Below are 57374 nucleotides of genomic sequence, written 5' to 3' on the forward strand. Positions count from 1 at the left end.
TAGCCGTCGTGACGTTCCTTGTCGGAATAGAGCGTCATCACCTCGGTCACGAAATCGTTGAGCAGGCGGCCGAGTGGATGCAGCATTTCCTCTTCCGACATGCCCTTGAGCCCAATGAAGAAATCGTCGCCGCCGATATGGCCGATGAATTCGTTGTCATGGAAGAAATAGCGGCGCATCAGCGCGGCGAAAAGCGAGATGGCGTGGTCGCCGGCATGGAAGCCGTAACGATCGTTGAACGGCTTGAAATTGTCGAAGTCGCAATAGCAGAGATAGCGGACCTGATCCGCATCGGCGCAGGCATGACGCAGGAAGTCGACGATGGCGAGATTGCCCGGCAGTCCCGTCAGCGGGTTCTGGTCGAGCGCTGTCTTGAGCTGCTTTTCATTGAGAATGCGGATGAGCGAGGCGGCGGAGACCACGCCGGCATAACGCATGTTCTCGGTCAGCAGGACGCAGTGGCAACCATCCATATTGGCGAAGGCAGCGACGAGATCCTCCGTATCGGAATCGAGGCTGATGATCGGGGCATTCTTCACGAAGAAGGACACGGGCCTGAGATAATCCCGGTTCTTCAGCAGGTCCCGGCCGAAGGGATGGTAGATGAATTCCTTGAGTTGGGTCTCCTGGATGATGCCGCGCGGCTCGTCATTGACGTTGAGAACCGGGAAATAGCTGTGCTCCGGGTTCATCCGGAACATCTCGAAGACCTTCTCGATCGAGTCATTTTCGTAGACGAAGGGCAGGCTCTCGATCTGCTTGCGGATCAGGAGCTCGTCAAGCGAACCGCCGCTGCCGCGCGCCTTCGAGTGATGCCGGAGATGCAGGAAGGAGGATCGCTGATCCTCGACATTCACCGAGGGCCGGGCGATGTACCAGCCCTGCACCATGTCGACGCCGAACTCGCGGCAGGCCAGGAATTCGGCCTCCGTTTCGACACCTTCGGCGATGACACGGATGCCGAGCGTATGGGCGATATTGACGATGTTGCGGACGAGGTGCTGCTTGCGCGGCGCATCGCCCAGGCCGTCGATGAAATGGCGGTCGATCTTGAGATAGTCGACGGGATAGTCGCAGAGCAGCTTGAACTCGCCGCGGCCGACGCCGAAATCGTCGATCGCGATCTTGAAGCCGGACCGCCGCATCTTGGCGAAGAGTTCGGCGAATTCGGGGATATCCGTGTTGTCGTAACGCTCGGAGAGCTCGAAGCAGATCGAGGACGGTGGGATGCCATGAACCCGGAGATGCTGGAGGAGGATGTCGAGCAGTGCCGAACCCTGGGGGATGAGGCGGAAGTCGAGATTGATGAACAATGTCGACGAGCGATAGCCTGATATCGAGGTGAATTTGGCAAGCGCCCGTCCGGACATCATCTGCTCGAGCGCAGCGAGCTGTCCGGTCTCCGCCAGGCGGTCGATAAGGTCGAGCGGCGAATTGAAGCCGAGCTGTTGATGGCCGCGCAGCAGCGTCTCGTAGCCGAAGGTGGCGCCGGTGGTCACCTCGACGATCGGCTGGAAGGCGCTGTCGAGCACCGTCTTGCCGAGGGCGAGCAGTTTCTCGCCCGCATATCGGACAGGAAAAGCGATGCGTTCGGCAGCGGCAGACATGAAAGCTCCAATGAAAATGCCTAGAGGTATTGGCCTCCAAACTTATTGGAAATGTTCAATAAATCGTTTTCTGAAGATGAAGCTTTCGTGACAGATTGGTGGATGCTTGCCGTGCACAACCACTGGCAATGCGCGGACCGACCGCAGCGGCGGGAGGGCTAGACGGGGCGCCTCACCGTGGAGTTGTGCTATTGTTTCGTCGTCATTGCGAAAGCAGCCAGCCGACCAGCTTCGAAGCGGCTGTCTCCTTGCTTTTGGTGGCGAGAAGCCAGTAGCCGCGATCGGTCGTCTCGATCGTCGGGCCGACGGCAACGAGCACGCGGTTGGCGATCATCTCATCGACCAGACCGGTCCAGCCAAGCGCAATACCCTGTTCACTGATGGCAGCCTGAATCACAAGCGAATAGGTGTTGAAGCTGATATCGCCTTGCTCCCTTTCGGCCTCGCGACGCAGTCCGAGTCGCGCGAAGAAGGCGTTCCAGTCGAACCAGGAGGAGGAATCGCTATCGAGATGGATGAGCCTTGACCTCGCGAGATCCTCGCCTTTAAAGACCCCGCCGTATCGATCGAGGAAGTCGGGCGCACAGACCGGTGTCACACTTTCCGACAGCAACAGCATGCCACCGTCGCCGGCCTTGGCCTGCGTCCCGAAGAACACCACGACGTCTTCTTCGTTCGTCAACTGGCCGAGCGGGTTCTGGGTGGCGACGATCTGGATGTTGATCTCCGGATGGCGCGCGCGGAAATCCTGCATGCGCGGCATGAGCCAGAGCGACGAAAAAGCGTAGTCGGTATGCAATCGGATCGTCGGCTTCTTATGCCGCGCGCGGATGTCCTTGGCCAGCCGATCGATCTCCGCGACCTGCCGTGACGCTAACTCGTAGAGTCGCTGTCCTTCCTCAGTGAGGTTGACCCCCCGATGATGGCGGTCGAGCAGCTGGACGCCGAGCTCCTCTTCGATGCGGCGGATCTGGTAGCTCACGCCGGGTTGCGTCAGCCGCAGGCGTTGCGCTGCCGTCGTCAGATTTCCGGATCGGCCGACCTCGGCGATGATGCGAAGCCATCCCAGGTCCAGGGGACGGTCAGCCATAAGAAATCCTTTCATCCGCCATCAAATTTCGGCCGCTTCACACGAGCCTCATTTGGATATCAATAGGTTGCGTGAAGCACCGGAGAATGGCAATGGACACCATCTTCCGGAAGCGCCGCACCCTAGTGTCCCGACCCTAGAGGACCGCATTTCCGCTTCGACCGCTACCGCGCTGGCGCCGCATCATGCCGCCTTTGATTTCAAGGAGACCGCATATGGCTCGCCCGAACATCCTCATCATCATGGTCGACCAGCTGAACGGGACTTTCTTTCCCGACGGTCCCGCCGATTTCCTGCACGCGCCGAATCTCAAGGCGCTCGCCGCGCGGGGCGCCCGCTTCCGCAACAACTATACCTCCTCACCGCTTTGTGCCCCCGCTCGCGCGTCCTTCATGGCCGGCCAGCTGCCGAGCCGCACGCGGGTCTATGACAACGCCGCCGAATATGTCTCCTCGATCCCGACTTTCGCGCATCACCTGCGTCGTGCGGGCTACTACACCGCGCTCTCGGGCAAGATGCATTTCGTCGGGCCGGACCAGTTGCATGGCTTCGAAGAGCGGCTGACCACCGATATCTATCCGGCCGATTTCGGCTGGACGCCCGACTATCGCAAGCCCGGCGAGCGCATCGACTGGTGGTACCACAATATGGGTTCGGTGACCGGCGCGGGCGTCGCCGAGATCACCAACCAGATGGAATATGACGACGAGGTCGCGTTCCTGGCCAACCAGAAGCTCTATCAGCTGAGCCGCGAGAATGATGATGCCGACCGGCGCCCGTGGTGCGTGACCGTATCCTTCTCCCATCCGCACGACCCTTACGTCGCGCGCCGCAAGTTCTGGGATCTCTATGAGGGCCGCAACGAGCTTCTGCCGGAAGTCGGCGCCATCCCGTTCGACAAGCAGGACCCGCATTCGCAGCGCCTTATGCTGTCCTGCGACTATACCCAGTTCGACATTACCGAGGAGCATGTCGCCCGCGCCCGCCGCGGCTATTTCGCCAACATTTCCTATGTCGACGAGAAGGTCGGCGAGCTAATCGACACGCTGACCCGGACCCGAATGCTCGACGACACCGTCATCCTGTTCTGCTCCGATCACGGCGACATGCTGGGCGAGCGCGGCATGTGGTTCAAGATGAGCTTTTTCGAAGGCTCGGCCCGCGTGCCGCTGATGATCGCAGGGCCGAACATTCGTGCCGGCCTGCACCGCGCGCCGGTTTCCAATCTCGATATTGCACCGACGCTGGCCGATATCGCCGGCATATCGATGACCGAGATCATGCCCTGGACCGATGGCGAGAGCCTCGTACCAGTCCTGAATGGCGAGGAGCGCATTTCGCCTGTGCTGATGGAATACGCCGCTGAGGGCTCCTATGCGCCGCTGATCGGCATCCGCGAGGGCAAATGGAAATATGTCCATTGCACGCTCGACCCGGACCAGCTCTTCGATGTTGAATCCGATCCGCACGAGCTCAACAATCTCGCCGCCGATCCTGCCCATGCCGCCGCCCTCGGTCATTTCCAGTCGATGGCGCTCGGCCGCTGGGACATGGCGCGGTTCGATGCCGAGGTGCGCGAGAGCCAGGCGCGTCGCTGGATTGTCTACGAAGCGCTGCGCAACGGCGCCTATTATCCCTGGGACCACCAGCCGCTGCAGAAGGCATCGGAGCGTTATATGCGCAACCACATGAACCTCGACAATCTCGAGGAATCAAAGCGTTATCCACGCGGCGAGTGAAGCTCGTCCGCCGCCGCACGTCATTTTGCCGCAGCGCCTCCACCTTGCCAGAATTTGCCGCAATCGGGGATCATCGTTCTGATCGTGGCAAATATGGCAAAAGAATACATTAAATATTTTGCCGAATAAACCAAGAACATATGAAAATTGTTTAAGTTGAGTTTGAAAAAACTCGGCGTAAAAATCGCTCTCGGAAACGGAAACTGCCGGCACTTTTCTAGACCATCGGTGCGACGCGACAGTTTCAGACGTTTTCATCGAGAAAATGCACGATCCATCACATCACGTCAGTGCATATGATCAAGAGGACTACGCCAATGCGTGCTCTGTTTGCTTCCGCAGTCATCCTTTCATCCATCGCCATGGTTCCCGCAGCCTTCGCCGCGAGCATATCGGTGACCGGCACCGTCAAGAATTATCATGCTGGCCAGTCACTGACGCTCGCCAACGGCGACGAGTTCGTGCTGCCGTCGAACTTCAAGGATCCGGGCATCAAGACCGGCGAGAAGGTGAAAGTGGCCTATCAGAAGACAGGCAAGAAGCTTCAGGCCGAGATGGTGACGATCGTCCGGTAACGATGACCGGATTGCCGCGCATGGCGGTGGCCATGCGCGGTATCATCGGCTCAGCGTGGCTTCCAGGGTCGGATTCCTGTCGCAAATGGGACGGAATCTGGCCCGCCAAAAAGGATGCGTGAGACGCCTCTCCCCTATATGCTCCCTACAGTATGAATTCCGGCAACGACCGGGCAGGGGAGCATGATGCGCGCACAGCCGAAAGCCAGCCATTTCATCGATGGCGACTATGTCGAGGACACCGCAGGCACGGTGTTCGAGAGCATCTATCCGGCAACCGGCGAAGTGATCGCGCGCCTCCATGCCGCAACCCCTGCCATCGTCGAGCGGGCGGTGGCGTCGGCCAAGAAGGCGCAGGTCGAATGGGCCAAGATGAGCCCGACCGCGCGCGGCCGCATCCTCAAGCGCGCCGCCGAGATCATGCGCGAGCGCAACGAGGAACTCTCAAATCTCGAGACGCTCGATACCGGCAAGCCGATCCAGGAAACCATTGTCGCCGACCCGACCTCGGGGGCGGATGCTTTCGAATTCTTCGGCGGCGTCGCCGGTGCCGCGCTCAATGGCGAGCACATCCCGCTCGGTGCCGACTGGGCGTATACCAAGCGCATCCCGCTTGGCGTCTGCGTCGGTATCGGCGCCTGGAACTATCCTCAGCAGATCGCCTGTTGGAAGGGCGCGCCGGCACTGATCTGCGGCAATGCCATGGTGTTCAAGCCGTCGGAAAACACACCGCTCGGCGCGTTGAAGATCGCAGAGATTCTCGTCGAGGCGGGACTGCCCAAGGGCCTCTACAACGTGATCCAGGGCGACCGCTCGACTGGTCCGCTGCTGGTCAACCACCCCGACGTCAACAAGGTCTCGCTGACCGGTTCCGTTCCGACCGGCCGCAAGGTGGCGGAAGCCGCTGCCGGAAGCCTCAAGCATGTCACCATGGAACTCGGTGGCAAGTCGCCTCTGATCGTCTTCGACGATGCCGACATCGACTCGGCCGTCGGTGGCGCCATGCTCGGCAATTTCTACTCGACCGGCCAGGTCTGCTCCAACGGCACCCGCGTCTTCGTGCAGAAGGGTGTGAAGGGCGAGTTCCTAAGACGGCTCAAGGCCCGCACCGAGGCGATCACGATCGGCGATCCCGAGGATTACGCGACCCAGATGGGGCCGGTGATCAACCGCGCCCAGCAGGAGAAGATTCTCGGTTATATCGAAAAGGGCAAGGCCGAGGGCGCGACGCTGGTGACCGGCGGGTCGATCCCCAATTCTGTGTCGGCAGAGGGCTGCTACATCCAGCCGACCGTCTTCGCCGACGTGACCGACGCCATGACAATTGCGCGCGAAGAGATTTTCGGGCCGGTCATGTGCGTGCTCGATTTCGACAATGAGGCGGAAGTGCTGGAGCGCGCCAACGGCACCGAATTCGGTCTTTCAGGCGGTGTCTTCACCAATGACATGACCCGCGCGCATCGCGTGGTCGATCAGCTCGAGGCGGGTACGGTGTGGATCAACACCTACAATCTGTGCCCGGTGGAAATTCCATTCGGTGGCGTGAAGCAGTCGGGTTTCGGGCGCGAGAATTCGCTTGCGGCGATCAATCATTATTCTGAATTGAAGACGGTCTATGTGGCGATGGGGAAGGTCGAAGCGCCGTATTGAGGGCGAGGTTTAACCCCTCACCAACTTCGGCCAAAGGTTCACTACGTTCACCTGGCCTTCGTATCCTCTCCCACAAGGGGAGAGGTAGGGTGCCGCGAGTTTACCTCTCCCCTTGTGGGAGAGGATAGCAAGCCCGCATGAGACCGAAGGTCGAATGCCTGGGCGCGCTTGGTGAGGGGTAAAGCCCAAGCCGAGACGATAATCAGGGGAATTTCATGCAGGCAGATTACGTCATCGTCGGTTCGGGTTCGGCAGGGTCGGCGCTCGCCTACCGCCTGTCCGAGGACGGCAAGAACACCGTGCTGGTGCTGGAATATGGCGGCTCGGATATGGGCCCGTTCATCCAGATGCCGGCGGCGCTCGCCTGGCCGATGAGCATGAAAATGTACAATTGGGGCTATCTCTCCGAGCCCGAGCCGAATCTCAACAATCGCCGCATCACCGCGCCGCGCGGAAAGGTCATCGGCGGGTCGTCGTCGATCAACGGCATGGTCTATGTGCGCGGCTCGGCCGACGATTTCGACAAATGGGACGAGAGCGGCGCGACCGGATGGTCCTATGCCGACGTGCTGCCCTACTTCAAACGTCAGGAAAATTCCAAGGGCGGGCAAGAGGGCTGGCGCGGGACCGACGGTCCGCTGCATGTCCAGCGCGGTCCGGCCAAGAACCCGCTGGTCCGCGCCTTCGTCGAAGCCGGCAAGCAGGCGGGCTTCGAGACGACCGAGGACTATAACGGCGAGAAGCAGGAAGGCTTCGGGCTGATGGAGCAGACGATCCACAAGGGTCGTCGCTGGTCGGCCGCGTCGGCCTATCTCCGGCCGGCCATGAAGCGCGACAATGTCGAACTCGTCCGCTGCTTCGCCCGCCGCATCGTCATCGAGAACGGTCGCGCCGTGGGCGTCGAGATCGAACGCGGCGGCAATATAGAGATCGTCAAGGCGAACCGCGAGGTCATCGTCTCAGCCTCGTCCTTCAATTCGCCGAAGCTCCTGATGCTCTCGGGCATCGGACCGGCGGCGCATCTCAAGGAAATGGGCATCGAAGTGAAGGTCGACCGCCCAGGCGTCGGCGCCAACCTGATGGACCATATGGAATTCTATTTCCAGCAGATCTCGACCAAGCCGGTCTCGCTCTATTCCTGGCTGCCCTGGTTCTGGCAGGGCGTGGCCGGCGCACAGTGGATGTTCGGCAAGTCGGGCCTCGGTACCTCCAACCAGTTCGAAAGCTGCGCCTTCGTGCGCTCCGCGCCGGGCGTCCGGCAGCCCGACATCCAGTTCCACTTCCTGCCCGTCGCCATCTCCTATGACGGCCGCGCGGCCGCCAAGAGCCACGGTTTCCAGGTCCATGTCGGCTACAATCACTCGAAGTCGCGCGGTGCCGTGACCCTCCGTTCGCCCGATCCGATGGCCGATCCGGTGATCAAGTTCAACTATATGAGCCACGAGGAAGACTGGCAGAAATTTCGCCATTGCGTGCGGTTGACCCGCGAGATCTTCTCTCAGAAGGCCTTCGACGATTTCCGCGGTCCCGAAATCCAGCCCGGCGAGAAAGTGCAGAGCGATGCCGAGATCGACGCTTTCCTGCGTGAGCATCTCGAAAGCGCCTATCATCCGTGCGGCACCTGCAAGATGGGGTCGAAGGACGATCCCATGGCCGTCGTCGACCCAGACACCAGGGTCATCGGCGTCGATGGCCTGCGCGTCGCCGATAGCTCGATCTTCCCGAAGCTCACTTATGGAAATCTCAACGGCCCCTCGATCATGACGGGCGAGAAGGCAGCCGATCATATTCTTGGCAAGCCGCGTCTGCCGCGATCGAACCAGGAGCCATGGATCAATCCGCGCTGGGAAGTGAGCGATCGGTAGGCCTACATAAATCCGATCCAGCGGCCCGCAACCAAGGCTGATAGCCAGATGGCGAAGGACAGGCCGGCCAGCAGACGCGCGGATGTGGGAGGTTCTTCGCCCCGTCCCATCCACCGCCCACCCGCGTGCCGATGTTGCGCCACGACGTTGAGGAGGCCGATGACGACCAGTCCAACCTTGGCGAGAAAGGCAGGGTTTCCCGCATATTCCGTCGGCTTTATACTGAACAACATCAGCCCGGTCAGCATAGCGAGCACGAACCCTGTCGCAGCCACGCGAACGAGGAACGGTGCCAGCACCGCGATCGGACCTTGGCGCAGCACCCCGATCAGCCGGAGATCGAGCGGCAGGATGGCGCCCAGTAGCAGGCCGATGCCGAGGATGTGGGCGGCATTGACCAGGAGATAGAGCGTGGAAAAGCGGCGCAGGAGCTCGGCATGCGGCAGGCTGCCGAGCCATTCGACCCACTCCACGCGTCAGTTCCTTTTGATCCGGTCCGGATAGATCTCATAGACTTTTTCGCCGACGGTGACCTTCACCGCTTTCAGCCGCTTCTCATCTCGGTCAAGCGAGCGGTTGCCCAGCACGGTGATCGTATCGCCGGGCTTCGTCGACTCCGCATTGAAGCCGGAGCGTTCCGTCTGGCGCGGATTGCCGAGTTCGATGTGCCAGTTGACGCCGTCGCTGCCGGCGAGGTCTATCGTCGGATGCGGTGGGGCGATCACCACCTTCTTGACGATGCCCGTCAGCTCGATCTGGTCGGAGTCGGCCCAGGACCAGCCGTGATGCGCGAGCGCGGCCGTCGCCATCAAGACGGCAGCGAGACTCGCGGAGAAGAGAGTTCTGGCATGGTGATTCATGATGGTGCTCCTTCTGCTGCCGACAGAATGGGCCCTGGTGCGCGCGATTGCCACCGGCTCACCGAAAGTTGACCCGCGCGCTATGCTGCCTGGCGCCAGCGGCTGCGGCCACTGCGCTTGGCGTCGTAGAGTGCGGCGTCGGCCTTGCGCATCAGGTCTTCCGCGGAGGCGGCATCGGCGGGATAGCGTGCGAGGCCGATGGAGGCGCCGACCTGGATCTGCCTGCCCTCGACGACAAAGGGATGGGCCATGGCATGGACCAGATTTTCCGCGGCTTTTGCCGGATCGTGCCGGCCCGGCGAAGACCTGAACAGGACCACGAATTCATCGCCGCCGATGCGGGCGAGCAGATGGCGTTCCTCCAGCGCCAGGCGGAGACGCCGGGTCACTTCACAGAGGAGAGCGTCGCCGATTGCGTGGCCATGCTCGTCATTGACCTTCTTGAAATGGTCGAGGTCGATCCAGAGCAAGGCAAATTCCTGGCTCGTCGCCGCCTCGCCGTGGAGCTCGGTGTTCAGCAGCCGCCGATTGGGCAGACCCGTCAGGGCATCGTGGTTGGCAAGATGCAGTATCTGCCCCTGACTGCGCTTCTGATCGCTGATATCGCGCAGCTCGATAAGATATCGCGGTGCGCCGTCATGCTGGACAGGCGTGGCGCAGACCGCGACATCGATCGATACTCCGTTCTCGGTTTTCAGTCGGGTTTCCTGGTCGCAGAGCCGTGCCTTGGGATGACCGGGAACGGGGAGATTGAGGAAATCGGAGACGAGCCGGCCTTCAATCGAACCCTTGAGACCTGCCAGCTGGCAGAACATCTTGTTGGCCGTGACGATCGTTTCGCCATGGCAGAGCAGAATCCCGGTCTGCGAGGACTCCAGAATGGATCTGGTTCGCGCAGCATCCGCTGTTGCACGGCGCGCGCGCCGGTCGAACATCACGGTCACCAGGCTGAACACGACGATCGAACCGGCGACCAGGGCGATGGTGAGGGCGAGAAGGATTTTGGAGAGATTGCCATTCACGGCCGGTTGCGCCGGATCCGTTCTGAAGACGGCGGCTTCCATGGCCGTGAAATGCAGGCTGCAGACGGCCACGCCGAACAGGGTGGCTGCGGCAAGGCACTGGATGAGCGACGGGTCACGGCGATCCATGAAGATGGAGGCCACGGCGAAAATGATGCCCAGAGACAGCGAAAGCGTGACCAGGCCGGGATCCCATTCGAAGCTACCGGAAAAAACCAGCGCCCGCATGCCCGTGAAATGCATGGTGCCGATGGCCACACCGAGGACGAGGGCGCCGGCGAGCGCTGCGATCGCGCTTCGCGACAAGAGCAGAAGCGTGGCGAGGCAGGCGAAGACAATCGCCTGAAGACCCGACATCAGGGTCAGCCCAACATCATAGCTGACCGGCGGGCCGGGCCGGAAGCCGAGCATGGCGATGAAATGCGTTGCCCAGATGCCACCGCCGGCAACAAGTGCCGCCATCAGCGACCAGCCGATCTGGGTGTTCTGCGCCTGCAGCCTGGTGTGGCCAAGCACACGAAAGAAAGTGAAGCCGGAAAAAAGGGCAACAATGACGGCAAGGCCAACGAGCAATGGGTTGTGATCAACGGTCACGCAATCGAGCAATCGAACAAACATGCCGGTCTCCTGGTGAAGCTCGGCATTATTGCGACGCGGCACAGACTGTCGACCCGGCCGGTCCCGCTTGGCTTAACAGGCTGTAAAGGCACTTGGTCATACTTTATCAAAGAGCGGGCCAAGCTATTGAGAGACATCAATTTATCGACTGTCCACAGGCTTGGACTTTTTTTGGTTGTTCGGGGCCTGTCCCAGAATGCATTTGGGGACCGGCATCGCCGGCCCCCAGTTTGTATCGGCTACTTTGCTGAGTCGTTCGGCCCCTATCCGCGCGCCCATTCCGGCAGCCAGGTGCCGTGGGCCTTGAGGAGGTCATCGGTGAGGCGCCAGATCTGGTCGAGGTCGAGTTCTGCCGCCGTATGCGGATCCATCATGGCGGCATGGTAGATGTGCTCGCGATCCTCCTTGACGAGGGCGGCCACCGTCAGCTCCTGGACGTTGATGTTGGTGCGCATGAGCGCGGTCAGCTGTACCGGAAGCTCGCCGATGAAAGTCGGTTGGATGCCTGACGAGTCGACCAGGCAGGGCACTTCAGCCGCGCAATTCTCCGGCAGCGAGGTGATGCAGCCATTGTTGCGCTGGTTGCCGTAGATGACCGAGGGCACGCCGGTCCAGACCGAGTTGATGATCTCGGAGGCATATTCCTTGCTGTTGGTCAGTTCGATCTTCTCGGCTGAGCGAAAGGCCTCGGCCTGCTCCTTCCAGCGGTCGATCTGCTCGATGCAGCGCTTGGGATATTCGTCGAGCGGAATGCCGAATTTCTCGATCAGGTCCTCGCGGCCCTCCTTGATGAACCACGGCGTATATTCGGCGAAGTGCTCCGAGCTTTCAGTGACGAAATAGCCGAGCCGGGTCAGCATCTCGTAGCGCACTTTGTTGGGGCAGCGCTCGTTCCAGTGGCTGGGCTTGGGGAAGCGGCCTTCGCGATAGCCGGCGACAAGGTCCGGATAGAGGTTCTTGTAGGAGCCGTCCGGCTGGCGGTGCTCGAAATTGAGGTAGAAGGCCATGTGGTTGATGCCGGCGGCGCGGTAGCGGATTTCCTCGACCGGTATGTCAAGGTCGCGCGCCAGCTCCCAGGCGGTGCCCTGCACCGAATGGCAGAGGCCGACCTGGCGGATGGCGGGGAACTTCTCCGAGATCGCCCAGGTATTGATCGCCATCGGGTTGACATATTGCAGCAGGATCGCGCGCGGGCAGACCTCCATCATGTCGGCGCAGATCTTCCACAAATGCGGCACGGTACGCAGGCCGCGCATGATGCCGCCGATGCCGAGCGTGTCGGCAATGGTCTGGCGCAGGCCGTATTTCTTCGGCAACTCGAAATCGGTGACTGTGCAGGGCTCGTAGCCGCCGATCTGGAAGGCGACGATGACGAAATCGGCGCCATCGAGCGCGCGGCGCTGGTCGGTATGGGTCTCGATCTTTGTGGCTGCACCGAGCGTCGAAACAATCTTGCCGACAACGATCTCGCTTTCGGCCAGCCGCTCCGGATTGATGTCCATCAGCGCGATCGTGGAGCCCGCCAATGCGGGGCGTTGCAGGATGTCGCCGATGATGTTCTTCATGAACACGGTCGAACCGGCGCCGATAAAGGCGATCTTCGGATTTTTGGGCATAGTCATCTCCAGGCTATTAGGGGGAAATCAGACGGCGACCTCGAAGGCCGCTCTTACCAGTTTGCTGGTATATTCGGTTTGCGGGTTGGTCAGGACATCCTCGACCAGCCCCTGTTCGGCGATATTGCCATGCTGCATGACGATCACCCGGTGGCAGAGTGCCCGCACCACCTTGAGGTCGTGCGAGATGAAGAGATAGCTCAGACCGCGCTCGTCCTGCAGCTTGCGCAACAGATCGATGATCTGCGCCTGCACCGAGAGGTCCAGCGCCGAGGTTGGCTCGTCGAGCAGGATGAATTCCGGCTCGACGGCGATGGCGCGGGCGATGGCGATGCGTTGGCGCTGGCCTCCGGAGAACTCATGCGGAAAGCGCGACAGGATGTTGATCGGCAGCCCGGCGCTCGAAAGCGCATCGCGCACCCGGTCGAGCCGATCCGCGCGGTTCGCTCCGAGCTTGTTGACGACCAGCCCCTCCTCGACGATTTGGCCGATGGTCATCCGCGGATTGAGCGACGAGAAGGGATCCTGGAAGACGACCTGCATGCGGCGGCGGAATGATCGCATCTCGTCCCGGGACTTGTCGCCGATATCTGCGCCGTCGAATGTCACCTTGCCGGCATCCATGTGGATGAGGCGCAGCAGAGCCTGGCCGAAGGTCGTCTTGCCGGAACCGGATTCGCCCACCAGGCCCAGCGTCTCATGACGTTTGAGCGACAGGCTCAGGCTGTTGACCGCGACCAGTTCCTTGTAAATCGGCCGGAAAAAGCCGCCGGTCTTGAGCGTATAGGCGACGCGGATCTCCTGGCCCTCGAGCAGGATGGGCGACGTATCGGGAATGGGCTGGGCCCGGCCGCGCGGTTCGGACGCCAACAGATGCTTGGTATAGTCGTGGCGGGGATTCTGGAACAGCGCTTCCGTCGCATTGTGTTCCTTCACCTCGCCGCGGCGCATCACATAGACATAGTCCGAGAACTGCCGCACGACCGTCAGATCGTGGGTAATCAGCATGACGGCCATGCCATGTGACTTCTGGAGATCGCGGATCAGGTTGAGAATCTGGGCCTGCACCGTGACATCGAGCGCGGTCGTCGGCTCGTCGGCGATCAGCAGATCGGGATTGTTGGCGAGTGCGATCGCGATCATGACGCGCTGGCGCTGGCCGCCCGAGAGTTGATGCGGATATTGCTCGAGGCGCGCCTCGGGATCAGGAATCTTCACCTCCTTGAGAAGCGCGGTAGCCCGTTTCCTCGCCTCGGCGCGCGAGACCCGGTTGTGAACGCGGATCGCCTCCATGATCTGGGTACCGATCTTGTAGACCGGATTGAGCGAACTCATCGGCTCCTGGAAGATCATCGATATGCGGTCGCCGCGCAGCGCCCGGCGTTCCCGGGCCGAGCATTTGAGCTGGTCCTTGCCCTGGTAGAAAATCTGGGAATTCGGCGTGGTGATCGCGCGCTTGGACAACAGGCCCATGATCGCCCGGGCCGTCACCGATTTGCCGGAGCCGGATTCACCGACCACCGCGACGGTCTCGCCGCGATGGATGTCGAAGGAAACGCCTCTGACGGCATCGATTTCGCCGCGCTCGACCTTGAAGCGCACCGCCAGGTTCTTCGCCGACAGAAGCGGCGCATCTGCTGGGTCTCTGATATCGAGGCGTGCTGCGGGTACGAAATATTCGTCGGACATTGGCACCTCAATAGGGATCGATGGCATCGCGCAGGCCGTCACCCAGCGCGTTGAAGGCAAAGACGGTGATCAGCACGAAGCCGACCGGCGCGAGAATCCAGGGATAGGAGCCGATGACCGAGTAGGTCGAGGTATCCTGCAGCATCAGGCCCCATGAGATCAGCGGCGGCTTGACCGCAAAACCGAGGAAACCGAGGAAGGATTCGAGCAGCACCACATTCGGGATCGCCAGAGTCACCGCCACGATGACATGGCTCATGACATTCGGGAAAATGTGCTGGAAGATGATCCGCCTGTCGCCGGCGCCGATGGCCATCGCGGCCTTGACATAGTCGATGCGGGCAAGCGCCAGCGTCTTGCCGCGGACCTCGCGCGACAGCTGCGCCCAGCCGAGGCCGGACAGCACCACGATCACGAAGGCGAGGAAGACATTGGTCGGTGCCGTGACCGGGATGAGCGACGTCAGCGCGAGATAGAGCGGCAGCTGTGGAAAGGCGAGGATCAGTTCGACGAAGCGCTGCATCCATGTATCGAAAGTACCGCCGAGATAGCCGGACACCATGCCGACCGTGGTGCCGATCACGGTGACGAAGAACACCACCGTCAGCGCGATCATCAGGGATACCCGCGATCCGTAGATGACGCGGGAGAGCACGTCACGGCCGAACTTGTCGGTGCCGAGGAAGTGCACGGGCCGCCCGTCGAGCGCACCGAAGAAGTGCCTGTCCATCGTGAACAGTCCGAGCACCGGATACTCGAAACCCTTGACGAAGAAGCCAAGCTCCACCGGGTTCTCAAGGTCCGGCCCCATGAGGGGCTGGAACGTGATCGGGTCGAGGTCGACGCCTTCGACGAGAGGATAGATGCGGGGGCGGATGGTGAAATTTCCGTCCTTGTCGGTGAAATGAAGGCCATCGGGCGCCGAAAAGCCGATATCCGTTCCCTTGGGATCGACCGGGGCGAAAAAGGGCGCAAAGACCGACATCAAAAGCAGAAGCACGACGAGCACAAGGCCGATCATACCGGTCACCGAGCGCCGCAGCCGGCGCCAGACGAGTGCGAGATAGCTTTCGCTGTGCTTGTCGTCGGCAATCTCGGCCACAAGCTTCAACGTGTTCTCGGGGGGCGTCAGGATCGTCATGGTCAGGCCCCCAATCTGATGCGTGGATCGAGCATCACGAGCAGGAGGTCCGCGATGATGTTGCCGATGATCAGCGTGGCCGACAGGACGAGCATGAAGGTCGCGGTCACATAGACATCGCCGACATACATCGAGCCGACAATGGCCGGACCGACGGTCGGCAGCGCGAAGATGATCGCCGTCTCGATCTCGCCGGTCAGCATATAGGGCAGGACGACGCCCTGATACATGACCAGCGGATGGAGCGCGTTGGGAACGGCGTGCTTGAGGATAACGGCGCCTTCGGAAAGGCCCTTGGCACGCGCCGTCTCGACATATTGTGCGTTCAGCGTATCGAGCAGGTTGCCGCGCATCACCCGCATATTGTAGGCGAGGCCGCCGAAAGTGGCGATCGCCACAACCGGCCAGACATGCTGCACAAGATTGACGAACTTGTCCCATGACCAGGGCGCTCCGCCATACTTGGCGGAGAAGAAGCTGTTGATCTCGCTGACATTGAAATGGAAGACGAGGATATAGACGATGATCAGCGCCATCAGGAAGCGCGGCACCGTCATGCCGAGGAAGGAGACCGCCGAGATCAGCTGGTCGGCCCAGCTATATTGTCGGGTGGCGGCGATGATGCCGAGGCTGATGCCGAGGATCGACGCGAGGATATGGCAGACCAGCGCAAGCAGGATCGTGCGCGGCAGACGCTCACCGACCACATCCGCCACCGGCTTGTTGTAGAAGAAGCTCTGGCCGAAATCGCCCCGGCTGACGATGCCCCAGATCCAGTTGACATACTGCACCGGGATCGGCTGATCGAGCCCGTGCGCCACCGCATAGGCCTTGGCCTGGGCATCCGCAGCCTCGAAGGACGCACCGCCCTGGTTGATCAGCTGCGAGCGGATATAGTCGCTGTAATCGCCCGGCGGAGCCTGGATGATCGCGAAGGTCACGACGCTGAGAATAAGAAGCACCGGGATGGCCGAGGCAATGCGAACCAGCAAGAATTTGAACATCGACACGTCCCGATAGTTACCCGTCCGCAATCTCGCGGCTTTGCGTTCGGTAGAAAGACAGACCCCGGCCGATCCGAAGACCGACCGGAGCCCACCCGGGAGAAACGGCTACTGCAGCGGACCCTTGTCACCGGGCTGTGCCACCAGCGTTTCCTTGTGCAGTTCGAAATCGGACTGCTTGTCTGACGGCACGAAGACCCGTTCGCGGATGATGTTGTCTTCAGCCCAGTTGAACATGAAGATCGGAGCACCCGAGGGAATGTTTGCGAAGCGCTTGTTGATGATCAGCGCACCCGGATACTCGGTCAGGCCGACACCATTGACGTTCTCGGTCGCGACCTTCTGGTACTGCTTCATGATCTCCGAACGCTCAGCCGCATCGCCAGACTTGATGAACTTGTTGACCAGGTCCACCATCTCCTGCTCGAAGGGCAGCAGGTCGAGCTTGCCATCCTTGCCGGCGCGGTGCAGCCAGCTGGTCTGCGGACCAACGGCAGCCAGAGCGGCGGTGTTCTGGACGGTCGACGTGATTTCGGAGTCATGACGCCGGATCACCCAGTCGAACTTGCCCGCATACTGGGCATTGTCGCGCTTGGTGCCGTCCTGCGTGTTGAGGATCACGCGCAGACCCAGCTTTTCCATCTGGCCGATCACGCCTTCACCGAGATTCTTGTCGGTGCCGTAGTCGCCGTTGATGAGAAGCGTGATCTCGACATCCTTGCCGCCCTTGTCGGCGGGGAAGTTCACCACACCATTGCCGTCGGTGTCCGTGAGACCGGCCGCTTCCAGTTCCTTCTTCGCCTCGTCGAGGTTGAAGGGATAGTAGACGGTCGAGGCGCGGTCATAGAAGTTGTTGCCCGACGAGAGGCCGCCTGGATAGATCGCTGTGAACGGACCCTTGACGAGAGCCTGGCCCAGCTTCACCCGGTCGACCGCCATCGTGACAGCCTTGCGGAAATGCAGGTCGCGGTTCAGGTCGCGGACCGCCTGAGCGCGTTCATCCGGATCGCCCCAGCCATTGGCCGAGAGGTTCATGTAGAGATTGTAGCCGATGAGGCGTGCGCCGAAGGCCAGTCGCGCCGGTGCGGCAGGATCGGCCGCGCGCTTCAAGGATTCGACGAAGTTTTCCGGCTGTTCGAGGTTGGAGAAGTCGCCCGAGCCGGCCACGGCCTGCACGTCGCGATCCGACCAGGTCGAGAGCTTGTAGTGCATCTCGTTGAGGTAGGGCAGCTGGTTACCCTTCTCGTCAACCTTCCAGTAGTAAGGATTGCGGCGCAGCACGATGATATCGTCCGGCCGGTATTCCACAACGCCCCAGGCGCCCATCGTCGGGAAATTGAGATATTCCGGCGGGAAGGCGTTCTTGTACTGCTCGTAGGTGTTCTTTGAATATTTCGGGTGCTGCGGCTTGAGGATATGCGCCGGGCCGGGGCAGAACGTGCCGTAGGCCATGGCATAGATATATTGCTTGGGGAACGCTTCCTTGAAGGTCCATTCGACCGTGTGGTCGTCGATCTTCGTAAGCGTGGTGCCGGCGCCGAATGTCTCGGGCGTCGCGCCGTTGAGCGGGCTGACATTGGGGTCGACGACATTGTCGTCCCAATAGAACATCACGTCTTCGCTGGTGAAAGGCACGCCGTCGGACCACTTGGCGCCTTCGATCAGGTGCATGGTCAGCTTGTGGCCGTCCTCGGACCAATCCCAGCTCTTGGCGAGATTCGGCAGCGGCTCGAGAGCCTCGGGCTTGACTTCGAAGAGCGGACCGGTGCGCGTGAGGCATTCGGAGAGACCGATATCGATGCCGCCCCAGCCCTGCGTCTGGCCGGCATAATAGTTCCAGCCTTCCGGCCGGCCGCCGATGACATGCCGCATGACGTCGCCATAAATACCGATGCCGTCGACCATGTTGGCCGCTTTATAGACCATCGGCTCCTTGGGCAGGCGATCCTTCACCGCCGGCAGCTTGCCGGCCTTGACGAATTTCTCGGTGACCCAGTCGGGCTCGTGATACTCCGGCAGCGCCTTGAATTCGAGAATGTCGCTGCCCAGCACATAATTGACCTTGAGCTGCGCCTTGAAGGTTGCGGGCTCAGGCGGCGGCTCGGCGAAGGCGCCATTCGCACCCAGGGCAAGGGCCGAGATGCCAAGCATCAGGCCGAGACCGGTTTTCGTTGTGATCGTCATTTTCATCTCTTCTCCCTCTTGTGATCGCCGGCACTACGGCCGGCTCCTCCTCAGTCCGCAGGCCAACAGCCCACGAATCTCCCATCTTCGGATGCGCGCCTCAGCCGGCGCGCGCGAGCTTTTCGGCCTTCAGTTCCTCCACCGAACGCACTGCCCGCCGGGCTGAACCCGACCATTCCTTCGTCTTGATCTTCGGCGTCTTCAGTCTTTCCTTCGCGGCCGGGATCGCGTCGGCATATTGCGGCAACCACGCCGCCTGGGCGACGAGCATCTCGTCGACCATCTGCCAGATCTCCTCCGGCGTTGAGATCGCCCCGACCAGCGGGTCGTGCAGCATGGCGAGCTTGAGCAGGTCGACATCGCCATTGACGGCGGCATGGACGCTCATGCGCTGGACGTTGATCGAGGAAATGCAGGTTGCCGCGCAGGCCTCGGGCAGTGTGATGCCAGCCGTCATGTTGAGACCGAAGCGGTCGACGAAGCCGGGCGATTCAATGATCGCATCGGACGGCAGGTTGGTGATGATGCCGTTGTTCTTGACGTTGAAATGGCCGCGATAGACGCGCCCTGTCTCAAGCGCCTCAAGGATATGGCTCGCATGTTCGTTGGAGCGGCCGTACTGGCTGAAGGGCTTTTCAGCCTCCTTCAGCACCGAGGGGAATTCGGTTTCGAACCAGTTGCGGTTCTCGGTCGTGTAGCGCAGGTAGCCGCCCGTCTCGCCATGGATCCAGTCGGACATGTCGATCCACTTGGTTATCTCGTCCGGCCGCTTGCGGTACCAGGGGAGATATTCGGAGAGATGGCCGTTGCTCTCGGTCGAATAGAAGCCGAAGCGCTTGAGTACATCGATGCGCACCTTCTCCTGCTGGGAGAAGACCGGATGGGCCTCGAAGGCCGCGATCAGTTCGTCCTTGCCGATCTTGCGGCCGCGCAGGCGGAGGTCGACATACCAGGTCTGGTGGTTGATGCCCGAGCAGATGAAGTCGAGTTCGCCCGGCCCGGCGCCGAGGATTTCTGAGATTTGTTCGCCACCATGCTGGACACCGTGGCAGAGGCCGATCGTGTCGACCTTGCCATATTCGATCGCCGCCCAGGTGTTCATCGCCATCGGGTTGGCATAGTTGAGGAACTTCGCGCCGCTCTCAGCGACCTCGTTGATGTCGCGGCAGAAGTCGAGAATGACGGGAATGTTGCGCTGGCCATACATGATGCCACCGGCGCAGATCGTATCGCCCACGCATTGGTCGATGCCGTAGGAAAGCGGAATGCGGATATCATCAGCATAGGCTTCGAGCCCGCCGACGCGGACGCAGGACAGGATGTAGCGGGCGCCTTCGAGCGCCTTCTTCCGCTCAGTGGTGGCTGAAATGCGAACTTTCAGTCCATTTGCGTCTTTGATTTTGGTGAGCAATTTCTCAATGAGGGAGAGATTGTGCTCAGAAACATCTGTCAGGGCGAACTCCACATCCTGGAATTCCGGCACCGAGAGGATGTCCGTGAAGAGCTTGCGCGTGAAGCCGACGCTGCCGGCACCAATGATCGCAATCTTGAAGGTCATGATCGTTCCATCCAAAAATCTGCGCAAATGCAGCGGAAACCTGCCTTGCGGACTGCAACAAATCTGGTTCGGGGGATATGCGGGCGCCGGCCATCGCAACTGTGCGGCAATCCTCTCTCCCTCAGCGATGTTGAATATGCCGACAATCCGTGAGATTGAAAGGGAACGATTGTGCTATTGATGGTAATTTTGTGCTGCAAGAATTGATTGAAAACGGGCATGCCATGAAGTCGGTTTCGCTGCCGCGTGCGCGACATCCGCTGCATTCCATGCCGACCAGCACCGGCTACGACCTCCAGACCAGCTCGAGCTATGTCTGGGACGGACGGGCGCGCGGCCAGACGCCCTTTACGGTACTGCAGCACACGATCAGTGGCGTGGGAACTTTGCGCTATGAGAACCGGGTGATGAAAGTGCGGCCGGGCGAGGCAATGCTGGTCATCGTCCCGCACAATCATCGCTACTGGGTCGAGCCCGGTGAGAGCTGGGAGTTTTTCTGGATCTCGATGCATGGCCGCGAAGCATTGAGAATCCATGAGATGATCCTGAATGCGCGCGGACCTGTCATCCGGCTCAACACCAGCACGATCGACCGCCTGGCGACCTGTTGCCTCAGGCTGATCCAGGGGCAGGGGGAGATGCCGGGCGCCGCATCGGCGATCGCCTACGAGGCGGCGATGGCGCTGTTCGACGATACGTTCGGCCCCGCCGAGATTTTTCCGGCGTCGGAGAATTCGCTGGCGCGCGCGGTCCAATATGTCGCTGCCAACCTCAATCGTGAGCTCGACGTCGACGTTCTGGCCAAGGTCGCGGGGCTGAGCCGGGCACATTTTTCTCGCAGCTTCGCCGAGATGACGGGGCTGGCGCCGGCGCAATATGTGCTGCAGGAACGGATGAAGCGCGCGGCAAAACTGCTGCTCGCCAATCGTGACGTGCCGGTCAAGGAAATCGCTGCACTGACGGGCATTCCCGACAACAACTATTTCGCCAAGGTCTTTCGTCGAACCTACGGCATCAGCCCGACGGATTTCCGCACGACGGGCATGTATGCGACGAACCGGTAATCGATAGCCTATTTCGCCAGCGCGCCCGAGACGATGCGGAACGGGCTCGAAATCGTCGCCCCGGCGGCATCGAAGACAAAGGCGCCGGCCTTGCGCAGATCATTGCGATCATTGCTGGCGCTGAGCGAGGGATAAAGGCCGATGAGATCGACGAAGCGGCTGTGATGGGCGGAATCCGTCGGTTGGACCTGGGAAATGTCGACCAGCGTTACGCCATTGGCGATGGCCGCCTCCTGAACCCTCTTGTCGTTGACATCGAGCGTGCCGACGCGGTTGTTGCTCGCGCTGATGAGTTTCGAGACGGCGAGCGCCCGGTCGTCGCTTGAGACGAGGATCGTCATCGGCTGCTTCATCTTGCCGACGACGGCCATCTGGGTCCGGAAGACGTCCTCATCGATATCGGGAGCGGCGAGGATGACGCTGAGCTTGGACAGCACATCGTCGCGGCCCTGGAGCTTGAGTTGCCTCAACGTTTCCACCACGAGCCAGCCGCCCATGGAATGGCCGAACACCGCGATATCGCCTTCGCCACGGCCCTTGGCCGCCTCTATCAACAGCGCTGCGAGATAGTCGCGCGAATAGGTGGCCGCTTCCTTGTCGGCGACATAGCCGGCGACAGCCGCCTGTGAGGGCCAGGAGAACAGGATCGGCGTGCGGTCGAGCTTGGCATCATGCGAGATCTGCGCGAGCCGGAACAGCGATTCCTGGAAATTGTAGTTGTAGCCATGGACGAAGATGCCGACCTTCTGAGAGGGCGGGACGGCGTCGCGGAAGGATTGCTCGGACAGGACCGCCTGGCCGGTGACCGCGAAATCCTTGGCCGGGTTCACCTTCCTGCCCTTGGGCCACTCAATCTGCGCCGGCTTGTGGTTGGGCGGAATGGAGACGGTGAATTCAGCGTAGTTTGCCGCCGTGGCCTTGCCCGCATCAAAGATATTGCTGTCAGCGCTCACCCGGTTGCGGGTGGTGACGGCGTAGACCTTCACCTGGTCGGCATTGTTGGGCACCGTCATCACGGTCGCCAGCACTTCCGGCCCCGGACGCGAGCCGCAGCCGGTGAGTGCTACTGATAGGGCAATCAGGATGGCTGCTGCTGTCGATTTCAAAATGCGTTCACCGGCATGGTCGATGGGCGTCCTCTTAGCAACACCCATCGACCGTTAACAGAGCCTTAGCGCTGCGTGGCAGTTCTCGCGTGTTCCGGCCGCAGCCATACCAAGGACTGTGGCACGAGCGTGTCCATTGATTCAAGCATGCGTGCCCGGTTGCGATGGAGCAGCAGGCCCAGACCGATCACCGCTAGGCCGATCGCCGACAGCGCGAAGGAAAACAGGATGACATCCTTGAACACCTCGCTGGCAAGGTAGCCGAGATAGGTGGCCACTCCGATCGCGCCGAACACGGAATAGATCCGGCGATTGAGGAACAGGCTGAGTCCGATCATGGCAATGTTGATCAGGCAGTAGACGAGCTTCATCAGCTCGGTGCTGCTGTCCGACAGTGTCATGCCGAACCAGAAGGCCATCACGCCGAAAATGTGAAGCCAGAAGGCGAAATCCGGCCCGCGCTTGCGCAGGATGTCGATCGCCCAGGCGACGACGATCATGCCGAGACCGAAATACATCGAGACGAGGCGGCGGGTGTTGAAGTCGTAATAGTTGCCGGGCTCATAAGTGATCCAGAGCGCGAGATCCATCGACATGAACCAGAGTGCCACGGCGGCGACCATGAGAATGAAGGGGAAGGGGTAGCGCCAGACGGCAAGGACGGCGGCTATGATTGCGCCAATCTCCATATAGATCCAGCTGGCATTCACATAGGAATAGAAGTCCTTGTATTGTCCGGGATCGCCCTGGGGCGACTTCCAGATGCCGAGGCCGTCCTGCACGCCATAGATGATCAGCGGCACCATGGAGACCGCGACGGCGATCAGCAGGCCGGCCGGAATGCGGAGCGTCACATTTCTCCACAGCATGTGGCCGGCTGCGAGAAAGGCGACGAGATAGGCGCTGCCGCAGGCGGCGAGCGCCCAGCCGCCCATGCGGTTGAAGGCCTCGTTGGTGAAGAGGCCCATCGCGCCCATGACGATCAGCGCGCCGGCATACCAGAGCACATGGGTGAGATCGAAACGCGGCGCGGTTTGGCGCGTCGCGGCAGGATATCGCTGTTCAAGGAAATTCGTGATCTCGGCGAGCTTCGTGTCGTCGATCAATCCGGCATCTCGGATTGCCCTTAGATCGGCATCGGCCAGCTGCATGGTGGTACTCCGCAAGTGTTGATGCGTGAACAACGTTCATGAACGTTGTTCTATTCGCTTGCAGAGAAAAAGTCCACGCCAATTTCAGCCGGCCTATCCGATGAGCACATGGACACCGGCGCTGCCGATTGCCTCGAGCTGTTCGGCGACTGCGCGACCGGAGACGATGATGCCGGTGGCGGCCTCGATCGGCATGATGGTGACGGGTGAGGCGCGTTCGAGCTTCTCCGATGTCAGCGCGACATAGGTGCGCGCCGATTGCGATGCGATCTGGCGCTTGATCGCCGCTTCCTCGAAATCGCCGGTGGTGAAGCCATGGCGGGAATGAACCGCAGTCGCACCGAGAAAGAACAGGTCCGGCCGCATCGTGGCGATGGCTGCGCTTGCGATCGAACCGACCGCCACCATGGAATGCTTGTAGATCCGCCCGCCGATCAGGATGATCTCCGCCGTTGGATGATGCTCGAGTTCGGCGGCGATTGTCGGGCTGTGGGTGACGACGGTGAAGGCGAAGTCACGGGGCAGGGCGCGTGCGATTTCGGCATTGGTGGTGCCGCCATCGAGAAACACGGTTTCGCCGGCCCGAACCAGCGTTGCCGCGAGTTGGCCGAGCCGCTTCTTCTCGGAGGACGCCACGTCCTTGCGCGCTGCGAAATCGGGCAGGGTCGGCTGGATCGGCAGGGCGCCGCCATGAACGCGGGCGAGCAGGCCCTCGGATGCCATCTCCCGCAGGTCGCGCCGGATTGTGTCCTCCGACAGTTCCAGTTCCTCTGCAAAGCTCTTGGCGACCAGCCGTCCTTCGCGTCTCAAGCGATCGATGATCAGGGACTTGCGCTCCGATGTCAGCATTTTCAACTTGACTCCTGCATGAAATTGCACGAATTGTCACGAAATTATCCGAACTATCGCTCAATATCAAGATAATTCGTGATGATACTCGTGCAAATTCGTGCAGACTCAGGAGATGAAAATGCTGATACTCATAGCTGGCCCTTATCGCTCCGGCACCGGTGATGATCCGGCCAAAATGGCCGCCAATCTGAAAGTTCTGGAAGGGCCGTCCTATGCCTTGTTCAAGGCGGGACATACACCGATGATCGGCGAATGGGTGGCGCTGCCGGTTTTCCACGCCGCCGGCGGCGGCGAGATCGGCGGCGCGCTCTATGACGAGGTCTTTCATCCGGTCGCACACCGGCTGCTCGCGCTATGCGACGGCGTGCTGCGCCTGCCCGGTGCGTCCAAGGGTGCCGACAATGATGTGAAGATCGCCCATGAGCGGGGCATCCCGGTCTGGTACGATCTCAAGGATGTGCCTGGTATCGCGGCCTAGCTGCAGTCAGGCGGCGGCTTCCGCTGCCGGCGTCGATTCCGCCGCGGCTTCGGCAAGCAGCCATTCGCGGAAGGCGACGATGCGCGGATCGGCGGCGGTGCCGGTCGGGTAGACCAGGAAATAGGCGAATTCGGACGGCGCCTTGATGCTGAGCTCGAAGGGCCGCACCAGCCGGCCCTCCGACAGGTCGTTGGCGATCATGGCAAAGTCGGCGAGCGCCACGGCCTCGCCGGCCAGTGCCGCCTCTACCGCGTCCGACGACGTGCCGAAGACGACGGTCCGGCTGTCGTCGAAGTCGTGAATCCCGGCGGCAGCCATCCACATCTGCCAGTTCGGCCAGGTGACGCCCTGGCGCGACCATTCGATATGCGCCAGCGTGTGGTGCATGAGGTCGCGCGGCTCGTTGAGCGCCCGGCCGGATTTGAGCAGGCGCGGGCTGCAGACCGGCACGATGACATTGTCGAACAGCCTGTTGGCCGAAAGTCCGGAATATTTGCCGCTGCCATAGCGGATCGCGACATCGATATCGTCGACGTCGAATTCCCTCAGTTCATAGGACACTTCGAAACGCAGTTCGATGCCCGGCTGCAACTTGCGGAAATTCTCGACGCGGCGCATCAGCCATTTGGTGGCGAAATGAGGGTCGAGGGTCACCTTGAGTTGGGTCGTCGTGCTGCGCGACATGCGCCGGATGCGCGCGGTCGCACGATTGACGATGTCGAGCGCATCACCGGCCGCCTCGAACAGAACCTCGCCTTCCGATGTCAGGTGAATGGCGCGGCTCGAGCGCACGAAGAGCTTCACGCCGAGCTGATCCTCGATCTCCTTGATCTGGTAGCTCACCGCGGCGGGCGTCAGGCCGAGCTCGTCGGCGGCGCGGGTGAAATTGAGGTGGCGGCCGGCCGACACCAGCGTTCTCAGGGCGCGAGTTCCGGGCAGCGAGCGCATCGTCTTCTTTCAAGAAAAATTTGAAGATAAAGTCAGAACTACTCATTTCCCCTTTTATCGTCAATGGCGCATAGTCTGTTCAATCCAACAACTTCAAGATTGCCTTGAAAAACAGAAATCGAGAATCACATGTTCGCTGACCTCTCCCACCAGACTTCCAGCTCGCTCACAAACCGGCTGGCGCTGTTCTTCTGGCGGCTGTCGCATGCCTTCGAGGCGAAGGATGCCCATCAGCTGCCGGCCGAGCTCAGCCGGCTGTCCGATCACCAGCTGCGCGATATCGGCGTCGATCCGCGCAGCGTCCGGCCCCTGCCGCAGGAGGCGGCAGCACAGCTCGCACTGCTGCAGCGCGAGTGGCCGTGATACGACCCACAAGGCGTCTTCGCAGACAAGCCGGACCGGTGATGCTGGTCCGGTTTGTCGTTTGTGACTTTGAGCTGTCTGCCCGAAGCCACCTGTCGCGGCGCGGGTTCACTCGGGGTGCGACGAATAACGATTTCGGCCCCACTTTCGCCAACCTCCCACCCGACTTAATCAAAGCAAGAGCTTCCAGGGCGTTTCGTGCTGGATATATACGTTCGTGTGGAACTTGTTGGACCGCCTCGCATTCTTGAGCGGTCAATGTGTGGGGCTGTGCCGTGGGTCTGTTCGGAAATCGTAGTTACGAAGAGTTTGCAACCATCCTGCAAGCCGCCAACGCGGCTTTCGGAAAGGGTGGGCCTGACGGTTGGACCCAGCTCAAGATGTCCGACCTCGGCATCGACCAGTTCGGCGACACATTCACCAGCCCGAACGGCCGCGGCAAGGCGATCGTGCTGGAGAAGGATGACGAACTGATCGTTGCCTTCCGCGGCTCCGACAAGTGGAGCGACATCAAGGACTACGACAAGATCTCTGCGGTCAAATCCTATTCGCGGCAGTTCGACAAGCTGATGGAGAAGGTCGCGAAGTATCAGGACGAGAACGACCTGCATACGACCTTTACCGGCATCAGCCTCGGTGGTGCCGTCACCAACATCGTCGCGGAGAAAGCCGACAACCAGTGGGATGATGCCTTCAAGGATTCGTCGTTCTTCGGTATTTCCAGCCCCTATCTCGCCAACAACGGGCAACGCGACCTGTTCAATCTCGGCGTTCAGAATGACGAGGTCTACGGCATCATTCCCGGCAGCTGGAATCAGGGGGCGAAGGATCTCGCGACGCAGAATATCTTTATCTACCTCAACAAGCGCGGCCTGATCGACAATCTCGATGACAGCCTTTTCGCCCACCATGTCGGCGGCTTCAACCGCGCCATGGCCTCGCTCGACGGCCTCACCGTCGAAGGCGGTGAACTGCTGGTAGATGCCCTCAATCCCGACAGTCTGCTGATCTTCGACCAGACCAAGGAAGTGGTGAAAGCCAGCGAACTCCGCCATTCGCGCGACAAGATCCTGACCATCGTCGGCGAAAGCGGGAAGGACAGGATCAACGGCGCTGACAACGGGGTCGGCGGCGGCGACCGCGAACGCATCTATGGCAATGGCGGCAATGACCAGATCCACGCCAAGTCGGGCCGGGACGAACTGCACGGCGGTGGCGGCAACGACCTGCTCGATGGCGGCGACGCCCGCGATTCCATGTTCGGCGATGGTGGCAACGACCGGCTGGTCTTCGAGACGCATCTGGAACGCGGCGAGGGCGGCGCTGGCGCGGACCGCTTCATCATCCGCACGATCACCAACTCCGGGACTGCACCGGCCTCGGTCGTCATCGACGATTTCACACCGGGAGAGGACGTGCTGGTCCTTGATCGTTTCGACGGCAACAAGGACAAGAAAGGCATCCAGTCGCTGCATTTCGTGGAATATGCGGTCTACGATGCCAGTGACGGACTGAGCGCGTTGGAGCAGGGTTTCGTGAACGACCTCAAGCCCGGCGGAGTGACAATCTATGAGAACGAGAACGGCGACACGCTGCTGATCATCAACCGCGACGGTGACAGGGCCCGCGAATTCGAGATCAAGTTCGACGGCGCGCTGGGCGATTTTTCGGCGGATTTGCTGCTCTGATCAGCCCTCCAGCGCTCGCATCTTCCACATGTCCTGGAACGCCGGGCGATCGTGGCAACGCTCATACCAGGCGACAACCTTGGGGTTGGCGTCAGTCAACACCTTTTCGGTCATCGCATAGCGGCAGATCTCGGCTGCGTTGAGGTCGGCGACGGTGAAGCGGTTGCCGACCAGATAGTCCTGCGTCGAAAGATGCGTGTTGAGGATGTCGAACGGCCGCTTGAGCAGGCGCGATGCGACGGCTATTTCTTCCTTGCCGCCGGGCGCATCCTGCTGGCCGGCGTCATAGACGCGGACGATCTTCACGGAGTTCTGTTCGATCTCGTTGACCGCCCAGAAGGACCACATCTCGATCAGCCCCTCTTCCGCCAGGCTTTGCGGGGCGAGGGGACCGCGGTGCTTGCGGGCGAGATAGAGATTGATGGCGATCGATTCCCACAGCACGAGGCCGTCATCCTCGATCGTCGGGATCAGGCCGTTCGGGTTGACCTGGCGAAATGCCGGCGAAAGCGTGTTGAGTCGCGCATCTGCCGCAAGCGGATCATCCAGCGCGCGTGCCTGAATCACCGGTACGCTTTCGAATTCGATCCCGAGTTCCCGCGCCATCCAGTAATTGCGCGAGGCGCGTGACTGATAAACGCCATAGATCATCAGCATGCCGGAACTCCCTTCCCTTGTTGCGGTGAAGGGTGGTCAAGTTTTCACAAGACGTCCAATCAAAAATGCCGGCGGTCAGACATCAGCGATTCTGATGTTCCGCGAGCGGAAAGAGCTTGAGAAACGCAGTCTCGCCCGGCGGCGTGAAGTGCACAACGCGGCTGCCGGCATCGCGGCGCGCCCAGCCTTTCGCCAGCATCGTGTCGAAGAACGCGGCACCGAGAGAGCCTGCGAGGTGATCGCGCCGCTCGCTCCAGTCCAGGCAGCAGCGGCAGAGCGGGCGGCGGGAGGCGCGGAGTTTTGCCAGATCTATCCCGACATCCTCGACGAAGCGCTCACCGCTCTCGGCGAGCCCGATCGTGCCACTATCGAAGGCAACATAATTCCGTCCGACCAGGCTATCGAACATCCGGACCCCGAGGTCGCCGGCGAGATGGTCGTAGCAGATACGGGCCTTGCGCATCGCTGCATCCTTCGGTCCGGGCCGATGGCGCAGGTGACCGCGATCGGCGGCGAAGATGGAGAGCGACTCGATGAGTTGCCCGACCTTCGGCCCGGCGAGCGAGAAGTATTTGTGCCGGCCCTGCTTCTGCGGCCGGATCAGTCCGCCGGCCTCGAGCTTGGCGAGGTGGGTGCTTGCCGTCTGCGCGGTGACGCCGGCGATCTCGGCGAGCTCGGTGGCGGTCAGCGCCCGACCATCCATTAGCGCCACAAGGATATTGGCGCGTGCGGGGTCGCCGATCAGCGCCCCGATCTGGGAAATGTCGGGTCCTTCCCGCATGTCGAGAACTCCTCTGTCCGGTGGTGGTGATAGCGCGATTCCGCGCCGCCATGCTTCGATTTCGATCGAAGCATGGCGGCGCGCCAGGATGCGACAGTGGTCCCGCTAACGAGAGGAGCCCCGACATGATCACCTGTTTCATCCGCTATGAGATCGACCCGTTCAAGGAGAACGATTTCGCCACCTATGCCCGCAACTGGGGCCAGGTCATCCCGCGTTGCGGCGCAGACCTGATCGGCTATTCGGGCCGCATGAGGGCTCGAAGACCACGGCCTATGGGCTCTACAACATCGAGAGCCTTGCCGCCTACGAAGCCTATCGAGCGCGGCTCGCTGCAGATCCGTTGGGACAGGAGAACTACGAATTCGCCAAGCGGCAGCGTTTTCTCTTGCGGGAAGACCGCATTTTCCTGAAGAACGTGTCGCTGCCGCATGCAGAGAGGACCGGTCGATGATATCAGTCATTTTCGAAGTCATACCCGCAGAGGGCAGCCGGGAAGCCTATCTCGACGTTGCGGGCGATCTGAAGCCGCTGCTCGAAACCATCGACGGCTTCATTTCCGTCGAGCGCTTCCAGAGCCTGACGGATCCGGCAAAAATGCTGTCGCTGTCCTTCTGGCGCGACGAGGCGGCGGTGCTGGCATGGCGCAATCTGGAGCCGCACCGCGCCGCGCAAGCCGCGGGTAGGGGAGGCGTCTTCGCCGACTATCGCCTGCGGGTGGCAAGCGTTATCCGCGACTACGGGCACCGCGAACGCGACGAAGCGCCCGCGGACAGCCGCGAGCATCATGGGTCGGCGGCATAGGCGGGGACCGTATCGAGACCTGTGCCGGATGGCCGAACGGTCAGACCTTATGCAGGAAGTCGACCACCCCGGTGTCGAGATCATAGTAGGCGGGCACGATCTTCACTTTGCCTTCCTCGACCAGGTGAGAGACGATCGCGCTTTCAGCGAGGATGCGCTCGGCGCCGTTGAAGGCATTGGCATGTACGGTCTTGTCGACGAAATTCTCGCCGCGATCGGTCTCCGCCAAGGCCACGGGCAGGATCGGCTGGATCATCTTGCCGATCGAGCCCTCGAGCTTGGTGCCCTTGGCCACAACCTCGCAGGCGGCGGAGACAGCGCCGCAGCGCTTGTGACCCATCACCACGATCAGCGGCGCATGCAGGTGCTCGGTTCCGTATTCGATCGTGCCCAGCACGTCAGTATCGACGACATTGCCGGCATTGCGGGCCACGAAGAGTTCGCCGAGGGTCACGCCGCCGAAGACCAGCTCAGGAACGACGCGGCTATCGGAACAGGTGAGCACGATGGCCCAGGGCGCCTGGCCTTTGGCGACATCCTGGCGCCGCTTGGAAATATTGGCGGCGCAGGCTTCGGCATCGGCCACGAACTTCTTGTTGCCTTCCTGAAGTTTGGCAAGCGCTTCATCGGGCGAGAGGGCGGGGGCGGCGTCGGAGGCGAGCGCTGGCAGCCCGAAGCCGACCGTCATGGCGGCGACGCCGCCGATACCGGCAAATTTGAGCAGCGAACGGCGGTTGAGTTGGGCGGAACTGCATTCAAAGCACATGGTCTTGGTCCTTTTGCAATATCCAGCATGGCTACGGAGGAAACGCGCCTGCGCACCGCCATGTCCGGCAATTCTCCGGAAATCAGAGAATAGCGGATTTGACTATGCCTGGATATGACAGTCATCAAGTCGCATTTTGACGCATGGCGTCGCCAACAGGGCAAAACCAAAGTTGCGGCGTCTCGTCGGCCCAAGCTCGCTGGTATCAGGTCAGCCGCTCCGCCGCCGGACGAAGAATGAGGCAATGAAGATGCTGATCGCACCGATCGGGATTTCGAGATAGCGCGACGAGACGAGTCCGACGAATTCGGTCTTGTAGACCGAGGCCTCGGTGTTGTTGTAGAGCACGCACCAGCCGATTGCGAAGGCGATGGCCAGCAGGAGCTTCATCGCAATCCCCCGCTTCGCGGTCATCGCGAAATAGCCCCACAGGACGACGAAGCCGATGACCACGGAGGCCGCGGCTGTCTCAAGAAGCGGGGCGAGATAGTCGATGCCGATCCCGGCGAGGAAGATGTAGAAGAGATTGTTGAAGCCCGGCAGGCCAACAGAGAAAACACTGTCGAGCACCGGCGCGCCACTTTCGCCGGTCGCATTCACGAACAGCGCGTTGCTGATCGTCTTGGCCAACGGGCCGCAGGCCGCCCCTTCGGCAAGGCATGTCGTCGCCATGGCACCGAGGACGAGGTAGAGCGCCTCCGAAAGCGTGAAAAGCACTGCGAGCGTGATGAGTGCCGTCTGCCATGCCGGACGCGCCTGCTCTGCCGGCATCGCCTCAGCCGATGAAAAGTCCCCGCTGGTCAAGCCGAGTCTCCTGAGTCTGGTGTGACGGCAAACCTGCCGTCGGGTGCCGATACGACGTGCGGCGCAGCTTCGATATTCTGTGCTCTGAGAGCGAGCATCTGCAATCTGCCTTCCCCTTAAAAAAATATTTTCCCGATCCGGCACGGCCATTCAGCCTTTGGTAACCAGGATCGGTAACCATAACAGTCAGTAAAAAGCGTATTGCGTATCAGTGAGTATCAAATGGCCGCTCTTTCTTCGCGCGCTCTGTCACCCGACGTCTCTTCGGGCGCTTCCTGGCTCAACACCATCATCAAGGGCGATTGCGTCGCGGCACTCGAAGCGCTGCCGGACAAGTCCGTCGACGTCATCTTCGCCGACCCGCCCTATAATCTCCAACTGGGTGGTGCGCTGCATCGCCCCGACCAGAGCGTGGTGGATGCCTGCGACGACGATTGGGACCAATTCGCCAGCTTTGAAGCCTATGACGCCTTCACCCGGGCCTGGCTGCTCGCCTGCCGCCGCGTGCTGAAGCCGAATGGCACGATCTGGGTCATCGGCTCCTATCACAACATCTTTCGCGTCGGCACGGCGCTGCAGGATCTCAACTTCTGGATCCTCAACGATGTGGTGTGGCGCAAAACCAACCCGATGCCCAACTTCAAGGGCCGCCGCTTCCAGAACGCTCACGAGACGATGATCTGGGCGAGCCGCGATCCCAACGCCAAGGGCTATACCTTCAATTACGATGCGATGAAGGCCGCCAATGACGATGTTCAGATGCGCTCGGATTGGCTGTTCCCGATCTGCTCCGGCGGCGAACGTCTCAAGGGCGCCGACGGCAAGAAGGTGCACCCGACGCAGAAGCCGGAAGCGCTGATCGCCCGTCTGTTGATGGCCTCGTCCAAGCCCGGCGATGTCGTGCTCGACCCGTTCTTCGGCTCCGGCACCACCGGCGCTGTCGCCAAGCGTCTCGGCCGCAACTTCGTCGGCATCGAGCGCGAGCAGGATTACATCGATGCGGCCACTGCTCGCATCGAAGCCGTCGAACCGCTTTCGGGCGCCGAACTCTCCGTCATGACCGGCAAGAAGGCTGAGCCGCGGGTCGCCTTCAACACGCTGGTCGAGGGCGGACTGATCAAGCCCGGCACCATTCTGTCAGACGCCCGCCGCCGCCATCAGGCAATCGTGCGCGCCGACGGCACACTGGCTTCCGGCGGTTCCGCCGGCTCGATCCACAAGGTCGGCGCTCTCGTCCAGGGCCTCGATGCATGCAACGGCTGGACCTTCTGGCACTATGACGACGGGAGTTCCCTGCTCCCCATCGACACGCTCAGAAGCGTCATCCGCAAGGGGATGGAGGAAGCGGGCGGCTGACCTCCAATCACGCTCGCTTTCTCCACCCTTCTTCTTCTCACCCTCTCCGGTTTAGTCCTTCAGTCCCGGAGAGGAAAATGGCCCAGGAAGCGCGAGCTTCCTGGGCTGATATGTTTTTGGGCCCTCCGCCCGAGACGCTCAACCCCTCACCAACTTCGGCCAAGCGATCGGCTTTGCCTCTCGCGGCCTGCGTATCCGCTTCCGCAAGGGGAGAGGTAGACTCGCGGCCCCACATCTATCCCAAGCGAAGGCCGAGCGCGTGGCCGTACCTCTCCCCTTGCGGGAGAGGATAGCAAGCCCGCATGAGCCGGAGGCGAATGCTTGGGCGCGCTTGGTGAGGGGTCAATTCCATCCTCTAAACCTATTGCTTCTATCCACAGCTACCATCCTTGACACCTCCCCATCCCATGATATTGCTAAGATGTCAGACCAATTTTAGCCGCCAAACGAGGAGGGATGCGATGTCTGCCGATACATCATCGACCGCGCAACTCCTGCGCCTGCCGCCCATCGACCGCTCGCAACAGGTCATCGAGGCGCTGTCCAGTTACATCAAATCCGCAGACCTCAAAGCCGGCGACCGGCTCCCTGCCGAGCGGGAATTGATGGCGGCGCTGGCCGTCGGCCGCTCTACGATCCGCGAGGTGATCAGCCATTTCCAGGCGCTCGGCGTCATGGAAACCCGCAAGGGCAGCGGCACCTATCTGCTCAAGCCCATCTCCATGGCAACGATCCACATGCCGCTGTCGCTCGACGCGACCCATCTGCGTGACGTGCTGCTGCAGACGCTGGAGGTTCGCCGCGGCATCGAGGTCGAGGCCGGCATGGTCGCGGCACGGCGACGGACCGCCGAGGACCTCATCATCATCGAGGAGAAGCTCGATGCGATGGAGCGGGTTCACCTCGCGGTTGGCACATCCGGTCCGGAAGACCTCGCCTTCCATCTCGCCATCTATGACGCCACGCACAATCCGCTGTTCAAGCAACTTCTTGAGCAGATGCGCGGCGCCTTCGAGCGCTTCTGGACCCATCCATTCAACCGGGAAGACTTCGCCCGCCGATCCTTCCCGTTTCACCGCACGCTGTTCAATGCCATCGCGGCTCAGGACACCGAAGCCGCCCGCCGCGAGACGCTCAAGATTCTCGACATCGTCGAGGAGGATATCAAGGAAATGTCGAAATGAATGACGAGTTCGCACAGCACGATCTCGCGTCCCTCATCGTCGCCCATGACGAAAGCAATGCCTTCGATGCGGTGGTGCCGCCGATCGTACAGACCTCGCTTTTCACTTTCTCGAGCTACGACGAGATGATCGCGGCCTATCGCGGCGAGATCGTCCGGCCGATCTATACCCGCGGCCTCAACCCGACCGTCCGTGCCTTCGAGGAAATGCTGGCAAAGCTGGAAGGCGCCGAAGACGCTCTCGGCTTCGCAAGCGGCATGTCGGCGATTTCGTCGACAGTCATGACCTTCGTCGAGCCGGGGGACAGGATTGTCGCTGTCCGCAATGTTTACCCCGATGCCTACCGCTTGTTCGGCACCTTCCTCAAGCGCATGAACATCGAAGTGACCTATGTCGATGGCCGCGACGAGGAGGCCGTCGCCAAGGCGTTGCCCGGCGCCAAGCTGTTCTATATGGAGAGCCCGACCAGCTGGGTGATGGAAACCCACGATGTCGGCGCGCTCGCGACGCTTGCAAGGGCGCAAGGCATCGTCAGCGTCATCGACAACAGCTGGGCCACGCCCATCTTCCAGCAGCCGCTCAAGCTCGGCGTCGATCTCGTATTGCATTCGGCCTCGAAATATCTCGGCGGCCACAGCGATGTCGTCGCGGGCGTGGTCGCCGGCTCCAAGGCAATGATCGACCGGCTGCGCGGCGAGACCTATCCCTATCTCGGCGGCAAGCTCTCGCCCTTCGACGCCTGGCTGCTGGTGCGGGGTCTGAGGACGCTGCCCATCCGCATGAAGGCGCATGAGGCTTCGGCGATGGAGATCGCCAAGCGCCTCTCCAAGCTCGATGTGGTCGAACAAGTCTGCCATCCGGGCCTCGCCAATCGCCTGCCGCCGGGCCTCAACGGCACGTCCGGCCTGTTCTCCTTTATCTTCCGCGACGGCGTCGACATCCGGGGCTTCGCCGACAATCTCAACCTCTTCAAGCTGGGCGTCAGCTGGGGCGGGCACGAAAGCCTGATCGTCCCGGGCGAGGTCGTGCTGCAGCAGAAGGCAGAACCCAATTCCGCGCGCGCATTTGGCATGCATCCGCGGTCCGTACGGCTCCATGTCGGCCTCGAGGGAACCGAGGCTTTGTGGGGCGACATCGAAGCGGCATTGGCGGCCGCGCGATGAATCATCAACTGATACTAAACTGGGAGAAACGAAAATGAAGAAGCTGATAGTTGCGGCCATGATGACGGCTCTGATGGCCGGCACGGCGCTGGCCGATACCACGCTGAAGTTGGTCGAAGTCATCACCAGCCCCGAGCGCACCGAGACGCTGAAATCCATCGTCGGCAAGTTCGAGGCGGCCAATCCCGGCACCAAGGTCGAGATCATCTCGCTGCCCTGGAACGAAGCCTTCCAGAAATTCGCCACCATGGTCTCGGCCGGCGATACGCCCGACGTGATGGAAATGCCCGACACCTGGCTGTCGCTCTATGCCAACAACGGCATGCTCGAGAGCCTTGAGCCCTATCTCGAAAAGTGGGAGCATACCGGCGACCTGACTCCGCGCGCGCTGGACCTCGGTCGCGACATCAACAAGACCGCTTACATGCTGCCCTACGGCTTCTATCTGCGCGCCATGTTCTACAACAAGAAGCTCCTCGCCGAGGCCGGCGTGAAGGAGCCGCCGAAGACGCTCGAGGAATTCACTGCCGCTTCCGCGGCAATCTCCAAGCTCCCGGGCAAGTACGGCTACTGCATGCGCGGCGGTCCGGGCGGCCTCAACGGCTGGATGATCTTCGCCGCCTCAATGGCCGGCGACAACACCTATTTCAAGGAAGACGGCACCTCGACCATGAACAGCGAAGGCTGGGTCAAGGGCTTTGAGTGGATGGTCGATCTCTACAAGAAGGGCTATGCGCCGAAGGACAGCATCAACTGGGGCTTCAATGAGATCGTCGCCGGCTTCTATTCCGGTACCTGCGCCTTCCTCGACCAGGACCCGGACGCGCTGATCGCCATCGCCGAGCGCATGAACAAGGACGATTTCGGCGTCATGCCGCTGCCCAAGGGCCCGGATGGCAAGTCCTACCCGACCATCGGCTATGCCGGTTGGTCGATGTTCTCCACCAGCCAGAACAAGGACTTGTCCTGGAAACTGATCGCGACGCTCGAAGGGCCGGAAGGCAATATCGAATGGAACAAGCGCGTCGGCGCGCTGCCGGCTTTGAAGTCGGCCGAGAACGATCCCTTCTATGCGGGTGACCAGTTCAAGGGCTGGTTCGAGGAACTGGCCGATCCGAACACGGTTCCGACAGTGATGCCGACCTATCTCGAGGAATTCGCCTACTTCAAGGATTCTATCGCGATCAAGACCTCGCAGCAGGCGCTCCTCGGCGAAATCTCGCCGAAGGAACTCGCCGATCAATGGGCTGACTATCTGACCAAGGCGCAGCAGAAGCACCTGGCCAAGAAGTAGTCCGCAACGGCGCGCTTGGTTGTTACCCCTCACCAAGCGCGCCCATGCATTCGCCTTCGGCTCATGCGGGCTTGCTATCCTCTCCCACAAGGGGAGAGGTAAACGCGTGGCGCTGTCAATGCCGCAAGCAAGACCGAGCTTGTGGCACTTTACCTCTCCCCTTGCGGGAGAGGACACGCAGGCCGCGAGAGGCGTAGCCGATCGCTTGGCCGAAGTTGGTGAGGGGTTAAAGCCCGACGCACCACCCAACAGGGAACGACCGAGAACCGATGATCAGTTCTGCCCAGACGCTCGACGGGCGTCATGACACCAAGCCCTGGCTGCAACGCCTGGCCGATGCCTCGACGCCGTGGCTCTACAGCGCGCCGTCGCTGATCCTGATTGCCGCCGTCATGCTCGTGCCCTTGGCGATTGGCATCTCCTATGCGTTCCGCGATGTCGTTTTGCTCAAGCCGTTCTCGGGCGGCTTCGTCGGTCTCGATCATTTCCGCACGCTGGCAAAAGACCAAGCCTTCTATGGCGCGCTCAAAAATACGCTGCTGTGGACCGGCGCCTCGGTCGTCCTGCAATTCGTCTTCGGGCTGATCCTGGCGCTGCTGCTCGACAAGCCGTTCCGGGGCAGGGGCGTCGTCCAGGCGCTGGTCTTCCTGCCCTGGGCGGTGCCGAGCTTCCTTGCCGGCCTCAACTGGGCCTGGCTGTTCAACCCGGTCATCGGCCCGCTGCCGCACTGGTTCCACGCTCTCGGCCTGATGAGCGAGCCCGGCAATCTTCTGTCGCATCCGCACTATGCGATGTGGGGTCCGATCATCGCCAATGTCTGGTGGGGCATTCCCTTCTTCGCGATCACGCTGCTCGCCGCCCTGCAGGCGATCCCGCGCGACCTCTACGAGGCCGCCTCGATCGACGGCGCAGGCTGGTTCCAGCGCTTCCGCTCGATCACGCTGCCGTTCCTCGCGCCGACCATCGCCATCACCATCCTGCTGCGAACGGTGTGGATCTCCAATTTCGCCGACCTGATCGTCGTCATGACCGGCGGCGGCCCGGCCGACCGGACGCAGATCGTCGCGAGCTATATCTTCACCCAGGCCTTCAAGGCGCTCGATTTCGGCTATGCCTCGGCGATCGCTCTGGTGCTGCTGGTGCTGCTGCTCGCCTATTCGATGCTGATCATCCTGCTCCGCCAGACGTTGATGAAGGATTGAGCGCATGCGAACCAAACTCATCGGTACCGTCGCGCATCGCCTGGCTCTCCTGGCCTATGTCGTATTCGCGCTCTTTCCGCTCTACTGGCTGCTCAAGGTGTCGGTGACGCCGAACAAGCTGCTCTATTCCGAGGGCGTGCGCATGTGGCCGTCCCAGACGACCTGGGAGCACTATGCCTTTGTGTTGCGCCACAGCGCCTTCCCGACCTTCTTCATGAACAGCCTGATCGTTGCCGGCTCGACGGCAATCGTGGTCACCATCTGCGCCTCGCTGTCAGGCTATGCCCTGTCGCGCTTCTCCTTCCGGGCGAAATACGCGATCGTGGCGCTGATGCTGCTGACTCAGATGTTTCCGCTGGTCATGCTGGTCGCGCCGATCTTCAAGATGCTTTCGCCGCTCGGCCTGACCAACTCGCTCACCGGCCTCGTCATCGTCTATTCCGCCTTCAACGTGCCCTTCGCGACTTTCCTCATGCAGTCCTTCTTCGACGGCATCCCGAAAGATCTCGAGGAGGCCGCGATGATCGACGGCGCCACCCAGTTCGTCGCCTTCCGCCAGATCATCCTGCCGCTGACGCTGCCGGGCATCGCCGCGACGCTCGGCTTCGTCTTCACCGCGGCCTGGTCGGAACTGCTCTTCGCGCTGATGCTGATCAACAACAATGCCGCGGCGACCTTCCCGGTGGGGCTGCTCACCTTCGTCTCTAAATTCTCGGTCGATTTCGGGCAGATGATGGCGGCCGGCGTGCTCGCGCTCATCCCGGCCGGCCTCTTCTTCCTGCTCATCCAGCGTTATCTCGTCCAAGGCCTCACGGCCGGCGCTGTGAAAGGTTAGTCACATGGGTTCCATCTCGATCCACGGCGTCCGCAAATCCTTCGGTCCCGTCCCCGTGCTCCACAATGTCGATCTGGAGATAGAGGACGGCGAGTTCATCGTTCTCGTCGGGCCATCCGGTTGCGGCAAGTCCACGCTGCTCAGGATGATCGCCGGGCTCGAAGAGGTGAGCGCGGGTGATATCTCCATCGCCGGCCGCCGGGTCAACGACCTGCCGCCGAAGGACCGCGACATCGCCATGGTGTTCCAGTCCTATGCGCTCTATCCGCACATGAACGTCGCGGGCAACATGAGCTACAGCCTGAGGCTCCGTAAGGCGACGAAGGAGACCATCGCCAAGGCCATCGCGGGCGCCGCCGCCAAGCTCGGCCTCGAGCCGCTGCTCGAACGCCGGCCCAAGGCGCTCTCCGGCGGCCAGCGTCAGCGCGTCGCCATGGGCCGCGCCATCGTCCGCCAGCCCAAGGCATTCCTCTTCGACGAGCCGCTCTCCAACCTTGACGCGCGTCTGCGCGAACAGATGCGCGCCGAAATCAAGAAGCTGCATGGCGACCTCAAGGCGACATCGATCTACGTCACCCACGACCAGATCGAGGCGATGACGCTTGCGGACCGGATCGTCGCCATGCATGGCGGGGTCATCCAGCAAGTGGGCTCTCCTCTTGACCTCTACGATCGCCCCGCCAATCTGTTCGTTGCCGGCTTCATGGGCTCGCCTGCCATGAACCTGATCGAAGGCAGCTATGATAGCGGACACATTCGCTTCGCCAATGGCATCGCGGTGCCGATCGGCAATCGCGCCGACATTGCAAGTGGCAGCGCCATCACCCTTGGCATTCGGCCCGAACATGTCGCGATAACAGGGGAGGGTGGCATGGCGGCCTCAGTCGACCTGATCGAGCCGACCGGCTTCGGCATCATCGTCCATACGATGCTGAACGATCTGCCGGTGAAGATCTTCACCCAGGACCGCGCGGTGATGGATGCAGGCCGAGACATCCGCATCGAATTCCCCGTGGAACGGTTGCATCTTTTCGGCGTAGACGGCCAGAGGGTGTCGTGAGTTTGCTGAATCGCAATTTCTTGGGATGGTAAGCCGTCGGTTTCGCGCTAATATACAGATACTGATTTGCTCTCTCCTCCCTTGGGCGATCATGGTGACGCTAGGCATTCTCCTCCCAGCCTCGCGTCAAAATTCATAAACCCTGTCGCATCTTCCCGCGACAGGGTTTTTTCTTTGGGTCTACCGGTATCTGCGGTCGACCACGCAATCCTCTTGCACTGCACACTTGTCCGCCCTACCTTAGTGAAAACACAATTCCTTGAGGTAATGCGCTGCCTTGTGGCCCGGTCTGTCGGCCCTCGACTCATGTGCGGCGTATCTGCCAGGAGAAGACCATGGACATTTCCACCATCAGGCGGTCCATCGTGGCCGTTCGTGCTTCCGTCCCCGAGGACGCCTTCACCGCCAACGCCCTCGGCACCCTGCGGGAGGGTTCCGGCATTGTGATCTCTCCGAAGGGCCTCGTTGTCACCATCGGCTATCTGATCACCGAGGCGGACGAAGTCTGGCTGACCCGTTATGACGGCAAGGTCATTGCCGGTCATGCGCTGGCCTATGACCAGGAGACCGGCTTCGGCCTCATCCAGGCGCTCGCGCCGCTCGAGCTTCCGGCCCTCGACATCGGTTCTTCGACAGCCGCGGAACTCGGTGAAGAAGTCGCCGTTATCGACGGCGCCGGCGAATACGGCAAGTGCCACATCGTCGCCAAGCAGGAATTCGCCGGCTATTGGGAATATCTGCTCGAAGAGGCGATCTTCACGGCACCGGCGCATCCCTCCTGGGGTGGCGCCGCCTTGGTCGGCAAGGATGGCCGCCTGCTCGGCATCGGCTCGCTGCGCCTGCAGATGAGCAAGGGCAATGAAGTCGCCGACATCAACATGATCGTGCCGATCGACCTGCTGACGCCGATCCTCGACGACCTCGTCACCCGCGGCCAGGTCAACAAGCCGCCGCGGCCCTGGCTCGGCGCCTTCTCCGCCGAAAGCAGCAACGGCGTCGTGGTGATGAACGTCACCCCCGGAAGCCCCGCCGCCGAGGCCGGCCTCAAGCAGGGCGACGTGATCGCCGAGATCCGCGACGGCGACGTCGAGGGCCTGGCCGATTTCTACCGCAAGGTCTGGAAATCCGGCCCGGCCGGGGCAGAGATCCCGATGCGCGTGTTGCGCGACGGCCGCGATGCCTGGCTGCGCGTCAAGACCGCTGATCGCCAGAGCTTTCTCAAGAAGCCGATGATGCAGTGAGGTTGTCGCCTCTGACGCCGGCACGATTCAGCCCGCCGCATCGACGGCGGGCTACTTGTCTGTGCGCCATCCTCCTTCTCACGGGATTTGCGCGGTTACACGCGGAGGAGCGCAACTGGGCCGAAGAGAAATGTGCCCGCTACGACAAGGCCTTCCACGAATTGCTCGACATGGTTGGCCGCGATGGCGTCACCGAACACTTCATCAAGGGCAACGAAGCCTTCATCGCCGCGGGCTGCTCGAATGGCGCCGATGTCTGCCCCGAATCCCCCGAAGACTTCGCTCTCGCCAACAAACTTACAATAGCGGCCATGGGCTTCGGAACGGCGAGCACGTTTCTGCCGTTTGTGTGTCGCGGCCCGTGAGTTGACTTAAGGCGCCGCTGACTATGGGCGCCCCGTGTCCGCGCCCGCATGTGACCACCCCTTGATCGCCGCCCAGATGCCCCGATCGATCTGCTAGCAATCAACCGGCACCAGGCAGCCCATCCGAATATCCGACTCGGCACCCGGCCCGGCATATTGGAAGCCGCATTTCTCCAGCATCCGGCGCGCGGCGGGATTGATGGTCCGGATGCTCGTTCGGATGGTGATCAGCCTTGGTGATCGCGTGAAGGCGTGATCCACCAGCGCCTGCGCCGCTTCCGTCGCGTAACCCCGATTCCAGTGGCACTCGCCGATCCAGAGGCCGAGGCGGTTTTCGCCATCCGTCTCGTCGGCCTGTAGCTTGCAGCAACCGATCAGCGTCCCGCTGTCGCGCTCGGTGATGGCAAAGCCGGTCAGTCCGCTCTCTCGGTCGCGCAGGCGGCGGATGAACCGGCCGGCATCTGATATTGTGTAGGGATGCGGCATGTCGGGCAGCTTGGCAGCGATGCGGACATTGTCGGCAAGCGCGGTGATCGCCACGAGGTCCTCCTCCGCTGGCCGGCGCAGGACGAGGCGCCGTGTTTCGATCGTCTCGGTGGTCTTGCCGATCGGCAGGGTACCGCGTTCGGCGCGGTCTAAAGGAAAGGCGAGAGCATTCATGGCGTGCCTCCATATCGGTGAAGCAAGCCGGCATCGGCTTCCTTCATTGCAGGGCGTGTCACTCCGCGGGCGAAATGCCCGTTGCTTCGGTGCAGGCTTCAGGTCGAGAGCAGGCTGTGGCAGGCAAATTGGGACATGGTCGACACCCTCCCGGCCGCACAGGCAGCCGTCTCTCACGCTCGAAACAGGCTGACAGAATAGGGGCGTGCACTGCCAAATTATGGCAGTGCCCGCCATTTCAGATTCAGATCAGATTCCCTCGAATAGCCGGCAATTCTGAAACGTATCCTTCATTGCGCCGGACCAGGGACCGAACGGCGCATTGGGACAACGGTTCCGCACCGGGACTTCAGACTGCCATGCCACGTGCCTTGCAGCCCTTCACGCCATTTCAGGATATCGAAGCTCGACGCCAATGGGCGGGACCGGTCATCGCCGGCGTCCTCACCCAGGAACTCGCGGAATTCTGCGAGAGCGGCGTCAGTGTCGTCATTGCCGCCAGCACCGCCGACGGCATGCCGATGGCCGGTCGCGGCAAGGCCTGCCGCATCACGCCAGATGGCACGATGCGCATCTTCCTCCCCGAGCCCGGCAATACCGCGCTGCTCGCCGCCTTCTCGGCCGGCTCGCCGATCGCGGTGACCTTCTCGGCGCCGCGCAATCATCGCTCCATCCAGGTCAAGGGATCTCAGGTGCGGCCGGTCGGACTCGAAGCCGGTGATCTTGATTTGGTCGCCCGGCAGGTCAAGGATTTCGAGAACGACCTCGTTTTCGTCAATTATCCGCTGCGTTTTTCCGCGACCTATACCGCCTATCATCCGGAAGAGATCGTCGCGATCGAGTTCTCGCCGAAGGATGCCTTCGTGCAGACGCCGGGGCCGGGGGCAGGCGAGGTTTTGGCGCCATGAGCAAGATCCGAATCGAACCGTTGCGCGACTGTTTCGAAGGCTACGTGCCGTCGATTCTGGCGACCACGGATCCCGACGGCATGCCCAATGTCTCGCTGCTGTCGCAGGTCCACTATGTCGACTCGCGTCGGGTCGCGCTGTCCTACCAGTTCTTCAACAAGACGCGCCGCAACATCCTGTCGACCCGGGCCGCCTCCGTGGTCGTCATCGATCCCGCGACCATGGCGCAGTTCCGCATGGAGCTAGACTATGAGGAGACCCAGACCAGCGGCCCGCTCTTCGAGAGCATGAAGGCCAAACTCGCCGGCATCGCCTCGCATACCGGCATGCATGGCGTGTTCAAGCTGCTCGGCGCGGACATCTTTCGCGTCACCGCGGTCGAGATGCTGCCGGGCCAACGGCTGCAGGTCTGCCCCGGCGAGAGCAATCTGCTGCCGGCGACGCGTCGCGTCTGTGCCGAGCTGTCGCGCTGCCGCGATCTCAACGAACTCTGCGACCGCACGCTGGCGGCGCTGCAGCAGCATCTCGGCATCGAACACTCGATCATCCTGATGCTCGACGAGGCGCGCCGGCGGCTCTACACCGTCGCGTCGCGCGGCTATCCGCTGTCTGGCATCGGCTCGGAAGTCTCGGTCGGCGAGGGCGTCATCGGCGCCGCAGCGCGCGAAAGCGTGCCGATCCGCATCGGTCATATGAGCTCGGATTATTCCTATGGCGCCGCCGTGCGCGACACGGCGCAGAAATCGGGCCTCGACTGGGCCTCGGTGACGGAAATCCCCTTCCCGGGACTGGCTGCGCCTGAGAGCCAGGTGGCGGTGCCGATCGTCCAATGCGGCCGCACGATCGGCGTGCTTTTCTGCGAGAGCCGTGATGCGATGAGCTTCAGCTACAATAGCGAGGACGCATTGGCGATCGTCGCCGATCATTTCGGCTCGACCTTCGCGCTGCTCGAACAGCATGAAGGCCTGACATTGCCGTCCCCGCGCATCATGCCGCAAGTGCCTGCCGCCGCCGATGCTCTCGTCGTGCGCCATTACCCGGCCGATAACAGCGTCTTCTTGGATGGCGACTATCTCATCAAGGGCGTTGCCGGCGCGATCTTCCGCAAGCTCGTCTGCGAGTTTGTCGGCGAAGGTCGCGACGAATTCACCAATCGCGAATTGCGGCTCGATCCGGTGCTGCGGCTGCCGGCGTTTTCGGAGAACCTCGAAGCCCGGCTGGTGCTGCTGAACCGCCGGCTGGCCGAACGTTCGACCGAGGTGAAGATCGAAAAATGCGGCCGTGGCCGGTTCCGCTTGGTGAGCTCGCGGCCGCTGGCGATCGAGGAGATCTCGGGCGAGGCGATGCGGGCGAAGGCCTCGTAGGCCTCGATAGCCGGCAAACAAAGACCCCGCCCCAAACCCCTCCCCACAAGGGGGAGGGGCTTACCGTGCCGCGCCCTTCTCCGAGAACCTCAACGTTGCTGCAAGTCGCGTCCTTGAGTGACGCGAGGCGAAGCCACGAGTTGGCCGCTCCCCCTTATGGGGAGGGGGCGGGGCGGGGTCTTTCTTGCCCCATACCTCCCTCAACCCCCGAGATTTCCAACCCTTAGCAATCTTTGAGTATTCGCTGAGCGAACTCTTAGCGAGCACTTAGCAATCACTTGCCCTATCAGCCCCGTCATCAGGGTGCTGCCGCTGCGACCCGAGGAACGAGGCCAGCGTCGGTGCCATCAGAGCAATCCTATTCAAGGTGTGGACAATGAATTTCGACGATCTCAAGCGCTCTCTCAGCGGTGACGTGGTCACCCGCGACGAGGTGCATTATGCTGCCACCCGCAATGCACTGGTCTGGAACGGCCGCAAGCCGATGCGCTTCCCCGACGCCATCGTCCGGGTCGCCTCGGTGGCCGATGTGCAGGCTGCGGTGCGCTTTGCGGCCGCGGCCGGACTGCGCGTTTCGGCGCGCGGCGCCGGCCACCAGTTCTCCGGCATCGCGGTCCAGGAGGGCATCGTGCTCGACCTCTCGGCGCTCAATCATATCGAGGTCGATACCGACCAGATGATCGCAAGCGTCGGCCCGACCGTCCGCAACGGCGATGCCGCACGGCTCCTGGGCGCGCATGGCCTGGCCTTCCCGCTCGGCCATTGCGCCTCGGTGCCGCTGTCCGGCTATCTGCTGGGCGGCGGCTTCGGATGGAATTCCGGTGAATGGGGCGTGGCCTGCTTCAATGTCGCGAGCGTCGATGTCGTGCTCGCCGACGGCGGGGTCCATCGCGCGAGCGAGACTGAAAACCCGGAAATCTTCTGGGCGGTCCGTGGCGGCGGTCCGGAATTTCTCGGCGTCGTCGTCGCCTATCGCCTGAAGTTGCGTCCTCTCCCGCGCGCGATCACGACCAGCGTCTTCACCTATCCGATAGAAGATGCCGCCCGGGTCGAGCGCTGGATGCATGAGACGATGAAGGTCGTTCCCGCCAATGTCGAATTCACCTTCATGGCCTCGAGCGCCCCGCCGCCACTCGCCGACAAGGTGTCGAAGGTCGCGACCGGTATCGCCACCGTCTTCGCCGATACGCCGGAAGAAGCGACCGCCACACTCGGAAGAGTCGCCGCACTCGCTCCATCAGGTGCGCTCGATATCCAGCAATTCATCCCGACGCCCTTCGACGTGCTCTATGCGATCATCGGCCAGTTCTTCCCGGAAGGTCACCGCTATGCGGTCGATACGTTCTGGTCGGGTCATGACAATGACGGCGTGCTGGCACGGCTGGCGGCCGAGACGGCCAGGGCGCCATCACCTCGGACCTTCTCGCTCGGCGTCGTGCTGCCGCCCTCCGCGCTCGACAAGCCGATGCCCGACGTGGCCTTCTCCATGGCTGGCCCGGTCTTCGCTGCGGCCTATTCGATCTGGGACGATCCGGCGGCCGATGAGGCCAACCATGCCTGGATCCGCCAGGTCGGCAAGGTCATGGCCCCGACGACCATCGGCGCCTATGTCGGCGAGGCCGATCTCGACCGGCCGACGCGGCTTGCAGACAGCTACTCGCAGGCGGCCTGGACGAAGTTACAAATGTTGCAGACGAAATACGACCCCAAGGGCACCTTCCGCAACGCCCAGTCATTGGCGGCTTCGCTGAAGTCTGCCGCTTGAAGGGTACCGGGCGCCGCGCCCCGCGGCGCCCGGCCTCCTGCTACGCTCACAGTCTCGAAGGGACGACGAATGCCCACCATTTCCCGCTTCTATTTCGGCATGGCCATCCTCTATCTGATGTCAGGCATCACGCTCGGCCTTGCCATGGCCATCAGCCAGAATCACAGCCTCGCGCCGGTGCATGCCCATATCAACCTGCTCGGCTGGGTGACGAGTGCTCTTTTCGGCGGCTACTACGCGCTCAATCCGCAGAAGGCCTCCGGATGGCTGCCGCGTATCCAGTGTACGGTCTTTACGCTTGGCCTGCTCGTGATGCTACCAGCGCTCTACTACCTCTATGTCGGCCATCCCGAGATCGAACCGGTTCTGGGTGGGGCCTCCATGGCCGTGGCGCTCGGCGTGGTCCTGTTCGCCGCCGTCGTTTTCACGCGCGGTCGCGCCGTATCCGCGGTCTTCCAGCCTGCCGAGTAAGAAAAGGCCGCGCGCATCCGCCTGCCGCGCGCCAGGGGCGTGACCGCTGCCGTTGCCGCGGTGGTCACGCCGCCTTCTTGTCGGCGATCTCGCCGTCGGCCGGCTTACTCTTGTTGCTGAAATGCGCGTTGCCGAGGCCCGTGCCAATCGTCACCACCCCCCAGCTCCTGATGTCCTGCATGAAAGGGATCTGCGACAGGCCCTGGACCACGGCGTCATTGTGCATGACGATGAAGCTCGGATCCCCTGATATTTCGGGGATCATCTTGCGCAGTTCCTGCGGCAGGTTGAAGTGATCGCTCTCCCAGTTGCCGCCCGGCAGATTCTGGCCGCCACGGTCGATCGCGCCATCGGCTTCGATGATGCCGGGGCAGGCGATGCCGATGACGGGCGCGAGCTTCAGCTTGCTCTTCTCGGCCTTGGCGATCAGCTTCTTCAGCATGCCGGCGAGTTCCTCGACGGCCGCGCTGCGTGACGGGCTCTCATCGGCATGGCGCCAGAGCAGCGATTTCCACACCTTCGCCTCCGATAGATCGACATGCTTGTCGAGTTTAAGTTCGATCACGCCGGCCCGCATGTTGGTGCCGCCGATATCGACGGCCAGGATTGCCTGGTTGCCCTTCAGCATCCAGGCCGGCATCAGGTGGGCCGCACCGATCAGGCCGGCATCATCGGGGTGGTGGACGATGGGCACCAGCTCGACCTTGCGCCCATCGGCCTTGAGCAGGATGCCAGCGCGCGCGATTGCCAATTCGCCGACGGCGCTGTCGCGAAAACCTCCGCCCACGACGATGCGCTCGGTCTTCTTCCAACTCTCGTGCTTGAGATAACGGCCGAGCACCTGTGCCAGCTCGCCGGCATAGTCCTCGATGGCACCCATCACCACCGCCGCGGCCTCCTTGTCGCTGCCTTGGAGGATCCTGTCGATCTGCTTCTTGGACAGATCGGCCGTCGGTGTGTCGCCCAGCGGGTCATCCCCGGCCTTGCGCAGATGCTTGCGCCATTCATCGATCTTTTCCTGGAAGGCCGCCTTGCGCGCGCGGTCGCCGATGAAGCCCTCCTTGTCCTTCAATTCATTGTTATAGGCCTCGACGAGGACGGAGGGCAGATCCTGCGCGCCGTGCTCGAGGGGTGCGCCATCGCCGGACTTTCGCTTCGTCTTGCCTGCTGCCATTTCGCTCTCCTTGAACCGCTTTGGGACGTTCTCGAAAACGCGCGACAGGGAAGGGCGGTTCCTTTGCTGGAACGGAGCATTGCCCCCAGGCGTTTGATGGCCAAACATCCGGAGAGCGATATGAGCACAGCAAGGGCGGACATGCCGGAGGAGCGGAGCATCTCCTATGAGGAGGCCTTTGCCCTGCTCCAGCGCGAGCCTGACAATTGGGCGGTCTTCCTCGATATCGACGGCTGCCTGCTCGATCTCGCGCCGACGCCGGACGAGATTTTTGTCCCGCCGGAACTACCCGGCAACATCGAGCGCCTGCGCATGAAACTCAGCGGCGCGCTCGCGCTCGTCACGGGCCGCGCGCTTGTCTATGCCGATGCGCTCTTCGACCCATTCCCATTTCCTATCGCCGGGCTGCACGGCGCTGAAATGCGCGGAGCGGACGGCAGCCAGATCTATGCCGATGCGCCGCCGGCTTTTGCGAGATTGAAGGCGGCTCTCGTCGAAGAGACGAAGGACATGCAGGGCGTGCTGATCGAGGACAAGGGCGGCGCCGTAGCAGCTCACTACCGGCTGGCCCCGGAATATGAACTGACGCTGGGCGAACGCATGCGGGCCTTCGCCGAGGCGGCCGGCCCGAATTGGGCCCTGCAGCTCGGCAAGATGGTGTATGAGATCCGGCCGGCGCGCGCGAGCAAGGGTGACGCGGTCGAGCGCTTCCTCAGCGAGCCGCCCTTCAACGGTCGGCTGCCCATCGCGCTCGGTGATGACCTGACCGACGAGAGCATGTTCGCCGTCGCCAATGCCCGCGGCGGCCTCACCTTCCGGGTTGGCCAGCGTGATGCCAAGACCTGTGCGATGGGCACCATCCCGTCACCTCGCCATGTCCGGGACGCGATTGCCAGGCTTGGCGGCGAACGCTCAGGCTGACTGCGTTCCGCTGGCGGCAGTCGCGGACGCGATGGCGCGCGCAAGATCTGCCTGGGTGAAGGGTTTGCGCAGCACCGGTAGATTGAGCTCCGTGTTTTCCCGCAGTTCCGAATAGCCAGTGGCGACGATGATGGAGAGCGGTGGATGCGATTGCCGGACCTTCGCCGCAAGCTGCAGTCCCGACATGCCGGGCATGGCCTGGTCGGTCAGGAGCAGGTCGAAGGAAGCATTGTCCTCTTCGAGCACTGAGAGTGCTGCCTGGCCGCTCGATGTCGACACCGTTTGGTGGCCCATTTCCTCCAGCATATCCACCGTGCTCATCAGTACGAGCGCGTCGTCGTCCACGCAGAGGATGCGCAGGCCGCCCATCGCAGGGCTTTCTTCCTGGTTGGCCGTTACCGTTGCAACGCGCGGCGCCTGTGCGGCCGGCAGCCATATCTCCACTGTCGTGCCGGTGCCTGGGCTGCTGAGGATATCGAGCCGCCCACCGGATTGCTGGGCAAAGCCGTGGACCATGGAAAGACCGAGGCCGGTGCCCTTGGCGACCCCCTTGGTGGTGAAGAAGGGTTCGTGTGCCCGGATGAGCGTCTTCTGGTCCATGCCGAGACCTTGGTCGATCACCGACAATACGGCATAGTCTCCCGGCTCCAGTGCCCGGCGATCGCCAGGGTTCACCTGGCGGAGCGAGGCCGTGATTTCGATCGTGCCGCTTTCACCGAGTGCGTCACGCGCATTGACCACCAGATTGAGCAGCGCCATTTCCAACTGGTGGGCATCCGCATGGGCCAGAACCGGCGCTTCCGGAAAGCTGGTCTTGATTGCGAACTGCGGGCCGAGCGACCGCTGCAGAAGCTCGTTCATGCCGCTCACGAGTTCGCCGACATCCACGCCCGAGGGGCTCAGATGCTGCTGCCGTGCGAAGGACAGCATGCGCTGAGTCAAGTTGGCTCCGCGGCGTGCAGCCTCCAGGGCGGCTCCGACCTGTCGCTGAAGCCTCGGATCCTCCTTGATGCGCTTGTTGAGCATTTCGAGATTACCGATGATGACCGCGAGCAGGTTGTTGAAGTCGTGAGCGATGCCGCCAGTCAACTGGCCGATGGCTTCCATCTTCTGCGCCTGGCGCAGCGCCGCTTCCGCGTTTTTCCTGTTCGTGACATCGACGAGGCCGCCCAACACCGCAATCCCGCCTTCGTCTGACACCTCCAGCCGTGCGGAGGCGTAGACATCGATTGTCCTGCCATTCGGGCCGAGCACCTGGAACTCACCTTCGAAGAAGCCGTCCTTCAACAGCATCGCACGGAAACCGGCGCGCCAATGGGCGGCGGAATCATCCGGCATGAAGCTGTCGAATGGTTGGCCAAGCATCGCCGAGCGCGCGACGCTGATGAGGTCGAGACAATCATCCGACACTTCGGTCAGCTTGCCGGTCTCGGTCATTGAGAACAAAGGCATCGGCGTCTTGCGATAGAGGCTGCGGAAGCGTTCCTCGCTTCGCCGCAACACCTTGGATTCGCTTTCGGCAAGCACGGCGAAACGCCTGTCGAAGATCGAGGCGATGAGGGCCAGGCCGAGGATGAAGAAGGTCGTGGCCGCGATCCCCAGCGCCAGGCCGATCGGGGTGAAGGTGGTCGGGTTATGGACGTGTTCGACAGCGTGATTGACCGAATAAGTGGCTGCCAGCATGCCCGTATAGTGCATGCCCGCAACCGCGGCGCCCATGGAGACCGAAGCGAGCGCCTTCTGCAGGAAGCCCGTGTGGGCGAACGCAAGCCAGAGTGCTGCAATCGCCGCGGCAACGGCGATGAGGACCGAGACGGTCACCCAGATCGCATTATAGCTGATTGCAGCCGGCATTTGCATCGCCGCCATGCCAGTATAGTGCATGCCGGCGATGCCGACACCCATCAACACTCCGCTCGCGATGAGAGGCAGCCACTCGCCTTTCGATCGGCTCACCACGAGGAAGCCGATGCCGGTGACGACGATCGCCAGGAGAAGCGACAGCAGCGTCACGCCCACGTCGTAGGAGACGTCCATGCCGGGCATGCTGAAAGCCAGCATGGCGACGAAATGCATCGACCAGATACCGCCGCCCATGGCGAGCGCGGCCGTGATCAGCCAGCTTGCCGAGGCTGCGCGGCCGGTGGCCGCCTTGATGCGCCCCGCGAGGTCCAATGCGGTGTAGGACGCCACGATCGCGATCACGATCGAGAGGACGACCAGCGTTGCATCATAGGTACCCGAAGTCATGCGAACTCGCAGCCTGTCCTAGCTTTCGCTCTGCCAAAGCACGCTGAATCATAAGGCACAACATGCTCCAGGTCATGCGAGAAAGCTAGATCGCACGGCTCATGGGCCGCTGGTTCACACGGCCTCGCGCAGTTGCTCTGCCGTCTGCAGGTCGACGCTGACAAGCGTCGAGACACCCTGTTCGGCCATGGTCACGCCGTAGAGGCGGTTCATGCGGGCCATGGTGATGGGATTATGCGTGATGATCAGGAAGCGGGTGTCGGTCGTGGCCGCCATCTCGTCCATCAGGTTGCAGTAGCGCTCGACATTGTGGTCGTCGAGCGGCGCATCGACTTCGTCGAGCACGCAGATCGGTGCCGGATTGGTGAGGAAGACGGCGAAGATCAGCGCCATCGCCGTCAGCGCCTGCTCGCCGCCTGAGAGCAGCGTCATGGTCTGCGGCTTCTTGCCGGGCGGGCGCGCGAGGATTTCGAGGCCGGCTTCGAGCGGGTCGTCACTCTCGATCAGCTGCAGCTCGGCCTCACCACCGTTGAAGAGATGGGTGAAGAGCCGCTTGAACTGGGTGTTGACGACGTCGAAGGCATTCATCAGACGCTCGCGGCCTTCGCGGTTGAGGTTCTGGATCGCGGTCCGCAGCTTCCGGATTGCATCGATAATGTCGTCGCGCTCGCGGGTCAGCACATCGAGCTTCTCTGTCAACTCCGCTTGTTCCTCCTCGGCGCGCAGATTGACGGCGCCAAGCCGCTCGCGCTCCATCTTCAGCCGTTCAAGCTCGATCTCGATCGTGCGGACATCGGGTAGCGGCGCGTCGGGGGCGAGCCCGGTGAGCCGGAGCACGAGATGGGGCTCAGTGTCGAGCGCCTCGCGGATGCGTGTTTCCTGGGCGATACGCCAGTCGCGGGCGGAGACGAGACGCTCCTCGGCGCGGCCGCGCTGTTCGCGTGCTTCCGCAAGTCCCACAAGCGCATCGCGCGCTGCCCGGTCGGCGTCGCGCTCGAGATTTTCCTGCGACGCCAGCTTGTCGGCGGCTTGCCGGCGCGCCGCTTCCGCCTTGCTGATCTCGTTCATCAGCGCAATGCGCTTTTCCTCGAATTCTTCCGGGGCGGCGACGAGATCCTCTAGTTCGATCCGCGCTTCTTCCTCGCGATCGCTCAGCGTTGCAATCTGGCTGGCGGCACTCGCCTCGCGTTCGCGCCAGACCTGCTTTTCGGCGGCAATGCTCGTCAGGCGCCGGCGGCGGGCATCGTTCTCGCGCGCTTCGGTATCATTGATCGCCCGGGCCTCCGCCAGTGCCGCACGCTTCTCGGCGACACTGAGGCTTTGCTCACGCAGCCGGAAATCGAGCGCTGAGAGATCGGCCGCGTCGGACAACGCAATCCGCGCATCCTCTTCAGCGATGCCGATTTCCTCCGTCTGCGTGTCGAAACCTTCGATCTGCTGCGCCACCGTATCGCGCCGGCGCATGAGGTCGGCCGAGGCGCGCTCGGCCTGGAGCGCGGCTTCGCGGGCTTCGTTGAGCTTACGGGCCAGCAGCCGCACCATGTCGCGGTTGGCGTTGAGCCGTTCTTCACCGATGCGAACCCGATCCGTCGCTTCGTCCAGCCTCGTCTCGCAGTCTTCGAGCAGGATGCGCGCCTCCTCGGCCTCAGTCTCTAGTGCCGTCAGACGGTTCCGCTGCTGGAGCCGCAGCGCTGCCGCGCTCGGCGCACCGGCACGGGCGACGTGGCCATCCCAGCGCCAGACCGCCCCTTCCCGGGACACGAGCCGTTGACCCGGCTTCAGCGCCTTCTGGAGGTTGTTGCCGGAGGCCCCGTCGACGATGCCGATCTGGCGCAAACGGCGATGGAGTTCTGGGGGCGCTCGGACATGGCCCATGAGGGGTGTCGCACCCGACGGCAGGGAGGGATCACCCGTGCTGTCGCCCGGCATGATCCAGAAGGCGGCGGCGGCGGGGTCCAGCGCGGAATCAAGATCGTCGCCGAGCACGGCGCCGAGGGCGGCTTCAAGCCCAGGATCAGCCTGGATCTGTTCAGCGACTGGGGCATGATCACCGGTGCTTGCGGCCGCCAGCATGCGGGCGATGGTGGTGGATTCGGTCTCGATCGCGCGCAAACGGCCGCGGGCGTCATCAACGGGCTTACGTGCCTCCTGTTGGGCTGATCGCGCCTCGGCCAGCGATTTCTCCGAATGGGCCTGTGCTTTCTCGCCGTCAGCATGTGCCAGTTCGGCGGCCTCGAGCTCAATTTCCTTCTCCGCCGGATCGGGCAGCGCAGCGAGCTTGGCTTCCACCGCCGCAAGCTCATCACGCGCTTCGGTCACCTGTCGCTCGAGCCTGAGCCGGCGCTGTGCAAGATCGGCAAGGAAGCGTTCCAACTGCTGCCGGCTCGCCGCTGCTTCGGCGCGTTCTGCGGTGAGCGCCTGCATCACCTCTTCGGCCTCGGCCGCCGCGGTGCCGGCGGCACTCAGTGCCTCGGCCAGCTCCGCGGCGCGCTCCGTGGCATTCTCCAGCGCCTCGCGCAGTTCCTGCTCTTCCTCATCGAGCCGATCGACGATGGTGGCGTTGCCGGCGACGAGCTGGCGCTCGCGTTCTATGTCGGCGGCAAGCTGGGTGATGCGGCGCTGCAGCTCCTGCCGGCGGGTCTCCAGCCGGCGCATGTCCTCTTCGAGCTGTCCGCGCGCGATCGTCAGACGTTGCAGGGCGGCCGCAGCCTTGGCCTCTTCTTCGCGCAGCTCGGGCAGTCGGAGCCCCTGGATGGCCTGGTTCTTGGCGGCTTCCATCTGGGCCTGCGCACGCTCGGCGACCGTATTGGTCGCCTGGTTCAGCACGCTTTCGGCCTCGCCCTCTGCGCTCTTGGCCTGTGCCCAGCGGATGTGCAGCAGCTTTGCTTCTTCAGCGCGCAGCGCCGATGACAGGCTCTTGTAACGGCTCGCCTGCCGCGCCTGCCGTTTAAGGCTTTCGATCTGGGTCGACAGCGTGGTGGTGACGTCTTCCAGACGTTCGAGATTGTTCTCGGCTGCCTTCAGCCGCAGTTCCGCCTCGTGCCGCCGCGAATGCAGGCCGGAAATGCCGGCTGCCTCTTCCAGCAGTTGCCGCCGCGCCTGCGGCTTGGCCTGGATCAGTTCGCCGATGCGGCCCTGGCCGACCATGGCCGGCGAGCGGGCGCCGGTGGAGGCGTCGGCGAAGAGCAACTGCACATCCCGCGCGCGCGCTTCCTTGCCGTTGATGCGATAAACCGACCCCTGTTCGCGCTCGATCCGTCGCGATACCTGCAACTCATCGGCGTCGTTGAAGGCGGCGGGCGCGGTGCGGTCGGAATTCTCGATGAAGAGACCGACCTCTGCCGAGTTGCGGGCAGGGCGCTGGCCTGAGCCGGAGAAGATCACGTCATCCATGCCCGACGCGCGCATGTTCTTATAGGAATTCTCGCCCATCACCCAGCGCAGCGCTTCCACCAGGTTCGACTTGCCGCAGCCATTCGGGCCGACCACGCCGGTGAGCCCGGGTTCGATCAGGAATTCGGACGGTTCGACAAAGGACTTGAAACCGGTGAGGCGGAGCTTGGTGAACTTCATGAGGTGTGCCTCATGAAAATGCGAAAGGGCAGCAGCCCAAGGCCGCCGCCCTTGAAAAGCACGGTGGAAGAATGACTAGAGTGCGGCGTCAATGATGGCCGACATTTCTGCAACACTCATTCCCCCGGCATAGCGCTGGCCGTTGATGAAGAATGTGGGGGTGGAACTGACACCGAAGTCATTGCCGCCCGCTTCCCGCACCTTGATCACATCATCCAGAAGCTTCTGGTTCGTCAAGCAGGCCTCGAAGCTCTCCTGTGTAAAACCGGCGAGCTTCGACATTTGCAGGAGTGCAGCACGCACGTCGTCAGCCGTGGCCCATGTCATCTGGCTCTTGAACAGCGCCGAGACGAGCGGGAAATACTGGCCTTCCGGTGCGCAGCGCGCAATCATGATCGCAGCCACCGCCTTGTTGTCGAGCGGGAATTCGCGAAGGACGAAGCGTACCTTGCCGGTGTCGACATACTTTTCCTTGATCGCATCGAAGGTTTCGCGATGGAAAGCAGCGCAATGCGGGCAGGTCATCGACATATATTCGACAATCGTGACCGGCGCGTCAGCCTTGCCGATCGACTGTTCCGGCAGCGCGCCCGGTGCCATCAGCTTCGCCACGTCGACGCTGCCCTCGGGCTGCGGCACTTGCTGGGCGACGGCGGACGAGAGGGGAAGGCCGATCGCGGCGACTGCGGTGCCGGCAGCGAGAAACTTCAGAAATTCTTTGCGGGTGAGAAGCATAGTGTCTCCATCGAGGCAGGCGGCGGGATCGTGAGTGCTGGATATACCCTGGATCGGGCGCCCGCAAGTTATTGTCCGGTCTATATCTTCAAAGAAATGTGACTGCGCGATGGCATGGCGGCTTCATTACAAAACCGTAATTCTCACCGCTTGCGGCTGCCATAGATGCCGCGGCCGAGACGGTCGAGCGCGGCCTTGAGCGGCTCGCTCTCGATGTCGGCGGTGAGCTCTTCCAGATGGTTCTTCTCGCTGGCAGATAGCGGCCTCAGCCGCCGGCGCGCGGGGGTCTGAACACTCACCGGCTTCTGCACGATCCTGATCTGCCGGATCGCGGGAAAGCCGAAGAAGCCGTTGATGCGCTGGATCAGCTCACCCTGCGCATGGGCAAGGAAAAGCGCGCGGGCGCCTTCGCAGGCGATTGTCAGCACGCCGGCCTCCATGCCGCCCGCCTCGCTATGCCGGTCGGCATTGCGGCGCGGCCAAGTGATCTTGTCAGGTCGCGTGCAATCGGCAAAATCGCTGCCGGCGATCTCGTCCCAACTGCCGATCAGGGCGGTATTGATCCCGGCCTTCTTCTGCAGCACGGGGTCGAGCAGGCCGTTGGCCGCCTCGGCGATCTGGAAGGCGCCTCTGCGCTGGAAGGTGGACATGAGAATGCGTGCCGCTGTTGATCGTTGAATCATAGACTGCATTCGCCTAAGCAGCAATCGATGACTCTTTCCCCTCCAAAAGCGCAAGACCTCCTCGCCTGGTACGATCGCCACCGTCGCGAGCTGCCCTGGCGGGTGACGCCTGACATGCGCGCGACCGGGGTGGTCAACGATCCCTACCATGTCTGGCTTTCCGAGGTGATGCTGCAGCAGACGACCGTTGCGGCGGTGAAGGCCTTTTTCGAGAAATTCGTCCGCCTCTGGCCGCGCGTCGAGGATCTCGCCGCGGCCGATACCGAGGACGTCATGAAGGCCTGGGCGGGCCTCGGCTATTACGCTCGCGCGCGCAATCTCAAGAAATGCGCCGAAGCAGTCGCGAGCGACCATGGCGGGCGTTTCCCGGAGACATCGGAAGCGCTTCGCGCACTGCCCGGGATCGGCGACTACACCTCAGCCGCCATCGCCGCCATCGCTTTCGACGAGCCAGTGCCGGTCATGGACGGCAATGTCGAGCGGGTCATTGCTCGCATCTTCCGTGTCGATGAGGCACTGCCATCCGCAAAGCCAATCCTGCGCCGCCAGCTTGCGACGCTAACACCTCAGATACGTCCCGGCGACTTCGCGCAGGCGATGATGGATCTCGGCGCGACGATCTGCACGCCGAAGCGCCCGGCGTGCGCGATCTGTCCCTGGCGCGATAGTTGTCGCGCGCTGCATGAGGGCGATCCGGAACTCTATCCGGTCAAGGCCGACAAGAAGACCAAGCCGATCAGAGCAGGCGCCGCTTACGTCGCAGTCGATGGCGGCGACAGCGTGTTGCTCCGCAAGCGCCCGCCCGAGGGATTGCTCGGCGGAATGTCGGAAGTGCCGACCACGGCCTGGAACTCGAACCGCGACGGCGGCACGGGGATAGACCACGCACCATTCGCTGCCGATTGGCAGCCCTGCGGAACCGTCACCCACGTTTTTACCCATTTCGAGCTCCGGCTTTCCGTCTATCGCGCAGACCTCTCGAAACGGCCTAGTGATGATAACGGCTTCTGGGTCCCGGTCATAAATCTTGACGGTGAAGCCTTGCCAACTGTCATGAAAAAAGCGATCAGCGCGGCTATTCCCGCCGCGTTCAAGACACCACGCTGAGAGACACCAGATGCCCTCCAATATCCGCCATATCGTTTTCGACATCGGCAAGGTTCTTATCCATTACGATCCGGATCTCCCCTTTGCCCGGCTGATCCCGGATGCCGAAGAGCGCAAATGGTTCTTCGAGAATGTCTGCACCCACGACTGGAATGTCGAGCAGGATCGCGGCCGGACCTGGAAGGAAGCGGAAGAGCTGCTGATCGCGAAATTTCCTGATCACGCGCACAATATCCGCGGCTTCCGCAAGCATTGGCACGAAATGGTGCCGCATCCGTACCAGCACAGCGTCGACCATCTCGAGCGCCTGATATCGGAGGGCCGCGATGTGACGCTGCTCACCAATTTCGCCGATGACACATTCGATCAGGCTTGTGAAATCT

Annotated in this window: 50 protein-coding genes and 1 pseudogene (1 of these 51 running past the window's edge); 26 read left to right on the forward strand and 25 right to left on the reverse strand. The window is 62.1% G+C overall.

Annotated elements, in window-relative coordinates:
• Both AC2YI2_RS29650 and AC2YI2_RS29655 read right to left on the reverse strand, forming a co-directional pair.
• Positions 1 to 1607: bifunctional diguanylate cyclase/phosphodiesterase (locus AC2YI2_RS29650; protein WP_487390139.1), on the reverse strand; the 1607-nt coding region annotated here is incomplete at its 3' end.
• A gap of 202 nt (positions 1608 to 1809) precedes the next feature.
• The gene (locus AC2YI2_RS29655; protein ID WP_487390140.1) at positions 1810 to 2697 is read right to left on the reverse strand and encodes a choline sulfate utilization transcriptional regulator; all 888 of its coding nucleotides are present in this window, start codon (positions 2695 to 2697) and stop codon (positions 1810 to 1812) included.
• Positions 2698 to 2912: 215 nt separating this feature from the next.
• Here AC2YI2_RS29655 and betC point away from each other — a divergent pair, with 215 nt between their 5' ends.
• The 4 genes from betC to betA all read left to right on the forward strand — a co-directional run bounded on the left by betC (position 2913) and on the right by betA (position 8526).
• Positions 2913 to 4436, forward strand: coding sequence for a choline-sulfatase (betC, locus tag AC2YI2_RS29660; protein WP_487390141.1), 1524 nt, complete (start codon positions 2913 to 2915; stop codon positions 4434 to 4436).
• 317 nt (positions 4437 to 4753) lie between these two features.
• Positions 4754 to 5011, forward strand: coding sequence for a DUF1344 domain-containing protein (locus tag AC2YI2_RS29665; protein ID WP_487390142.1), 258 nt, complete (start codon positions 4754 to 4756; stop codon positions 5009 to 5011).
• A gap of 186 nt (positions 5012 to 5197) precedes the next feature.
• Entirely contained in the window at positions 5198 to 6661 is a 1464-nt protein-coding gene (gene betB, locus AC2YI2_RS29670; protein ID WP_487390225.1) for a betaine-aldehyde dehydrogenase, read from the forward strand.
• 215 nt (positions 6662 to 6876) lie between these two features.
• Complete coding sequence (betA, locus tag AC2YI2_RS29675; RefSeq protein ID WP_487390143.1) at positions 6877 to 8526, forward strand: choline dehydrogenase; 1650 nt, start codon at positions 6877 to 6879, stop codon at positions 8524 to 8526.
• 2 nt (positions 8527 to 8528) lie between these two features.
• Here the strand turns inward: betA and AC2YI2_RS29680 are convergent, their stop codons facing one another.
• From AC2YI2_RS29680 to melA (AC2YI2_RS29720), 9 genes are all read right to left on the reverse strand, one after another.
• Complete coding sequence (locus tag AC2YI2_RS29680; protein WP_487390144.1) at positions 8529 to 8999, reverse strand: DUF6644 family protein; 471 nt, start codon at positions 8997 to 8999, stop codon at positions 8529 to 8531.
• A 3-nt stretch (positions 9000 to 9002) separates the two neighbouring features.
• Positions 9003 to 9386 carry a DUF6152 family protein gene (locus AC2YI2_RS29685; protein WP_487390145.1) on the reverse strand — a complete coding sequence of 128 codons (384 nt, stop codon included), beginning with the start codon at positions 9384 to 9386 and terminating at the stop codon, positions 9003 to 9005.
• Between the two features lie 80 nt (positions 9387 to 9466).
• A complete protein-coding gene (locus AC2YI2_RS29690) occupies positions 9467 to 11026 on the reverse strand; it encodes a sensor domain-containing diguanylate cyclase (protein WP_487390146.1) in 1560 nt (519 codons plus the stop codon).
• 263 nt (positions 11027 to 11289) lie between these two features.
• On the reverse strand, positions 11290 to 12642 hold the full coding sequence (gene melA, locus AC2YI2_RS29695; protein ID WP_487390147.1) for an alpha-galactosidase: 1353 nt from the start codon (positions 12640 to 12642) through the stop codon (positions 11290 to 11292).
• Between the two features lie 27 nt (positions 12643 to 12669).
• Complete coding sequence (locus AC2YI2_RS29700; protein WP_487390148.1) at positions 12670 to 14331, reverse strand: ABC transporter ATP-binding protein; 1662 nt, start codon at positions 14329 to 14331, stop codon at positions 12670 to 12672.
• Positions 14332 to 14338: 7 nt separating this feature from the next.
• Complete coding sequence (locus tag AC2YI2_RS29705; RefSeq protein WP_487390149.1) at positions 14339 to 15472, reverse strand: ABC transporter permease; 1134 nt, start codon at positions 15470 to 15472, stop codon at positions 14339 to 14341.
• A gap of 2 nt (positions 15473 to 15474) precedes the next feature.
• The gene (locus tag AC2YI2_RS29710; RefSeq protein ID WP_487390150.1) at positions 15475 to 16476 is read right to left on the reverse strand and encodes an ABC transporter permease; all 1002 of its coding nucleotides are present in this window, start codon (positions 16474 to 16476) and stop codon (positions 15475 to 15477) included.
• A 108-nt stretch (positions 16477 to 16584) separates the two neighbouring features.
• Positions 16585 to 18666 (reverse strand): ABC transporter substrate-binding protein, encoded by a 2082-nt coding sequence (locus tag AC2YI2_RS29715; protein ID WP_487390151.1) that lies wholly within the window; start codon positions 18664 to 18666, stop codon positions 16585 to 16587.
• Between the two features lie 94 nt (positions 18667 to 18760).
• Positions 18761 to 20218: an alpha-galactosidase gene (melA, locus tag AC2YI2_RS29720; protein WP_487390152.1), complete on the reverse strand. Its 1458-nt coding sequence runs from the start codon at positions 20216 to 20218 to the stop codon at positions 18761 to 18763.
• 224 nt (positions 20219 to 20442) lie between these two features.
• Between melA (AC2YI2_RS29720) and AC2YI2_RS29725 the strand changes: the two genes are divergently transcribed.
• Positions 20443 to 21282, forward strand: a complete 840-nt coding sequence (locus tag AC2YI2_RS29725; protein WP_487390153.1) for an AraC family transcriptional regulator — start codon at positions 20443 to 20445, stop codon at positions 21280 to 21282.
• A gap of 8 nt (positions 21283 to 21290) precedes the next feature.
• Here AC2YI2_RS29725 and AC2YI2_RS29730 read toward each other — a convergent pair whose 3' ends face one another.
• The 3 genes from AC2YI2_RS29730 to AC2YI2_RS29740 all read right to left on the reverse strand — a co-directional run bounded on the left by AC2YI2_RS29730 (position 21291) and on the right by AC2YI2_RS29740 (position 24388).
• Positions 21291 to 22388: an alpha/beta hydrolase gene (locus AC2YI2_RS29730; protein WP_487390154.1), complete on the reverse strand. Its 1098-nt coding sequence runs from the start codon at positions 22386 to 22388 to the stop codon at positions 21291 to 21293.
• A gap of 65 nt (positions 22389 to 22453) precedes the next feature.
• Complete coding sequence (locus tag AC2YI2_RS29735) at positions 22454 to 23539, reverse strand: hypothetical protein (protein WP_487390155.1); 1086 nt, start codon at positions 23537 to 23539, stop codon at positions 22454 to 22456.
• A 93-nt stretch (positions 23540 to 23632) separates the two neighbouring features.
• Positions 23633 to 24388, reverse strand: a complete 756-nt coding sequence (locus AC2YI2_RS29740; RefSeq protein WP_487390226.1) for a DeoR/GlpR family DNA-binding transcription regulator — start codon at positions 24386 to 24388, stop codon at positions 23633 to 23635.
• 121 nt (positions 24389 to 24509) lie between these two features.
• Here AC2YI2_RS29740 and AC2YI2_RS29745 point away from each other — a divergent pair, with 121 nt between their 5' ends.
• The gene (locus tag AC2YI2_RS29745; protein ID WP_487390156.1) at positions 24510 to 24869 is read left to right on the forward strand and encodes a DUF4406 domain-containing protein; all 360 of its coding nucleotides are present in this window, start codon (positions 24510 to 24512) and stop codon (positions 24867 to 24869) included.
• A gap of 6 nt (positions 24870 to 24875) precedes the next feature.
• Here the strand turns inward: AC2YI2_RS29745 and gcvA are convergent, their stop codons facing one another.
• Entirely contained in the window at positions 24876 to 25817 is a 942-nt protein-coding gene (gcvA, locus tag AC2YI2_RS29750; RefSeq protein ID WP_487390157.1) for a transcriptional regulator GcvA, read from the reverse strand.
• Between the two features lie 129 nt (positions 25818 to 25946).
• On the opposite strand from gcvA, the gene AC2YI2_RS29755 reads away from it, so the two are divergent.
• Together AC2YI2_RS29755 and AC2YI2_RS29760 are read left to right on the forward strand one after the other, a co-directional pair.
• A complete protein-coding gene (locus AC2YI2_RS29755) occupies positions 25947 to 26180 on the forward strand; it encodes a YjiS-like domain-containing protein (protein WP_487390158.1) in 234 nt (77 codons plus the stop codon).
• 275 nt (positions 26181 to 26455) lie between these two features.
• Positions 26456 to 27868, forward strand: coding sequence for an alpha/beta hydrolase family protein (locus tag AC2YI2_RS29760; protein WP_487390159.1), 1413 nt, complete (start codon positions 26456 to 26458; stop codon positions 27866 to 27868).
• Here the strand turns inward: AC2YI2_RS29760 and AC2YI2_RS29765 are convergent, their stop codons facing one another.
• Both AC2YI2_RS29765 and AC2YI2_RS29770 read right to left on the reverse strand, forming a co-directional pair.
• Positions 27869 to 28525 (reverse strand): glutathione S-transferase family protein, encoded by a 657-nt coding sequence (locus AC2YI2_RS29765; RefSeq protein ID WP_487390160.1) that lies wholly within the window; start codon positions 28523 to 28525, stop codon positions 27869 to 27871. It lies immediately after the preceding gene.
• An 82-nt stretch (positions 28526 to 28607) separates the two neighbouring features.
• On the reverse strand, positions 28608 to 29306 hold the full coding sequence (locus tag AC2YI2_RS29770) for an ArsR/SmtB family transcription factor (RefSeq protein ID WP_487390161.1): 699 nt from the start codon (positions 29304 to 29306) through the stop codon (positions 28608 to 28610).
• Between the two features lie 125 nt (positions 29307 to 29431).
• On the opposite strand from AC2YI2_RS29770, the pseudogene AC2YI2_RS29775 reads away from it, so the two are divergent.
• Positions 29432 to 29760 (forward strand): annotated as a pseudogene (locus AC2YI2_RS29775) (NIPSNAP family protein).
• Positions 29757 to 30110: an antibiotic biosynthesis monooxygenase family protein gene (locus AC2YI2_RS29780; RefSeq protein ID WP_487390162.1), complete on the forward strand. Its 354-nt coding sequence runs from the start codon at positions 29757 to 29759 to the stop codon at positions 30108 to 30110. The pseudogene AC2YI2_RS29775 and the gene AC2YI2_RS29780 overlap by 4 nt, the downstream one beginning before the upstream one ends.
• Before the next feature lie 40 nt (positions 30111 to 30150).
• On the opposite strand, the gene AC2YI2_RS29785 is transcribed toward AC2YI2_RS29780, so the two are convergent.
• Both AC2YI2_RS29785 and AC2YI2_RS29790 read right to left on the reverse strand, forming a co-directional pair.
• Complete coding sequence (locus AC2YI2_RS29785) at positions 30151 to 30876, reverse strand: carbonic anhydrase (RefSeq protein WP_487390163.1); 726 nt, start codon at positions 30874 to 30876, stop codon at positions 30151 to 30153.
• A 210-nt stretch (positions 30877 to 31086) separates the two neighbouring features.
• Complete coding sequence (locus tag AC2YI2_RS29790) at positions 31087 to 31680, reverse strand: hypothetical protein (protein WP_487390164.1); 594 nt, start codon at positions 31678 to 31680, stop codon at positions 31087 to 31089.
• Between the two features lie 222 nt (positions 31681 to 31902).
• Here AC2YI2_RS29790 and AC2YI2_RS29795 point away from each other — a divergent pair, with 222 nt between their 5' ends.
• The 9 genes from AC2YI2_RS29795 to AC2YI2_RS29835 all read left to right on the forward strand — a co-directional run bounded on the left by AC2YI2_RS29795 (position 31903) and on the right by AC2YI2_RS29835 (position 41380).
• Positions 31903 to 33036 (forward strand): DNA methyltransferase, encoded by a 1134-nt coding sequence (locus tag AC2YI2_RS29795; protein WP_487390165.1) that lies wholly within the window; start codon positions 31903 to 31905, stop codon positions 33034 to 33036.
• A gap of 461 nt (positions 33037 to 33497) precedes the next feature.
• Positions 33498 to 34220, forward strand: coding sequence for a FadR/GntR family transcriptional regulator (locus AC2YI2_RS29800; RefSeq protein WP_487390166.1), 723 nt, complete (start codon positions 33498 to 33500; stop codon positions 34218 to 34220).
• Entirely contained in the window at positions 34217 to 35383 is a 1167-nt protein-coding gene (locus AC2YI2_RS29805) for a PLP-dependent transferase (protein WP_487390167.1), read from the forward strand. The genes AC2YI2_RS29800 and AC2YI2_RS29805 overlap by 4 nt, the downstream gene beginning before the upstream one ends.
• 34 nt (positions 35384 to 35417) lie before the next feature.
• Positions 35418 to 36677 carry an ABC transporter substrate-binding protein gene (locus tag AC2YI2_RS29810; protein WP_487390168.1) on the forward strand — a complete coding sequence of 420 codons (1260 nt, stop codon included), beginning with the start codon at positions 35418 to 35420 and terminating at the stop codon, positions 36675 to 36677.
• A gap of 269 nt (positions 36678 to 36946) precedes the next feature.
• The gene (locus tag AC2YI2_RS29815; RefSeq protein WP_487390169.1) at positions 36947 to 37879 is read left to right on the forward strand and encodes a carbohydrate ABC transporter permease; all 933 of its coding nucleotides are present in this window, start codon (positions 36947 to 36949) and stop codon (positions 37877 to 37879) included.
• A 4-nt stretch (positions 37880 to 37883) separates the two neighbouring features.
• Positions 37884 to 38714 (forward strand): carbohydrate ABC transporter permease, encoded by an 831-nt coding sequence (locus AC2YI2_RS29820; protein ID WP_487390170.1) that lies wholly within the window; start codon positions 37884 to 37886, stop codon positions 38712 to 38714.
• A gap of 4 nt (positions 38715 to 38718) precedes the next feature.
• A complete protein-coding gene (locus AC2YI2_RS29825) occupies positions 38719 to 39774 on the forward strand; it encodes an ABC transporter ATP-binding protein (RefSeq protein WP_487390171.1) in 1056 nt (351 codons plus the stop codon).
• 335 nt (positions 39775 to 40109) lie between these two features.
• Positions 40110 to 41015, forward strand: coding sequence for a S1C family serine protease (locus tag AC2YI2_RS29830; protein ID WP_487390172.1), 906 nt, complete (start codon positions 40110 to 40112; stop codon positions 41013 to 41015).
• The gene (locus AC2YI2_RS29835) at positions 41012 to 41380 is read left to right on the forward strand and encodes a hypothetical protein (protein WP_487390173.1); all 369 of its coding nucleotides are present in this window, start codon (positions 41012 to 41014) and stop codon (positions 41378 to 41380) included. Before AC2YI2_RS29830 ends, AC2YI2_RS29835 begins: the two co-directional genes overlap by 4 nt.
• A 93-nt stretch (positions 41381 to 41473) precedes the next feature.
• Here AC2YI2_RS29835 and AC2YI2_RS29840 read toward each other — a convergent pair whose 3' ends face one another.
• Complete coding sequence (locus tag AC2YI2_RS29840; protein WP_487390174.1) at positions 41474 to 42040, reverse strand: GNAT family N-acetyltransferase; 567 nt, start codon at positions 42038 to 42040, stop codon at positions 41474 to 41476.
• Between the two features lie 359 nt (positions 42041 to 42399).
• Here AC2YI2_RS29840 and AC2YI2_RS29845 point away from each other — a divergent pair, with 359 nt between their 5' ends.
• The 4 genes from AC2YI2_RS29845 (at position 42400) to AC2YI2_RS29860 (ending at position 46548) form a co-directional block, all read left to right on the forward strand.
• Complete coding sequence (locus tag AC2YI2_RS29845; RefSeq protein ID WP_487390175.1) at positions 42400 to 42948, forward strand: hypothetical protein; 549 nt, start codon at positions 42400 to 42402, stop codon at positions 42946 to 42948.
• Positions 42945 to 44312 (forward strand): GAF domain-containing protein, encoded by a 1368-nt coding sequence (locus tag AC2YI2_RS29850; protein WP_487390176.1) that lies wholly within the window; start codon positions 42945 to 42947, stop codon positions 44310 to 44312. The genes AC2YI2_RS29845 and AC2YI2_RS29850 overlap by 4 nt, the downstream gene beginning before the upstream one ends.
• Positions 44313 to 44688: 376 nt before the next feature.
• Positions 44689 to 46077 (forward strand): FAD-binding oxidoreductase, encoded by a 1389-nt coding sequence (locus tag AC2YI2_RS29855; protein ID WP_487390177.1) that lies wholly within the window; start codon positions 44689 to 44691, stop codon positions 46075 to 46077.
• Between the two features lie 69 nt (positions 46078 to 46146).
• Positions 46147 to 46548 carry a hypothetical protein gene (locus AC2YI2_RS29860; protein WP_487390178.1) on the forward strand — a complete coding sequence of 134 codons (402 nt, stop codon included), beginning with the start codon at positions 46147 to 46149 and terminating at the stop codon, positions 46546 to 46548.
• A gap of 64 nt (positions 46549 to 46612) precedes the next feature.
• Here the strand turns inward: AC2YI2_RS29860 and AC2YI2_RS29865 are convergent, their stop codons facing one another.
• Positions 46613 to 47722: an ROK family protein gene (locus AC2YI2_RS29865; protein ID WP_487390179.1), complete on the reverse strand. Its 1110-nt coding sequence runs from the start codon at positions 47720 to 47722 to the stop codon at positions 46613 to 46615.
• A 120-nt stretch (positions 47723 to 47842) separates the two neighbouring features.
• On the opposite strand from AC2YI2_RS29865, the gene otsB reads away from it, so the two are divergent.
• Entirely contained in the window at positions 47843 to 48643 is an 801-nt protein-coding gene (gene otsB, locus AC2YI2_RS29870; RefSeq protein ID WP_487390180.1) for a trehalose-phosphatase, read from the forward strand.
• Here the strand turns inward: otsB and AC2YI2_RS29875 are convergent.
• The 4 genes from AC2YI2_RS29875 to AC2YI2_RS29890 all read right to left on the reverse strand — a co-directional run bounded on the left by AC2YI2_RS29875 (position 48635) and on the right by AC2YI2_RS29890 (position 55851).
• Positions 48635 to 50893, reverse strand: a complete 2259-nt coding sequence (locus AC2YI2_RS29875) for an MHYT domain-containing protein (protein WP_487390181.1) — start codon at positions 50891 to 50893, stop codon at positions 48635 to 48637. The two genes, otsB and AC2YI2_RS29875, sit on opposite strands and share 9 nt — an antisense overlap.
• Before the next feature lie 114 nt (positions 50894 to 51007).
• Entirely contained in the window at positions 51008 to 54466 is a 3459-nt protein-coding gene (locus tag AC2YI2_RS29880) for a chromosome segregation SMC family protein (RefSeq protein WP_487390182.1), read from the reverse strand.
• Between the two features lie 75 nt (positions 54467 to 54541).
• On the reverse strand, positions 54542 to 55201 hold the full coding sequence (locus AC2YI2_RS29885) for a DsbA family protein (protein ID WP_487390183.1): 660 nt from the start codon (positions 55199 to 55201) through the stop codon (positions 54542 to 54544).
• 143 nt (positions 55202 to 55344) lie between these two features.
• Positions 55345 to 55851, reverse strand: a complete 507-nt coding sequence (locus AC2YI2_RS29890) for a DUF721 domain-containing protein (RefSeq protein WP_487390184.1) — start codon at positions 55849 to 55851, stop codon at positions 55345 to 55347.
• A 60-nt stretch (positions 55852 to 55911) separates the two neighbouring features.
• On the opposite strand from AC2YI2_RS29890, the gene mutY reads away from it, so the two are divergent.
• Together mutY and AC2YI2_RS29900 are read left to right on the forward strand one after the other, a co-directional pair.
• Positions 55912 to 56991 (forward strand): A/G-specific adenine glycosylase, encoded by a 1080-nt coding sequence (gene mutY, locus AC2YI2_RS29895; RefSeq protein WP_487390185.1) that lies wholly within the window; start codon positions 55912 to 55914, stop codon positions 56989 to 56991.
• A 10-nt stretch (positions 56992 to 57001) separates the two neighbouring features.
• Positions 57002 to 57374 carry the 5' portion of an HAD family hydrolase gene (locus tag AC2YI2_RS29900; RefSeq protein WP_487390186.1) on the forward strand. 239 nt of this gene lie beyond the right edge of the window, so the window shows 373 of its 612 coding nt (coding positions 1-373); its start codon is at positions 57002 to 57004; its stop codon lies off the right edge, out of view.

The sequence above is a fragment of the Rhizobium sp. SRI_017 genome (assembly GCF_057586295.1).

Bases quoted from the DNA above. Each gene is read 5' to 3' on its own strand.
- AC2YI2_RS29740 (WP_487390226.1), bottom strand. From the start codon at position 24,388: ATGCTGACATCGGAGCGCAAGTCCCTGATCATCGATCGCTTGAGACGC.
- AC2YI2_RS29890 (WP_487390184.1), bottom strand. From the start codon at position 55,851: ATGTCCACCTTCCAGCGCAGAGGCGCCTTCCAGATCGCCGAGGCGGCC.
- AC2YI2_RS29700 (WP_487390148.1), bottom strand. From the start codon at position 14,331: ATGTCCGACGAATATTTCGTACCCGCAGCACGCCTCGATATCAGAGAC.
- AC2YI2_RS29885 (WP_487390183.1), bottom strand. From the start codon at position 55,201: ATGCTTCTCACCCGCAAAGAATTTCTGAAGTTTCTCGCTGCCGGCACC.
- AC2YI2_RS29785 (WP_487390163.1), bottom strand. From the start codon at position 30,876: ATGTGCTTTGAATGCAGTTCCGCCCAACTCAACCGCCGTTCGCTGCTC.
- AC2YI2_RS29665 (WP_487390142.1), top strand. From the start codon at position 4,754: ATGCGTGCTCTGTTTGCTTCCGCAGTCATCCTTTCATCCATCGCCATG.
- AC2YI2_RS29875 (WP_487390181.1), bottom strand. From the start codon at position 50,893: ATGACTTCGGGTACCTATGATGCAACGCTGGTCGTCCTCTCGATCGTG.
- AC2YI2_RS29685 (WP_487390145.1), bottom strand. From the start codon at position 9,386: ATGAATCACCATGCCAGAACTCTCTTCTCCGCGAGTCTCGCTGCCGTC.
- AC2YI2_RS29735 (WP_487390155.1), bottom strand. From the start codon at position 23,539: ATGCAGCTGGCCGATGCCGATCTAAGGGCAATCCGAGATGCCGGATTG.
- AC2YI2_RS29800 (WP_487390166.1), top strand. From the start codon at position 33,498: ATGTCTGCCGATACATCATCGACCGCGCAACTCCTGCGCCTGCCGCCC.
- AC2YI2_RS29825 (WP_487390171.1), top strand. From the start codon at position 38,719: ATGGGTTCCATCTCGATCCACGGCGTCCGCAAATCCTTCGGTCCCGTC.
- AC2YI2_RS29765 (WP_487390160.1), bottom strand. From the start codon at position 28,525: ATGCTGATGATCTATGGCGTTTATCAGTCACGCGCCTCGCGCAATTAC.
- AC2YI2_RS29715 (WP_487390151.1), bottom strand. From the start codon at position 18,666: ATGAAAATGACGATCACAACGAAAACCGGTCTCGGCCTGATGCTTGGC.
- AC2YI2_RS29880 (WP_487390182.1), bottom strand. From the start codon at position 54,466: ATGAAGTTCACCAAGCTCCGCCTCACCGGTTTCAAGTCCTTTGTCGAA.
- gcvA (WP_487390157.1), bottom strand. From the start codon at position 25,817: ATGCGCTCGCTGCCCGGAACTCGCGCCCTGAGAACGCTGGTGTCGGCC.
- AC2YI2_RS29815 (WP_487390169.1), top strand. From the start codon at position 36,947: ATGATCAGTTCTGCCCAGACGCTCGACGGGCGTCATGACACCAAGCCC.
- otsB (WP_487390180.1), top strand. From the start codon at position 47,843: ATGAGCACAGCAAGGGCGGACATGCCGGAGGAGCGGAGCATCTCCTAT.
- AC2YI2_RS29865 (WP_487390179.1), bottom strand. From the start codon at position 47,722: ATGGCAGCAGGCAAGACGAAGCGAAAGTCCGGCGATGGCGCACCCCTC.
- AC2YI2_RS29820 (WP_487390170.1), top strand. From the start codon at position 37,884: ATGCGAACCAAACTCATCGGTACCGTCGCGCATCGCCTGGCTCTCCTG.
- AC2YI2_RS29805 (WP_487390167.1), top strand. From the start codon at position 34,217: ATGAATGACGAGTTCGCACAGCACGATCTCGCGTCCCTCATCGTCGCC.
- AC2YI2_RS29795 (WP_487390165.1), top strand. From the start codon at position 31,903: ATGGCCGCTCTTTCTTCGCGCGCTCTGTCACCCGACGTCTCTTCGGGC.
- melA (WP_487390147.1), bottom strand. From the start codon at position 12,642: ATGCCCAAAAATCCGAAGATCGCCTTTATCGGCGCCGGTTCGACCGTG.
- betA (WP_487390143.1), top strand. From the start codon at position 6,877: ATGCAGGCAGATTACGTCATCGTCGGTTCGGGTTCGGCAGGGTCGGCG.
- AC2YI2_RS29745 (WP_487390156.1), top strand. From the start codon at position 24,510: ATGCTGATACTCATAGCTGGCCCTTATCGCTCCGGCACCGGTGATGAT.
- mutY (WP_487390185.1), top strand. From the start codon at position 55,912: ATGACTCTTTCCCCTCCAAAAGCGCAAGACCTCCTCGCCTGGTACGAT.
- AC2YI2_RS29780 (WP_487390162.1), top strand. From the start codon at position 29,757: ATGATATCAGTCATTTTCGAAGTCATACCCGCAGAGGGCAGCCGGGAA.
- AC2YI2_RS29850 (WP_487390176.1), top strand. From the start codon at position 42,945: ATGAGCAAGATCCGAATCGAACCGTTGCGCGACTGTTTCGAAGGCTAC.
- betC (WP_487390141.1), top strand. From the start codon at position 2,913: ATGGCTCGCCCGAACATCCTCATCATCATGGTCGACCAGCTGAACGGG.
- AC2YI2_RS29725 (WP_487390153.1), top strand. From the start codon at position 20,443: ATGAAGTCGGTTTCGCTGCCGCGTGCGCGACATCCGCTGCATTCCATG.
- AC2YI2_RS29755 (WP_487390158.1), top strand. From the start codon at position 25,947: ATGTTCGCTGACCTCTCCCACCAGACTTCCAGCTCGCTCACAAACCGG.
- AC2YI2_RS29705 (WP_487390149.1), bottom strand. From the start codon at position 15,472: ATGACGATCCTGACGCCCCCCGAGAACACGTTGAAGCTTGTGGCCGAG.
- AC2YI2_RS29770 (WP_487390161.1), bottom strand. From the start codon at position 29,306: ATGCGGGAAGGACCCGACATTTCCCAGATCGGGGCGCTGATCGGCGAC.
- AC2YI2_RS29710 (WP_487390150.1), bottom strand. From the start codon at position 16,476: ATGTTCAAATTCTTGCTGGTTCGCATTGCCTCGGCCATCCCGGTGCTT.
- AC2YI2_RS29840 (WP_487390174.1), bottom strand. From the start codon at position 42,040: ATGAATGCTCTCGCCTTTCCTTTAGACCGCGCCGAACGCGGTACCCTG.
- AC2YI2_RS29855 (WP_487390177.1), top strand. From the start codon at position 44,689: ATGAATTTCGACGATCTCAAGCGCTCTCTCAGCGGTGACGTGGTCACC.
- AC2YI2_RS29860 (WP_487390178.1), top strand. From the start codon at position 46,147: ATGCCCACCATTTCCCGCTTCTATTTCGGCATGGCCATCCTCTATCTG.
- melA (WP_487390152.1), bottom strand. From the start codon at position 20,218: ATGACCTTCAAGATTGCGATCATTGGTGCCGGCAGCGTCGGCTTCACG.
- AC2YI2_RS29830 (WP_487390172.1), top strand. From the start codon at position 40,110: ATGGACATTTCCACCATCAGGCGGTCCATCGTGGCCGTTCGTGCTTCC.
- AC2YI2_RS29690 (WP_487390146.1), bottom strand. From the start codon at position 11,026: ATGTTTGTTCGATTGCTCGATTGCGTGACCGTTGATCACAACCCATTG.
- betB (WP_487390225.1), top strand. From the start codon at position 5,198: ATGCGCGCACAGCCGAAAGCCAGCCATTTCATCGATGGCGACTATGTC.
- AC2YI2_RS29655 (WP_487390140.1), bottom strand. From the start codon at position 2,697: ATGGCTGACCGTCCCCTGGACCTGGGATGGCTTCGCATCATCGCCGAG.
- AC2YI2_RS29845 (WP_487390175.1), top strand. From the start codon at position 42,400: ATGCCACGTGCCTTGCAGCCCTTCACGCCATTTCAGGATATCGAAGCT.
- AC2YI2_RS29810 (WP_487390168.1), top strand. From the start codon at position 35,418: ATGAAGAAGCTGATAGTTGCGGCCATGATGACGGCTCTGATGGCCGGC.